We start from the raw sequence: 57,479 nt of genomic DNA on the forward strand, positions 1-57,479 counted from the left end.
GCGCGGTCGCGCACGGCCTCGTCGGGAAAAGCCGTCATGAAGATGAAGGGCGTGATGCGCCCGAGGCTGCGCATATGCGTCAACAGCTCGACACCGCTCATCGCCAACATCTGCACGTCGGCGATTACGCAGGAGGTCGTGTCCAGTTCAGCGGATTGAAGAAATTCGTGAGCGGAACCAAAGGTGTAGACCGTGTATCCGCGCGACGTCAGGAGGTTGTTCGTCGCAAGGCGAACGGAGGGATCATCATCAATGACGGAAATGATCGAGGGCACTGACAATATGATCGCTCCTGAACGGGGAGCCGCCGGGCACGGTTCAGCCGCTTGCGGAAAGTGAGCCCCCGGAGCGGGATTGGAAAGCATACTTAGGTTTGCAGGTGACCCCTGTTGCGCGGGATTCCGAGCGCGTCGGTCATTCTGACGAGATCGGCCAATGACTTCGCCCCCATTTTCCGCATGATCTGCCCGCGATAGATCTTCACGGTGATCTCGGCCAATCCAAGTTCGGCGGCGACCTGTTTGTTCATCAGGCCGGATGCAACCAGGGCGAGCACGTCGCGCTCGCGCGCTGTCAGCCCCTCGAAACGGGATCGCACGCCCGAGATCGACTTCTCGGCATCGCGCCGCCTGCGATCCCGTTCGATCGCTGCCTGCACCGCATCCAGCATGTCCTGGTCGCGCACCGGCTTGGTCAGAAAATCGACGGCACCGCTCTTCATGGCTCTCACGGTCATGGGAATATCGCCATGACCGGTGATGAAGATAATGGGCGTGTGAATATTGGCCTTGGCGAGGTCCGCCTGGAGGTCGAGGCCGCTCGATCCTGGCAGACGGATGTCGAGCACGAGGCAACTGGGGACCGCAGGCGGTTGGGCTTCCATGATCTCCGCCGCCGAACTGAAGGCCTCGACCTTAAGGCCGACCGATTGAAAGAGATTGGTCAGCGCGCGGCGCATCGACGGATCATCATCGACGATCCGGACGATCGGGTCACCTGCGCTCGCCTGGGCCTGCTTGGCATTGTCGGTCACGACGTGTCCTTGTGCGGCAAGGGCAGGGCGATCTGGAATGTTGCACCGCTCCCCTCATTTTGAAAGGCCGAAAGCCGGCCCGCGTGAGCCTCGATGATCGATCGGCAGATCGAGAGTCCCATCCCCAGACCGCCCGACTTCGTCGTGAAGAAGGGGGTGAAGATGCGCTCCTTTACGTCTTTGCCGAGGCCGACACCGCGATCCGTCACGGTGAGGAGCAGGCGGTCGTCATCGTCGTCGTCGTCGTCGTCCGTCAGGCTCGAGCGGATCGCCAGTTCGCGCGGGTGGTCGACATTGGCTTGCATGGCTTCGATGCCGTTCATCACCAGGTTGATCAGCACCTGCTGGAGCTGGATCCGGTCGCCGCAAATCCTCGGCAGGTCGGACGCCAACTCCATCCGCACCGACACCCCATGGGTCGCGAGCTCGCGCCGAACGAGCGCCACCGCCTCCCGGACGACTTGGTTGATGTCGAGAGAAACCACTTCGATCTCGGTTTTCTTCGCGAGCGCCCTGATCCGGCGGATCACCTCGCTGGCCCGATTGGCGTCCTCGACAATCCATTCTGCGGAACGGCGCGCGGCCTTCAAGTCGGCGGGTTCGCGATCGAGCCAAGCGATGCAGGCGTCCGCATTGGAGATCACGGCGGCAAGAGGCTGGGTGATTTCGTGGGCAATCGAGGCGGTAAGTTCGCCAAGCGTCGTGACGCGCGTGACATGGGCGAGCTCGGCTTGTGCCTTGCGCAGCGCATCTTCAGCCTGCTCCGCGCGGATCGCCGCCGTTACATCGCTGCTGACGCCTCGATAGCCGAGAAAATGACCGTCCGCGTCATGCAAGGGCTTGCCGCTGGTGCGCACGTAAATTGGAGAGCCGTTGCGATCCCTGCCGCGGTAAACCAGATCGCGGAACGGGAGGTGGGCGTCGAGCGTCGCGCGATGCTGCTCCCACTTTCCGGGCTCGAGCTCGGCATCGGGCGGAATGTCCCACCGCGTCAGGCCGATCAAGGCCGTCGGCGCAGCACTGGCCGGATCGGAGTGTTCCGATATCTTCGTGATACGGTGATCCGGCCCGGTCTCCCAAAACCAGTCCGATGCGGTTTCAGCATAGTCGCGGAATCGCTGCTCGGATGCCTTGAGCTCGTCAAATGCCCTTTGAAGTGCTTCTTTTGCGGCGACCTGCTCGGTGACGTCCACGTGGGTACCGATAATTTCCGTCACTTCGCCGTCGCTGCCGACGACGGGATGTCCCTCGGTATGAACTCGTCGTATCGAGCCGTCCGGGCGCGCAATGCGAAAGTCAATTTCGAAGGGCTTCCTTCGCCGGAGGGCCTGACGTTCCACCTCGATGATCCGCTGGAAATCCTCGGGGAGGATGCGTTCCTGGAAAGCCCGTGCCGGTACATCGATCTGGTTCGGCTCAAATCCGAACAGGCGGTAGAGTTCAGCCGAACGGTATGCAAACTCCTGACGGCGCACATCCCAGGCCCAGCTGCTTGTATGGCTGAGCCGCTGGGCCTCGGCCAGATAGGCCTCGCTGCGACGCAGCCGCTGCTCGGCCTCCTTTGCAACCGTGACGTCAGTGACGCCCCCGACAAGCTCGATGCACCCGGATCCGTGTCTCAGCGCGCGCGCCACGGAATGGAGATATTTGATTGATCCATCCGGCATCAGCAGGCGATACTCATGGTCGAAATCCTCTGCTCGTCGGGCGGCCCGATCGAGCGTCCTGCTGACCGCATCGCGATCTTCCGGATGGATGCGCTGGAAGACGAAATCCAAGGTCGGCTGCACCGCCGGGTCGCACTGGAAGATGCGAAAGGTTTGCCTTGACCAGACGATCGCGCCTGTCGCGACGTCCAGGCCGAAGCTGCCGGTGCGGCTCAGTTCCTGCGCCTCTGCGAGGTAGGCTTCGCTCTGCCGCAGCGCATCCTCCGCTTCCTTGCGCTGGGTGATATTTTCGCAGGCGACCAGCACGATCGGCGTTCCATCGCCGCGCAGCATCGCCTTGGCGTTCTCACGGACCCAAAGGACTGAGCCGTCCTTCCGGAACTTGCGAATCTCCCAGGTATGCGACTGGTCCAGGGTTTCCAGGCACAACGCTACGCATCGACGGACGGCGTCGTGGTCCTCCTCGAAGAAGACGTTGAGCACGGACTGGCCAATCAGCTCGGCCGGCGTGTAGCCCAGTTGTGCGGCGCCGAACGTATTGACGTTGAGCACTGTTCCGGCCGGATCGACCATGAAATACATGACCGGATTGTGCTCGAATACCTCACGCCACTGCTTCACGGCGTCGCGTAGATCGGCGGTGTCTTGCTGCGAGTCATCTGCGACCGCGGACGCGTCCTTCTCGCCGTTGCCGAACGATCGAAGCGCGGCAAGGCCGCCGAGCAGGAATTGTGCTGCCGAATTCCCAAATTTCGCGATCTGGCCAGGCATCATCGCAGGCGTCCCGGCTCGCTGAGGCCAAGGCAAGTAGAGCACTTTGCAACAAGGGGAGCAATTCCTTCCGACTAAAGTGGAATCCGCCCACCGAAACTCGCGGTTGCCGTGCAGCCAGCTGGCTTTGCCTCGTCTAATTGAAGGCGAAGGGCCGGAAAACTACGGGACAAACCTACGTATAGCTCGCGCATTCCTAATCATAGCGCACATTTACCTCCGTACAATTGAGCGGTCCGTTGCGTGCGGACTAGTCTCACGACCAATCGAGGGGACGCGATGTGCAAGGCACAAGCCAGCGATTTGCGCGATGTGCTGCTCATAGAACCAAGCTCTGCGTCCGTTGCCCCGAGTTGCCGCATGATTGGCGGGTCGTGATTGAGAGGCCGCATTTTCAAAAAACGAGCGTGGATGGCCGTGCACCAGCGTACGAGCGCAGCCACGATCATGAGAGACAGGAGGAGAGCATGATGTGCGATAGGCCTGAACACTCCGAGCGCGGTCATGATGTAAAGGGCTGCGCTGTCTGCAACGGCAAGTTTGGCCTGATCCGATATTATTCCTGGCGAACGCCGCTGTGCTCCAGAAAGTGTCTCGATCGCTTCAGGGCGCGCCGCGAGCGCGACCGCCGATGGTTGTTTCGATTTCAGGCGGCGTGAATTCCGCAATTCTGAACGGGAGGCTGTGTGCTGAACCGTGCTTGCAAGCTCCTCTTGACGATCGCGCTGTCGCTTCCGTCGATGACCGGCGTGGAGGCCGAGGAGTTTGGACAGGATGGTGCGCATCGTCATCATCCGCCCCAGGATCAGCTCCTGCACGAGAAGTTCTATTCGAACTGGCACATGCCCGACAATCCGGTGCTGAGTTGCTGCAACAGCGCGGATTGCTATCCGACAGAGGTACGGTACGTCGAAGGCAGGATCTACGCACGGCGCCGGGAAGACGGGAAGTACATCCTCATTCCGTCCCAGAAGGTGGAACGAAACAGGGATAATCCCGACGGCCGCAACCATCTTTGCGCCCCGCCGCCGTCCGCCTCTCTGGTCGACACGGTCTACTGCTTCGCGCTCGGAGGTGCCACGTGAGGTTCATACTGGTGAACGGCCGAACCCCTTTCCGCAAGACGTTCTGCCTTTGGTGCTGCGAGGAGATCAGCGGCAGCTACTTGCGTGATGTCAGGACGCTGCTGCCCTACTGCGGCTACGAATGCTACGCGCTTCAGCACGAAAGGGCACCGTTGATTGAGGAACGTACGCGCGCCGCATCTTGAGCAGACAGGCGAACGAGACGCATCGGCGGGTACGCCTGCCGGCAGGAGAGGACACGGCATTGCGATTCATGCTCGTCAATCAGGAACGTCCCTGCCACGGCGCCGTCTGCAGCGCGTGCGCCCGGCCGCTGGGTTCGAGCTACGTCCGGCACGTGTCCAAGCAAGAGCGTTATTGCGACCAGGATTGCTACCGTCGAGATCAGCAGACCGCCATGGAACTGCTGTGGCCCTACCGCAGCTCGCTCGAGGTGATCGCGGTGCTGGCGGCGATCTCGAGCTGGAGCTGGATGATGCAGATGGGCGCGCTCTCGCGCTCGCTGACCGAGGCATATCTGCGCGCCCACGACCTTCTGACCACGGAAGGAGGTGACGGCTAGCTGAACGACGCAGGCCGCGCAGAGTCGTCGGCCGCAGTCACCGCGTCAAGCCCCGCGCCGCGTCCAGCCCCGGCGGTCGCGAGGCTAGGGCGAGGGGGCTGCGGCCGATACCGTTGGTGCCGCGCTCACTTCCTGTGTCGTGACGCGCTGCTCGGATTTCGCGGCGACCATGCCGCTGCTCTCGAACCGCGCGCGGTAGACCAGCACGTTCTCGATCACACGCTGGACGTAATTGCGCGTCTCCGACAGCGGGATGCGCTCGACCCAGTCGACCGGGTCGACCTTGGGATCCCTGGGGTCGCCGCGCGCCTGCACCCATTCGCGCACGCGGCCGCGGCCGGCATTGTAGCCGGCGAACGTCATGATCTGGTTGCCGCGATATTCCGACAGCAGCGCGCTGAGCTCGGCCGCCCCCATCTGCGTGTTGTAGACGGGATCGGAGACCATCCTGTCCCAGTCATAGGTCAGGCCGAAGCGCTTTGCGGTGTCGCGGCCCGCTTCCGGCGTCACCTGCATCAGCCCGACCGCGTTGGCAGCCGACCTGTCGCGCTGGTCGAACGAGCTCTCGGTGCGCGCCACCGAATAGATCACGCTGGTCTCGATCGCGGGTGCGACCTGCTTGTGCTCTGGGATGCCGATGGTCGGGAAGGCGTAATGGTCGAGCGCGAGCCCGCGCGCAAGCGCCGACTTGCCCACCTCCAGCATCACGCGGGCATCGTTGCGCTGTCCGGCCAGCTCGCCGAGGCCTTCGAGCGCGGCGACGTCGGTGCTCTCCTTGGCAAGATCCTCGGCGTAGTAGAACACCGTGTCGCGCTCGCCGATGCCATAGAGCATGTCGGCCGCGCGCACGCGCTCGTCCAGGGCTTGCGGGTCGGCTGCGGCCAGCACGGGCGAGGGCGGGCGCAGCTCGATGCGGTCGAGGCCGAGCTTGGCGCGGGCGAGCTGACCGTAATAGGCGGTCGGGTAGCGCGCCGCCGCTTGATAGCTCTGGCGCGCATCGGCCGGCGCCCCCATCGCTTCCGCGGCACGGCCGCGCCAGTAATGGGCGCGCGACAGCGCGAGTGGATTGGCCGAGCCTTCGTCGATCGCGGCGAAGTGCATCATCGCCGTCCTGGGATCGTCGAGATAGCGCAGCGCGATCCAGCCGCACATGAAGTGGTAGTCGACGCGGTAGACCTCCATCGCCGGCACGGCCGCCGCTCGCACCACGTCGTAAGCGGTCTTGAACTTGCCCTGGTCGAGCAGTTTTCGCGCGAGCAAACGGCGCTCGCGCCACCAGGCGTCGGTGTCCTGCGCCGCCATGGCGTCGGGTGCGGCGGCCAAAATCACCTCGGCCGCATCGTCGATGCGGTCCTTCTGGAGATGCCATTGCGCGCGGCACAGCACATAGCCGAGATCGCGGCGCGCCTCGGTCGAAACGTCATCGAGATAGTCCTTGGCCTTGTTGGCCTTGCCGGTGACGGCGGCGCAGGCCTTGACGATCGCGAGCGCATCCTCGCCGAGCCGTTTTGCCGCGCGCCTTGCGCCGGCATAGTCCTTGGCGCCGAGCCGCTTGTCCATGCGGGCGCGGTGGTCGTCGGCGGTGAGGAGATCGCGGAACGCCTCGTAGGAATCTTCCTCGCTGCGCTCCGACAATTCGTCCGTGCGCCAGGCCTCGCGGACGAGCCGCGCGGCCCTGTCGCTGTCGCCTTCAGTGAGCAGCACGCGGGCGAGCGCGAACTTGCCCTTGGCGCTGCTCGGGCGGTCCATGGTGAATTTGTGCACGGTGGCCGCGTCGGTCTTCTCCTGCCACAGCCGCGCCTCGGCGCGCCGGCGCAAAAGCGCGCTGCTCGGCCAGTCAGGATTGGCGGCGAGGAAGGCGGCATAGCGCTTGAAATTCGCGGTACTCTCGGAATGGCGCAGCATGAACCAGTCGGCGAGCTTCTGCCCGGCGGGATCCGCGATGCGGTCGCGCGCCGCGCTCGCGTCATCGGTCTTGCCCTTGCGCGCGAGATCGATCGCGTCCTTCAGCGCGGCGAGGTCGCCGGTCAGCGGCGGCGCTGCCGGCTTGTCTGACGGCTCGTCGTCCTGCTTCTTCGGCTTGCGCTTCGCCTCGGCGTGCTTGCCATGGCGCGATTTCGCCGCGGCGTGGCGCTGCTTGCCGGCTTTCGCCTCATGCGTCTTCTTCGACGCGGACGGTTTGTGACTGCTTTTCGCCGCCAGCTCCGTCGGAAGGAGAGCCAAGGCGGCCACGGCAACGACACACGCGAGCGAGCGTAGGCACTGGTTCATTCCGTGGTCCCCCCTGCGAAACCAGTACAAACCAAAGTCCGCGACGACATGCGGCTCGAGAATCAAAGTGACGCCGAAAACGATGCCACGGCATCGTTTCGCATTTGTCACGCTGTCGCAACAATGCGGCAAAATACGGATGGAAGGCGGGAACTCTTGCAACGGGGAATAGAATAGGCCCCTTTAACCTTTGTTAACGAATAAGGCTCCGGCGACGGTTGCGCACGGTCCAGGGCGCCGTGAAGGGCCAGATTGCGCGTATTCCCGGGCTGAAATCCGGTGTATTGAGTTCCCTGACCCGTCCTTTCAGCCTTTGCCCCGCACCTATGCCGATTTTCAACCAGTCGATCCGACGCAAGATCGTCGGCATCGCCCTCGGATTGATCGTCCTGATGCTGGTCACCTCGATCCTGTCGATGGTGATGTCGAGCCAGGTCGGCGTCCTCCTGGACGAGCTGACCAACCGCTACATCCCGGCTTATGGCGATCTGGCGCGCGCCAATATCCGCTCGCTGGAGCGGTCGGTGGCGCTGCGGCGCATGGTCATGATGAAGATGCAGGCGTCCTCGGACGAGGAGGCCTATGCGGCGCGCCTGCGCGAGTTCGAGGAAGCGGACCGCAAGATCGAGGAGGAGGCCGAGGGCGCACGCAAGCTCATCAACGCGATCATCGACGACCCGAGGACGCCGTCCGACAATGCCGCGCTGGCGCGGATCGAGATCCGCATCGAGACTGCCGTCACCGAGCTGCGCCGCGACCTGAACGAGGACCACGCAAAGCTGCTCAAGCAGGTCGACGCCAAGCAGATGGCAGAAGCCCGCAGTACGCTGGAGCATATCGACGCCATCCGCGACCAGTTCAATCGGAAGTTTGATGCGATCCGCGCCGACATGCTGACACAGGTCTTCGCTTCGACATCGCAGGTGATGAGCCACCAGCGCCAGGCCATCATCGTGTCGGGCATCGTGACCCTGCTCGCCGCGATCGTCGGATTTGCCTTCGCGCTGCTGGTGTCCGGCGGCATCACGCGGCCGGTGCGGCTGTTGCTGGCCGGCACCCGCGAGGTCGAGGCCGGGCGGTTCGACAAGACCATCGCCGTCTCGACCCAGGACGAGATCGGCGAGCTCGCGGCCGCCTTCAACCGCATGATCGAGCAGTTGCGCCACAACGAGCGCATCCGCGAGACGTTTGGCCGCTACATCGATCCCAAGGTGGTGCAGGGCCTGATCGAACGGCCCGAGGTCGCCATCGACGGCCAGCGCCGGGTGATGACCATCATGTTCTGCGACATGAGTGGCTTCACCTCGATGAGTGAGGGCATGACCCCGCGCGGCCTCGTAAAGGTGATGAACCACTATTTTACGGTGATGTCGGCCCCGATCAGGAGCAATCGCGGCGTCATCGACAAATATATCGGCGATGCCATCATGGCCTATTGGGGCCCGCCCTTCATCGAGGAGGATGAGCCGGCACTCCTTGCCGGCTGTGCCGCCATCGACATGGCCGACCAGGTGCCCGCGCTGCAGAAGCAATTGCCCGATCTGCTCGGCATCCGCGCCATGCCCGTGCCCTGCGACCTGCGCATCGGCATCGCCACCGGCGAGGTCCTCACCGGCAGCATCGGCTCCGAGCTGATGATGAGCTTCACCGTGATGGGCGATGCCGTAAACCTCGCTTCGCGGCTCGAGGCCGTCAACAAGGTCTACGGCACCCGCATCCTGATCTCGCAGGCGACGGCGGATGCGGTCGGTGAGCGCCTCGAATTGCGCGAGATCGATCGTCTCGCGGTCGCCGGCCAGAGCGCGCCGCAGGCGATCTTCGAGGTGATGGCGAGGGCCGGCGTGCTCACCGCCGCGCAGGACGGCTTGCGCACGCTCTATGCCGAAGGTCTTGCCGCCTATCGCGCCCGCCGCTTCGACGAGGCCCGCGCCGCCTTCAACGCGGCGCTCGAAGCCGTCCCCGGCGACGGTCCCTCGCGCGCGCTGCTCGCCCGCATCGCGCAGTTCGAGGTCAATCCGCCGGACGAGAGGTGGGACGGTGCCTGGCGGCTGGAGCAGAAGTAAGCCGCCGCGCGGGAAAAATTGTTTCTACTCGATAACGATGTTCGCCGTGACCTATTTCCCAGGCTTAGGTGATCGTCCTTGAGGCGTTTGATGGGGACACGCCGATGACAGAACTTGAGGACAGGCTGGAACGGTTCGAGACGCTCACGGCCGAATGCGAGCTGATCGCCAAGCTCGCCACCGACAGCACCAAGCGCGAATTCTATCTCAAGCTCGCCGAGCACTATTATCAGCTTGCGCGCGAGACGCGGGCTGCGGTCGCGACCAGCGCTGCGGCCTGAAGGCGGCTGCAATCCGTTCTTAACATTTGGCACGCATCCTTTGACGGGAGCGAGCGTCGCGATTCGCGATGGCTCGCAGTGGGAATGCCGGGACTCGCTGCAATGCAGCGTGTCTCGCTGATGTTGCTTTGCCGGTGCTTTTTCGGGGCAATCCCATGCGTCTGCTTGCGGTCCTCATCCTCGCGCTCATGACAGCGGCCTGCAACCAGGAACAGGACATCACCGGCTCGACCGCAGCCTGCCCGGTGCGGAACTACAGCTCCTACAACCCCCGCGACATGAACCAGTGCGTGGCCGCCTGCAAGGCGTGCGACCATGGCAACACGGTCACCTGCACCACGTCCTGCACGCTCAAGGGCGCGCACTGATCGGCCAGCGGTTTGCAAAAGCCTGAGGGCCGGATCGCCGGGCCCCTTGGGCATTGAGGGGTTGACGGTGTCGGGGCACCGGAACGATTCACCTGACATAATCATTGGTAGGAGCAGGCAGGACGCGGAGTCGGATGGAATGGGTATGCTCGATCCCGGCCGGTTTCTGGTGTCGTGCTCGCAGTGCGACGCGTGGCCGATGGCGGCCAACGTCAAACGCTCGAGCTGGTCGACGTCCCCGAGCGAGGTCCGCTTCGTGTGTCCGCGCTGTCGCCGCGAGGAGACCGCGATCATCTCCGCCTCGGGCGAATTGACGCCGATCCGGCGCATCGACATCCCGCCGCGCGACGTCACGGTGGCCTGGGCTCAGGCACAGCGCCAGAGAGGGCGGGCGTAGGCGGCCGCTCTATTGCGCGATCCCGTGTCGGAACCCGGGCGATCGTCGGACGTTTCCGCCCCAACATCACGTATCGAGGCCGGGCGAATGATCAGCGCGCATTTCGACACCCGTACACGGATCAACATGAAGCTGGCGCTGGATCGGATTTGCCGCAATCGGCCCAGGGGCGAGGATCATGGGTTCCGCAGGTCGGTCGCCGAGAACATCGTCCGCTGCGCGCTCGCGGGCCGAACCGGCATCGGCCAGCTTGTCGATGCCGGAGAGCGGGCGGTGGTCACGACGCGCGCGGTGCGGAAGCCTGACTGATTGTGTTTGCCTCGCGTTTGCAGCTCATCGTTCAACCGGTCGATTGACTCTCCGTACGGCCGCCTCGTAGATTGATCGGTGACGGTTCTCCGCACGGAGATCAAAAGGGAACGTGGTGCGAGATTGTCCCAACGCCGGGATTGTCCCAACGCCACGGCTGCCCCCGCAACTGTAAGCGGTGAATCTTTCGTCATATGCCACTGGGAATCTCGGTCCTGGGAAGGCGACGTAAGGTAACGACCCGCGAGCCAGGAGACCTGCCGTCAGCCGTGGTCACACGCGAAGATGTCGGTCGGGGAGTACAGGCATTAGCTTCACCGGAGCAATCGATTGCTCCGCCGTAAAGCCTCGTTCGCTGTGACGTGCCACTGACGTCATGCCGAGGTTACAACTGTGTCCCGTATTGTCTCTGCCGCCAGGCGCCTTCGCGCCGGCATCGTTGCTGCCGTTTTCCTCCATGCGATCGATCTCCCCGCAGCTTTCGCGCAGCAAGCCGCCGCCGAGCAGCTGCCGCCGGTCGAAGTGACCAGGCCCGACGATCAGAACCGCACGCGCGCCAGGGCGATCGGCGATGGCGATACGGCGAGGCGGCGAGCCCCGAGCGAAGCGCCGGCAGGCAATGGCGCCGGCTCGTCCGGCTCCGCCGGCGAGGCGGTCGCCGGCAACGGAGGCATCGTCGGGGCCGTCACAACCGTCATCACGGCCGCGGATATCGCACATGCGCCCTCGCAGACGCTTGCCGAGATCATCGCGACGCAAGTCCCGGGTGCCCAGATCACGACGCTCTATGGCGGCCAGATCGGCGCGAAGACCAGCGTCGACCTGCGCGGCTTCGGCGCGTCTGCCACTGCCAATTCGCTGGTGCTGATCAACGGACGGCGGCTGAACGACATCGACATCGCGCAGGTGGACCTCTCCACTGTCCCGCTCAATTCCATTGAGCGTATCGAGATCACGCGCGGCAATGCCGGCGCGGTGCTCTATGGGGACAATGCGGTCGGCGGCGTGATCAACATCGTCACCAGGAACGGCGTCGGCGGGCCGCCCGTTGCCGCGCGCATCGAGGCCGGCTTCGGCTCGTTCGACACCAGGCTTGGCAATGTCTCGACGTCGCTCAATTCCGGTCCGTGGTCGACCTCGTTCTACGGCAATGCCGTCAAGACAGACGGCTACCGCGACAACAATCGCCTTCTCCAGGAGAATGGCGTCGGCAACCTGAACTATACGACATCAGGCCTGACTGCTTTCGTCACCGTTACCGGCGACAATCAGGAGCTGCGATTGCCGGGCGGCCGCACCGTCGATCCGTCCATCGGCGTCGACGAGCTCGCGACCAACCGACGGGGCACCAGCACACCCTTCAACTACGCCAACCAGCAGGGCTTCAGCGCGACAGCCGGCTTCACGAAGACCCTGCTCAACGGCGTCGATCTGATCGTGGACAGCGGCGTGCGCGACAAGAAGCAGCAGAGCGCGTTCTTCTCCGGCCCAGCGCCGGTTCCCGCGTTGTTCACGTCCACCTATGTCGATGCCGATCTGACGACATGGTCGATCACGCCGCGGCTCAGCGTGAAGGGCTTGCTGCTGGGGATGCCGTCGCAACTGCTGACCGGCCTCGATTATTACGATGCGAGCTTTCAGCAGAACCGCGGCGCCGGCCAGGGGCTCGCGCCCTGGCACAATTACGATCTCAGGCAGCAGACGGTTGCGGGCTATTTTCAGCACGCATTGGGTGTGGCGCCGGCGACGGACGTCTCCTATGGCGTGCGGGTGCAGAACGTCAGTCTCTCGGCGCGCGATCATTTTGACGCCGCAGCTCCGTTCAACACCGACATGGGCGCGCTCCCGCTCAGGAGCGACGAGACCCAGTACGCTCTGCATCTCGGTGCCGAGCATCGCCTCAACGACATGGTCTCGCTGTTCGGCCGCGCTGCGCGCGCGTTCCGCACGCCTGACGTCGACGAGCGAGTGTCATCGGGCCCTTCATTCGACCCCTTCTTCAATCCGCTGCCGCAGACCTTCCGGCTCAAGACCCAGACCTCGCAGGATGTCGAGGGCGGGCTGCGCATCAAGGGAGGCGGGCTGCAATTGCAGAGCAGTCTCTATCTGATGGACCTCGCCAATGAGATCCATTTCAACCCGGTCCTGTTCTACAACACCAATCTCGATCCGACCCGCCGTTACGGCTCGGAGACCAGTCTGTCCTATCGCGTCAACGACTCTCTGCTCCTGCGCTCCGGCATGGCCTATACAAGGGCCGTGTTTCGCGAGGGCGTCTGGGCCGGCAACGACGTGCCGCTGGTGTCGCGCTACACCGCGAGTGCAGGCGTCACTTGGAACATCTGGCAGAACTATGTGGTGCTCGACGCCACCGCGCGCTTCTGGAGCGAGCGGCGCATGGACAATGACCAGGCGGGAACACAGCGGCCGATCCCAGCCAATGGCACGATCGACCTCAAGCTCAGCGGTCAGTACGAGCGCTACTTCTGGTCTTTGAGCGTCAACAACGTGCTGAACGCGCTCTACTACGACTATGCGATCGCAAGCACCTTTACGGACGGCCGCTTCAGTGCCTATCCGCTGCCCGGCCGCACCTATCTGCTCAAGGCCGGCGCCAATTTCTGATCAAGGCTCTGATCGCGACGGGGGCTGTCATAGGCCCCCGAATGGACTAGAATTCGAAAAGAAGGAGATCACCCATGGCTCTCAGCATCCTGCCGCCTCACGCCGACCGTTTCCGGCTCCATCCGGTCGCGCCGCGCCTTGCACCGATGTTCTGCTTTGCGCTGCTGGCGGTGTCATGCGCGCTCGCAAGTCTTGCGCTCGCCTGCGCAACGCCCTTTGCGGCCTTCGCGGTCGTCGCGGCCGCGATGTTGCCGCTGCGGCCGGCACTGCTCGTCGTCAGCGGCGCGTGGCTCGTGAACCAGAGCATCGGCTTCGGCGTGCTGCACTATCCCGTTGCCGGCAGCACGATCGCCTGGGGCTTTGTCATTGGCGCTGCTGCACTCGTCGCGACCGCGGCCTCGTCCGCCGTGCTCCGTGTGCTGGCGCACGGCCGCACGCCCCTGATGCTGGCGATCACATTCGTCCTCGCCTACGCGGCCTATGAGCTCGTGCTGCTCGCTGCGACGCCGGTCCTCGGCGGAGAGGGCGCCTTCACCGCGGCCATCGTGGCGCGGATTGGACTGGCCGGCGCCGTCTGGCTCGCCGGCCTCGTCGCCGCCTGCGAGATCGTCCGCCTGGTCGATCCGTTCGGGCGCAAGGGCGCGATGTCGGCCTGAGCGGCCCTCTGAAAGCCCCGGATGGGAGCGCAGTGAAATCCGGGCTACGAGATCTTGCGTTGCCCGACGGGCAAAACACCCCCGCGGTCGGTCAATCCGCTTGCGCAAAAATATTCCACTTTGCCGAAATTCGGATTTGTCGTATGTGTCGCCCATCCCGGCTCAACCTTGAGGGGCGATCTTGTGTCGTCACGTTTCGCGAGCCGGGCTTGCGGTGGACGCGGCAGCGTCGGGCGCGAGAGTTAAGGGCAGGGCGGATTGCTCTCCGTGAGCCCAGGACTTCGTGCTGGATGAGCGACGCTGTCAGGTTCGTCTCGCCTGTAAGTTTCCGGCTCCGTCGACAGGGCTGGGAAAACTGCGGCGAAATGGCGGGCCGTGCGTACGGCAAAACCGTGTGGTCCTGGCCGTCGTTGCTACGGTCAAGCTCTTGCGGATGCGGCAGTCGCGTCAACCGGCGCGATGTCGGCGACTTTCGCGAGAGTGAGGGAGGCCAGAACGAACTCGGCTCCCGGGAGAGCACGGCATAAGCCGTCCAACCACTGCGCAGGGAAGGCCGAGTGATTGGCTACACCTGTATGCTGCTGTGCGGTTCTTCCTGCGTGTGCTTTTCGCGCAGCAGACCGCGGGTGCCGTCGGGCACCCGGCCTTCCCTGCGCCCTCTCGATTGAGAGGGTGGAGCGATCAAGCAAAGCTCGGGCGAAATCCGCCGCGAGGATGCGAAGGCGTGTCTGCGATTTACGATGCGAGTTGGAGGATGACGCCGATGCATCTCGCTCGTCATTGCGAGCGCAGCGAGGCAATCCAGAATCCGTCAGCGGAAAGACTCTGGACTGCTTCGCTGCGCTCGCCACGACCATGTGGAGAGTGCGTGTCCACTGCCGGGGATGGCGGGCTTGGTGATGTCGACAGCGACTCACTCCAAGGTGTGGTGCGTGATCGGGCGCGTCGTACCCGCCTGGAAATCTCAGGTTGTGGATTGTCATCTTCGCGGGGGTATCCCAGTAGGCCGATCCGTGTCTTCCCGGTAACGAATGTGCCATCCCCGCAACACTCCTTCCGGATTAAGCCCTCATCGTCAGCCGTTCGCATCACCGCCGCTTTTTAGCCACACCCGAACATGAATAAAATTGCTCGAATGTTTTAGGGGCAGCGGCGGTCCTCGAGGCGAACGGGAAATCCCAAGGTCGATTCAAATCTTGGGTCTGATTTTTCGGGTCTGAAAGGGTTGGCCGGGGAAACTGGTTTGCGATGAACGCAAAGACCAACATCAAGCAGAGGCTGCCGAGCCGTCACGTGACGGAAGGCCCTGCGCGCGCGCCCCATCGGTCCTACTTCTACGCCATGGGTCTGACGACGGAGCAGATCCACCAGCCCTTCGTCGGCGTCGCCTCCTGCTGGAACGAGGCCGCGCCCTGCAACATCGCTTTGATGCGCCAGGCGCAGGCGGTGAAGAAGGGCGTCGCGCATGCCGGCGGCACACCCCGCGAATTCTGCACCATCACCGTGACCGACGGCATCGCCATGGGCCATGACGGCATGCGCTCCTCGCTGCCGTCGCGCGAATGCATCGCCGATTCCGTCGAGCTGACCGTCCGCGGCCATGCCTATGACGCCCTCGTCGGCCTTGCCGGCTGCGACAAGTCGCTGCCGGGCATGATGATGGCGATGGTTCGCCTCAACGTGCCCTCGATCTTCATCTATGGCGGCTCGATCCTGCCCGGCAACTTCCGCGGGCAGCAGGTCACCGTGCAGGACATGTTCGAGGCCGTCGGCAAGCACTCGGTCGGCGCCATGTCGGACGAGGATCTCGACGAGATCGAGCGCGTGGCGTGCCCCTCGGCGGGTGCCTGCGGCGCGCAGTTCACGGCCAACACCATGGCGACCGTCTCGGAAGCCATCGGCCTTGCGCTGCCTTACTCGGCCGGTGCTCCGGCACCGTATGAAATCCGCGACGCCTTCTGCATGACCGCGGGCGAGAAGGTGATGGAGCTGATCGCCCAGAACATCCGGCCGCGCGACATCGTCACCCGCAAGGCGCTGGAGAATGCCGCAGCCGTTGTCGCGGCTTCCGGCGGCTCGACCAATGCTGCGCTGCACCTGCCGGCGATCGCGCACGAGTGCGGCATCAAGTTCGATCTGTTTGACGTCGCCGAAATCTTCAAAAAGACACCTTATGTCGCGGATTTGAAGCCGGGCGGCCGTTATGTCGCCAAAGACATGTTTGAAGTAGGTGGCATCCCGCTTCTGATGAAGACGCTGCTCGACAACGGATTTCTCCACGGCGACTGCATTACGGTCACCGGTCGAACGATCGCCGAAAACCTCAAGAGCGTGAAGTGGAATCCGCACCAGGATGTGGTGCACCCGGCAGACAAGCCGATCACCGTCACCGGTGGTGTGGTGGGTCTGAAGGGCAATTTGGCGCCAGAAGGTGCGATCGTGAAAGTCGCGGGAATGTCCAACCTGAGGTTTACCGGTCCGGCACGCTGCTTCGACCGGGAAGAGGACGCCTTCGAGGCCGTCCAAAACCGCACGTACCGCGAAGGCGAAGTCATCGTGATCCGCTACGAGGGCCCCAAGGGCGGCCCCGGCATGCGGGAAATGCTCCAGACCACCGCGGCGCTGACCGGGCAGGGCATGGGCGGCAAGATCGCGCTCATCACTGACGGCCGCTTCTCCGGCGCCACCCGCGGCTTCTGCATCGGCCATGTCGGGCCGGAAGCGGCCATCGGCGGCCCGATCGGGCTGCTCGAGGATGGCGACATCATCGAGATCGACGCGGTCGCCGGCACCCTTAACGTAAAATTGAGCGACCAGGAGCTTGCCCAGCGCAAGACCAAATGGAGCGCTCGCGCGACTAACCACACGACGGGCGCGCTCTGGAAATATGCTCAGCAGGTTGGACCAGCGGTCGGGGGGGCAGTGACCCATCCGGGCGGCGCGCACGAGAAACAGTGCTATGCGGACATCTAGGCGTACCATTGTTGCGTTTGTGTTGGGGGCCAGTGCGCTGGCCATGCCGGCGCTCGCCTTCGACGGCGCACCGGTCAACCAGAAGGACGCGACCATCCCTGTCGTGACCACCTTGCCGGGGGCCGCGGGTGCGGTGCGCAGCAAGGTGCCGCCGGCGACCCAGGAAACCTCGCTCAGCGCCCTGCAATATGCCGCCGAGGGCGGCCATCCGATCGCGCAGTGGAAGCTCGGCCGCATGTACGCCAATGGCGACGGCGTGGCCCAGGACGACGTGCGCGCCTTCGAATATTTCAGCCGGATCGCCAACGCGCATGCGGAGGACAGTCCCTCGGCGCCTCAGGCGCAGATCGTGGCCAATGCCTTCGTCGCGCTCGGCCGCTACTATCTCAGCGGCATCCCGAATTCGAAGATCAAGCCGGACCAGGACCGGGCGCGGGAGATGTTCTCCTATGCGGCCTCCTATTTCGGCAATGCGGACGCGCAGTACGATCTCGCCCGGCTGTATCTGAAGACGCCGGACGCCTCGCGCGAGGATTTCCGCTATGGCGCGCGCTGGCTCGGGCTCGCCGCGCAGAAGGGCCAGCACGAGGCCCAGGCGCTGCTCGGCCAGATGCTGTTCAACGGCGATCGCCTGCCGCGGCAGGCCGCCCGCGGCCTGATGTGGCTGACGCTGGCGCGCGACAGCGCCGGCAGCGAAGAGACCTGGATCAAGGAAAGCTACAATCGCGCCTTCGCGAAAGCCTCGGACGACGACCGCGCCATGTGCCTGCAAATGCTGGAACAGTGGGTGCAGGGCCGCCGGGAGTAATCACTGTACGCAGTCATTCCGGGGCGGTGCGAAGCATCGAACCCGGAATCTCGAGATTCCCCGGTGCGCAATTGCGCACCTGAGGTTCGGCTCTTCGAGCCGCCCCGGAATGACGACGCTGATGGCTTACGCCGCCTCGAGATCCAGATCCGCCCATACCGGCACGTGGTCCGACGGCTTCTCCCAAGCCCGCACATAGCTGTCGATGCCGACATTGGCGAGCCGGTCGCTGGCCTGCGGCGACAGCAGCAGGTGGTCGATGCGCAGGCCATGGTTCTTCTGCCAGGCGCCGGCCTGGTAGTCCCAGAAGGTGTAGAGGCCCGGCTCGTCGGTGACGGCCCGCAAGGCATCGGTCAGGCCGAGGCCGAGCAGGGACTGAAAGCTCTCCCGCGTCTCCGTCTTGAACAGGGCGTCCTCGGTCCATGCCGCCGGATTGTGGACGTCGCGGGCATGCGGGATGACGTTGAAGTCGCCTGCGAGGATGAGCGGCTCCTCGGTCTTGAGGCGCTCCTTCGAATATTCAAGAAGTCGCGACATCCATTTGAGCTTATAGGGATATTTCTCGGTCCCGACAGGGTTGCCGTTGGGCAGATAGAGGCAGGCGATGCGCAGCACCCCGTGCTTGAGCGTCACCACGCCCTCGAGGAAGCGGGCATGGCTGTCCTCGTCGTCGCCGGCCAGCCCCGACTTGGTCTCGTCGAAGCGGAGCTTCGAGAGCAGGGCGACGCCGTTGAACGTCTTCTGCCCGTGCGTGACCACGTTGTAGCCGAGCGCCTCGATCTCCAGGCGCGGGAAGGCCTCATCGACGCATTTGATCTCCTGGAGGCAGACGATGTCCGGCTGGCACTCCTTCAGCCATGTCAGGAGCAGGTCGATCCGCTGCCGGACCGAGTTGACGTTCCAGGTGGCTACTCTGATGGGCATTTCGACGGCTCCGGGCAGGGGCAACCGTTAGAACAAAATGCAAACGCCCCCGTCAAGGACGCCGCAAAATCTCCCACAAAATTAACCCGGCTTAAGCGGACCGCAGGCCATTGATACGGAAAAGGTTCCACGGATGGGATGGCAGGTCGAAACTTCACAACAGGCTGAGCCGCGCGACGGACTGGTCGGCGCGTTCCTGTATTGGCTCGGCGGCTTCGAGATCGAGGACGGCCTGACCGCCGATCTCAGCGAGCGCGAGCTGGGCCGGATCCGCGCCAAGCAGATCGACGCGGTGACGCAGCTGATCCCGGTGACGATGGCCGTCACCATGCTCAACGTCGCCATTGTGCTGATCCTGTTCTGGGGCAGGGGCTGGAACGGCTTCCTCGCGATCTGGGGCCTGACGCTGGCCGCCACCGCCTCGCTCGCGGTACGTTCGTGGCGGCGGTCGCATCGGAACCCGCCGCAGGAGGCTTCGCCCCGCGCCGCACGGCACATGCTGCGGCAGGCCTTCTTCCTCGCCGCGATCTGGGGCACGCTGCCACTCGCGCTGTTCAGCCACATCGAGCCGACCAGCCAGCTGATCCTGGCCTGCCTGATGGTCGGCATGATGTCCGGCGGCGCCTTCACGCTCTCGACCTTCCCGCGCGCCGGCCTCGTCTATCTCGCCACCATGACGGTCGGCTGCGCCGGCGCGCTGCTATTGTGCGGCGCCGGGCCGTATCTGGTGACCGCGGGGTTCCTGCTGCTGTTCGCGTTCTTCATGGCGCGCAACATCGTCATGCAAGGCAACCTGTTCCTCGGCAATCTCAAGGCCCAGCTCGAGCTCGAACGCCAGACCGAGATCATCTCGCTGCTGCTGAAGGATTTCCAGGAGAACGCCAGCGACTGGCTGTGGCAGACCGACGCCGAGGGACACCTGGTCGACGTGCCCGAGCGCTTCGCCGATGTGTCGCAGCTGCCGCTTCCATTGCTGAAGGGCTCGCATTTCGCCGACGTGCTCGACATGCTTTGCCCCGAGGACAAGAGCGCGGCCTACAACATCGTCGGCCTGATGGAACATACCGAGCCGCTGCATGAGATGAACCTCAAGGTCGTTGCCGGCGGCGCGGCGCGGCTGTGGTCGCTGACGGCGAAGCCGGCCTACGACCGCGACGGCCAGTTCCTCGGCTATCGCGGCTTCGGCCGCGACGTGACCGAGCGCTGGCGCGCGGAAAAGGCCGAGGCCGAGAGCCGCGCCAAGTCCGACTTCCTCGCCGTGATGAGCCATGAGATCCGTACGCCCATGAACGGCGTGCTCGGGCTCGCCAGCATGCTGCTCGAGACCAGGCTCGATCCGGAGCAGCGCGAGGCCGTCGCCACGATCCGCGAGTCCGGCGACAACCTGCAGCGCATCCTCAACGACATCCTCGATCTGTCCAAGCTGGAGGCCGGCCGCTTCGCATTCGAGGCGATCGACTTCGCACCGCAGGCGCTGGTCGAGACGGTCGCGACCGTCGTGCGCGCGAGCGCAAAGAGCAAGGGGCTCACGGTCAAGGTCGAGCTCGATCCGAACCTGCCGCCGACGCTGCGCGGCGACGTCGCGCGCATCCGCCAGGTGCTGCTCAACCTTGCGTCCAACGCGGTGAAGTTCACCGACGACGGCGAGGTGACGATCTCGGCCACCTGCCAGACGCGGCGCGACCTGCTGGCGACCGTCGAATGGACCGTCAAGGACAGCGGCATCGGCATCGCGCCCGAAAAACTCGGCCTGCTCTTCAGCGATTTCGCCCAGGCCGACGCCTCGATCAGCCGCCGCTTCGGCGGCACCGGGCTTGGCCTTGCGATCTCCCGGCGCATCATCGAGCAGATGGGCGGCACGATCGGCGTCACCTCGACGCCGGGTGAGGGCTCGACCTTCCGCTTCACGCTGGTGCTGCCCTGGAGCCAGGCGCCGGCATCCGACCAGGCGGCCGGCCGCGACGAGGCCGACGAGCTCAAGGCGCATATCGCCGAGTTCGACCGGCCACTGAAGGTGCTGGTCGCCGAGGACGATGCCGTCAACCGCCTGGTCGTGAGCAAGATGCTCGGTGCCTTCGACGTCGAGCTGCGCGTCGTCACCGACGGCGTCGAGGCCGTCGCGGCGGCCTCGGAGGGGGACTACGATGTCGTTCTGATGGACGTGCGCATGCCCGACATGGACGGCCTTGCCGCAACCCGGGCGATCCGCGCGCAAGGCGGCCGCTTCGAGGCCCTGCCGATCGTCGCGCTCACCGCCAACGCCTTCCCCGAAGACGTCAAGATCTGCCGCGAGGCGGGCATGTCGGACTTCTTGGCAAAGCCGCTGCGCAAGCCCGCACTGGTCGCGGCGTTGCTGCGGGCGTTAAACCACGTGGCGTCGGACGACGCGCCGCTTCAGCCGGGGCTGATGCCGGTCGACGTCGAGTGGACAGAGGAAGAGAGGCAAATCGCCGGCGCGTAAGCGCTCAGATCGAGAAGCTGGTCCCGCAGCCGCAGGACGCCGTCGCGTTGGGATTGTTGACGCGGAACGAGGCGCCGATCAGGTCGTCCACGAAATCGACCTGCGATCCCGCCAGGAACGGCTGCGAGGCGGAATCGACCAGCACCACCGCATTGTCCTGCTCGATCACGAGATCGTCGTCGGTGCGGTCGCGGTCGATGTCGAACTTGTACTGAAAGCCGGAACAGCCGCCGCCCTCGACCGAGATGCGCAGCATCGCGCCTGACCCTTCGCCCTTGAGGATCTCCACAATCCGGCGTGCGGCCCGGTCACTGATGGTCACGGCAGTCGTCATCTCAGGTCTCCGATCGTCGGCGGCGTCATACCAAGGTTACTTGCCCAATTCATTTGGTATCCCGCGTCCGGCATAGTTAAGTGCCACCATACGCAGAATCAAATGGATAGGGACTAAATTCGCCGTGTCCGTCGGAATGGCAGCCCCCCACGCGCCCTATGCCTGCGACCCCGATCGCAGCCGCGGCCGGCTGGTCGCCGAGCCCCCGAGCCGGACCCGCAGCCCGTTCCGCCGGGATTGCGACCGGGTGATCCACTCCACCGCGTTCCGCCGCCTGAAGTACAAGACCCAGGTCTTCGTGTTCCACGAGGGCGACCACTACCGCACCCGGCTGACCCATTCGCTGGAGGTGGCGCAGATCGCTCGCGCCCTGGCTCGGCAGCTCGGGCTCGACGAGGACCTCACCGAAACCCTGGCGCTCGCACACGATCTCGGCCATCCGCCGTTCGGGCACGCCGGGGAGCGGGCGCTGGATGCGTGCCTGAAGGAATTTGGCGGCTTCGACCATAATGCCCAGGCCTTGCGCGTCGTCGCGGCGCTGGAGCACCGCTACCCCGAATTCGACGGGCTGAACCTGACCTGGGAGTCGCTGGAGGGCATCGTCAAGCACAACGGCCCTCTGACCGATCGCAGCGGTGCGCCGGTCGGACACTATCGCGAGCATGGCATTCCCGTCGGCATCGCCGACTACATCAAGGTCTACGATCTCGAATTGTGGAGCTTCGCCTCGCTGGAGGCGCAGGTCGCCGCGATCGCCGACGACATCGCCTATGACGCCCACGACATCGACGACGGCCTGCGTGCCGGCCTGTTCGACCTCGACGATCTCAAGGCGATGCCGCTCACAGCTGCGATCATTGCCGAAACCTCAGCGCATTATCCCGATCTCGAAGATGTCAGGCGCGGCGCCGAGCTGGTGCGCGAGCTGATCTCGCATCTGATCGGTGCGGTGTTTGCGGAGGCGCAGAAGAACCTTGCCGCCACCAAGCCGCAATCGGCCCAGGACGTGCGCCAGCAGAGCCGGGCGCTGATCGCGTTTCCCGCTGACGTCGCCGAGGAGGAGGCCGCCATCAAGCGCTTCCTCTACCAGCACATGTACCGTCACAAGCGGGTGATGCGGGTGATGGGGGAGGCCGAACAGATCCTGTTCGACCTGTTCGCGAAATACCTGAAATCGCCGGCCGAGCTGCCGCCGGAATGGCTGGTCGGGGCCGAGGCGGACAATGAGGGCGACCGGGCCCGGCGGATCGGCAATTTCATTGCCGGAATGACCGACCGTTTCGCCCTGACCGAGCACCAGCGGCTCTTTGACTCGACCCCGGATTTGCGTTAGGCGGCGGCCATGCCCGACACATCCTCATCCCTGCACCTGTTCGCTGACGTGCTCGCACGCGTGCACGCCGCCTGCCGCGCGCTCGCGGCGGATGCCAGCTGGCCCGAGGGCATCGATTTCTCGCGCGTGGTGGTCGAGCCGCCGCGCGATGCCTCCCATGGCGACATGGCGACCAACGCCGCGATGGTGCTTGCGAAAGAGGCAAAGGCGAAGCCCCGCGATCTCGCCGAGCAGATCGCCGAGCGGCTGCGTGCCGACGCGCTGATCGCCAAGGTCGATGTCGCCGGTCCCGGCTTCATCAATCTGACGCTGAAGCCGGCTGCCTGGGCGGAAGCGCTGCGCACCGTGCTGCGCGAGGGCGCCGATTACGGCCGCGTCCGCGGCGGCTCGAAGGTCAACGTCGAATACGTCTCGGCCAATCCGACCGGACCGATGCATGTCGGTCATTGCCGCGGCGCCGTGTTCGGCGACGCGCTGGCAAGCCTGCTCCAGTTCGGCGGCCACGACGTCACGCGCGAATATTACATCAACGATGCCGGCGCGCAGGTCGACGTGCTCGCGCGCTCCGCTTTCCTCAGGTATCGCGAGGCGCTGGGCGAGGATATCGGCGCGATTCCGGAGGGCCTCTATCCCGGTGACTATTTGAAGCCGGTTGGGCAGGCGCTGGCGAAGGAGCATGGCGACAAGCTGCGGACGATGAGCGAAGCCGAATGGCTGCCGACCGTGCGCGCCAAGGCGATCGCGATGATGATTGACGAGATCAAGGACGATCTCGCCGCCCTCAACATCCGCCACGACGTGTTCTTCTCGGAGCGCTCGCTGATCGAGAGCGGCAACAACAAGGTTGCCGAGACCATCGATTTCCTGAAGGCCAAGGGCGACATCTACGAGGGGCGCCTGCCGCCGCCGAAGGGCGCGCCGGTCGAGGATTGGGAAGACCGCGAGCAGCTGCTGTTCAAGGCGACCGCCTATGGCGACGACGTCGATCGTCCGCTGATCAAGTCGGACAATTCCTATACCTACTTCGCCTCCGACATCGCCTACCACAAGAACAAGTTCGACCGTGGTTTTGCGGAGATGATCGACGTCTGGGGCGCCGACCATGGTGGCTACATCAAGCGCATGCAGGCGGCAGTGAAGGCGACGACCTCCGGCAAGGGCGCGCTCGACGTCAAGATCGTCCAGCTCGTGAAGCTGCTGCGCAACGGCGAGCCGGTGAAAATGTCGAAGCGGAGCGGGGACTTCGTCACCTTGCGTGAGGTGGTGGATGAAGTCGGCCAGGACGCCGTCCGCTTCATGATGTTGTATCGCAAGAACGACGCGGTGCTCGACTTCGACCTCGCCAAGGTCATGGAACAGTCGCGCGACAACCCGGTGTTCTACGTCCAGTACGGCCACGCCCGCGGTCACTCGATCTTCCGCAACGCGCGGGCCGAGGTGTTCCCGGACCTGCCGGATGATACCGCCAAGCGCATCGCCTGGCTCAGTGAGTCGGCGGTGGAGCGGCTGTCGGACCCGGTGGAGCTCGACCTTCTCAAGCGTCTCGCAATTTATCCGCGGATGCTGGAAGCCGCCGCCGCGGCCCATGAGCCGCACCGGATTGCCTTTTATCTCTATGACTTAGCGAGCGAATTTCACGCACTTTGGACGAAGGGGCGCGATTTGCCCTATTTACGCTTCATTATCAATAATGATGCAGATCTTACAAAGGCGCGACTGGCCATGGTCCAGGGCGTCGTCTCGGTCCTGGCATCGGGCCTCGCCATCCTCGGCGTCCATGCCCCGGACGAGATGCGGTAGTTTGGGGCGAACTACTTAAGGGGAATTCGGGGGTAACCGGCAGAAGCCGGACCGCTTAGACTTGGTTGAAAGCCTTGTGGGTCGAAGGCCGTGCCTTGGTCGAGGGGGCGCGCGGCTTTCCCGAAGGGACGCATCATCACGATGGCCGAACGATATCAGGACAGACCGTTTCCTTCCGATGACTATGGTCGCGGCGGCGATCAGCATGGGAAGGCGGAAAATGATCCCTTGGCCGAGCTCGCCCGTCTGATCGGACAGACCGATCCATTTGCAGCGCAGGGGCGGCCCACCGCGCGCCCGCCGGCCGCACCGGCGCCCGCCCAGAGCTATCAGGAAGACGACTATCGTCAGGACGATGACCAGCAGGACTATGCCGCGCAGGCGCCGTCGGCTCCGCCCGGGCCGCCCTCATGGATGCGGCGCGCCAACGTGCAGCCGCAGCCGGCACCCGCGCCGGAGCCTGACTACCCCGTCTCCGTGAACCCGGTTCATCCGTTGCATCGCTATTCAGCCCAGCCGACCGCGGCCGAGCCTGATTTCCATCAGCCGCAGGCCTATCAGGATCACGCTTATCAAGATCAGCCTCATCAGGCTCCGGCTTATCAGCAGGATCAAGCCTATCAGCAGGAGCAGGCCTACCAGGAGCCGTACGCGCAGCCCGATCCGTCGCGCTATGACGATGCGCTCTACGGCAAGCTGGAGGCGGGTGAGCAGGACTATCAGCGCGATCCGGCCTATCCGGACGATCCCTACGCATTCCAGAGCGACTATCCCGAGGCCGATCTCGACGAGCCGAAGAAGCAGCGCGGCGGGATGATGACGGTCGCGGCGATCCTGGCGCTTGCCGTGGTCGGCACTGGCGCGGCCTTCGCCTACAAGACCTATGTCGGCTCGCCCCGCAGCGGCGAGCCGCCGATCATCAAGGCCGACAACACGCCCACCAAGATCGTGCCCGCGCCGACGGATTCCTCGGCCAAGGTGCCCGATCGCATGGTCAGCGGCGATGGCACCGAGAAGATCGTGCCGCGCGAGGAAGCGCCTGTTGACGTCAACGCCAAGGCGGGCGGTCCCCGCGTGGTGTTCCCGCCGCTGAACCCGAATGCGAACCCGCCGCCGGTGGCGAGCGTGTCGCCGTCCACGATCCCGCCGCCGAGCGCGGGTCCGATTCCGAGCAACGGTACGCTGCCGAACAATTCGCCGCGCACGATCCGGACCGTGGCCGTGAGGGGCGATCAGACCGATAGCGCCACGCCGCAATCGGCCGCTGCCGCCAAGCCGGCAACTCCGCCGAAGCCGGTCGCTGCGCCGCCCGGGCCGCGCACGCCGCCGACCTCGGCCAATGCCAGCGCCAACCAGCCGCTCTCGCTGGCACCGCAATCGGCGCCCGCAGCCGAGCCGCCGCAACGGATGGCTGCGACCAATCCGACGCAGATCGCGCCCGCCAGCAGTGGCGGCAGCGGCTACATTGTGCAGGTCTCCTCGCAGCAGAGCGAGGACAGCGCCGCCGCGTCGTACCGGGTGCTTCAGAGCAAGTACGGCAGCGTGCTCGGATCGCGCTCGCCGGTGATCAAGCGGGTCGATCTCACCGACAAGGGCAAGGGCATCGTCTATCGCGCCTTCGCGGGGCCCTATGGCTCAGCCGAGGAAGCGACGCAGGCTTGCAACAGTCTGAAGTCCGCAGGCTTGTCGGCCTGCTTCGTCCAGAGGAATTAACGGCCGTTTCCTTGACCCCCTCGCGGGGCAGGGTTAATCGGCCCTTATGAGCACGCGGGCCTTCATTACCGGCGTATCCGGAACGGAACTGACCGCCGCCGAGCGGGAGTTTATCCGTGCCGAGCGCCCATGGGGCTTCATCCTCTTCAAGCGCAATATCGCCACGCCGGCTCAAGTTGCTGCTTTGGTTGCAGAATTGCGCGCGATTGCGAACGCGCCCGACGCCCCCGTCCTGATCGATCAGGAGGGTGGACGGGTGCAGCGGCTGGGTCCGCCGCACTGGCCCGTCTATCCGCCGGGCGCCGTATTCGCGAATCTGTACGACAGTGATTCGGCGCTCGGGCTCACCGCGGCACGCCTCAGCGCGCGGCTGATCGCGGCCGATCTCGCCGATCTCGGCATTACCGTGGATTGCTTGCCGCTGGCTGACGTGCCGGTTCAGGGCGCGGATGCCGTCATCGGGAACCGGGCCTATGGCACCGAACCTGGCAAGGTCGCGGCGATCGCGCGCGCGGTGACCGAGGGCCTGGAGCAGGGTGGCGTGCTGCCGGTCCTCAAGCACATTCCCGGCCACGGCCGCGCCACCGCCGATACCCATTTCCAGCTGCCGACCGTCGACACGCCCAGGGACGAGCTGGAGCGGACCGACTTCGCGGCGTTCAAGCCGCTGGCGGACCTGCCGATGGCCATGACTGCACATGTTGTGTTTAGCGCGGTCGACCCCGCCCATCCGGCGACGACATCTGCGACAATGATTGCTCAGGTGATTCGCGGCGCAATCGGGTTCCAGGGTTTGTTAATGAGTGATGACGTGTCGATGAACGCGCTGGCGGGAAGCATTGCCGATCGGACCCGCGCCATCTTCGCGGCCGGCTGCGACATGGCTCTGCATTGCAACGGCAACATCGAGGAGATGCGCGAGGTCGCCGGCCAGACGCCTGAACTGTCGGGCAAGGCGCTGGAGCGGGCGACAGCCGCGCTCGCGGCGCGCAAGGCGCCGCAGCCATTCGACCGGGCGGCCGCACGCGCCGAACTGGACGCATTGATCGCACGGGCAAACACGGCATCCGCATGACCGCAGAAATCCTATCGTTTGAAACCGGGCGGCCCGCAGAGCTCGCCGAGGGTGAGCCGGCGTTGGTGGTGGACGTCGAGGGCTATGAAGGCCCGCTCGACCTCCTGCTCGCGTTGGCGCGGCAGCAGAAGGTCGATCTCGCCAAGATCTCGATCCTGGCGCTGGCCGACCAGTATCTCCACTTCATCGAAGCCGCGCGAAAGATCCGGCTCGAGCTCGCCGCCGACTACCTCGTGATGGCCGCGTGGCTCGCCTTCCTGAAGTCGCGCCTGCTGCTGCCGGAGCCGCCGAGCGCGGAAGGGCCGAGCGCCGAAGAGATGGCGACCGCGCTTGCCAACCGCCTGCGCCGGCTGGAAGCCATTCGTGAAGCCGCCAACCGGCTGATGAACCGGCCGCAATTGCAGCGCGATATCTTCCCGCGCGGCGAGCCCGAACAGATCGCCGAGATCAAGCATCCGAAATACACCGCGACGCTGTACGACCTGCTCACCGCCTATGCCTCGCAGCGCCAGTCGCGTGTGCTGGCGAGCGTGCATCTGGCCAAGCGCACGGTGTGGTCGCTCGCCGAGGCGCGCGCCACGCTGGAACGGCTGGTCGGCAGCATCAGCGAGCAGGACGACTGGGGCGTGCTCGACGACTTCCTGATCCGGCACGTCGCCGATCCGACGCAGCGTGCCACGGTGTTCGCCTCGAGCTTCGCCGCCGCGCTGGAGCTAGTGCGCGAAGGTCAACTCGAGCTGAACCAGAAAGAGGCGTTTGCGCCCATCTATTTCCGGAAGGGGCGCCCCAAACCGGTCCCTGACGCAGCTCCCGCGCCCGATGCGCCGGTCGCTTAAGTGCAAGAAGGAGAATCTGCCATGGCAAGCCTGGCTGAAGTGCGGGTAGACGAGGCCGAGCCGATGGAGAACGAATCCCAGGCGCGTCCCGAAGAATTGCGGCTGCTGGAAGCGCTGCTGTTTGCGTCGAGTGAACCGCTGGATACCGCGACACTGGCCAAGCGCATGCCTGACGGCGTGGACGTCAAGGCCGCGCTCGAGCAGCTGCAGGCCGATTATGCCTCGCGTGGCGTGAACCTCGTGCGCGTCGCCAACAAATGGACCTTCCGCACCGCCGGCGATCTCGCCTGGCTGATGACGCGGGAGAGCACCGAGACCCGCCGCCTGTCGCGCGCGGCGATCGAGGTGCTGGCGATCATCGCCTATCACCAGCCTGTGACGCGCGCCGAGATCGAGGAGATCCGCGGCGTCGTCACCTCGAAGGGCACGCTCGACGTGCTGCTGGAGACCGGCTGGATCAAGCCGCGCGGCCGGCGCAAGACGCCGGGCCGTCCCTTGACCTTCGGAACCACCGAGGACTTCCTGTCGCAGTTCACCCTGGAACAGCTGGGCGATCTGCCGGGCCTGGAAGAGCTGAAGGGCACGGGCCTGCTGGATTCGCGCCTGCCGACCGGATTCAGCGTGCCGACGCCGTCCGATGACCCGCAATTGCGCGAAGACGAGGATCCGCTGGAACCGGGCGAGGACCTCGATCTCGCGCTGGCACCTGCGGTTGAGCCCGAGAGCCCGCCGGAAGGTGGCAATGAGGGCGGCGAGGGCGGCAGCGAGGACTAACCTCCCGGCCAAATACGGGCCCCCTGCGACCGGTTAACACTAGCAAGATTACGTAGCGCCAACAGCGAATTGGCGCCGGCTGGTCCTTGTTTTTGAGGCCTGCGGAGCCTACGTTCCGGTGAAGATCGGCCGGGTCCCCGGCCATGCGCGTTTGGAGGGTTGCAGGATGGGTTCACTCAGCATTTGGCACTGGATCTTGGTGATCGCAGTGGTCCTGCTGCTGTTCGGCCGCGGGAAGATTTCGGATCTGATGGGCGACGTGGCGCAGGGCATCAAGGCGTTCAAGAAGGGCATGCAGGACGACGACAAGCCCGCTGACAAGCCTGAGCCGGCCAAGTCCATCGAGCACAATGCCGCGCCGACCGCGGCACGCTCCGACGTCGGCAGCAAGGCCGTCTGAGCCAGAGAGCACGCGAGACGCGGGTAGCGGCCCCGATCCTGCGCGCGAGGGATTGGGCCGGCTTGCTGCCGGCGTGAACGGAAGACCTCATGTTCGACATCGGGTGGAGTGAACTGGTCCTGATCGGGGTCGTGGCCTTGATCGCCATCGGCCCGAAAGAGCTGCCGGGCGTTCTGCGCATGGTCGGGCAGTGGATGGGCAAGGCCCGCAAGATGGCCGCCGAATTCCAGGGCCAATTCCAGGAGGCGATGCGCGAGGCCGAGATGGCCGACCTCAAGAAGAGCTTCGACGAGGTCAAGGAAGCCGCCTCTGGCTTTGCCGGCAACAATCTGATGACCTCGCTCCAGAAGGACGTCAGCGACGCGCTCCGCGTCGATGCACTCGACAAGCCAGCCGAGACGTCCTCGACGACCGCCATCGAAGCGCCGGCGACCTCAAGTGAGGCGCTGACGACTCCAACAACCCCGGAAGCCCCAACGCCGGAAACCTTCGTGGAAGCGGAAGCCCATGGCGCGGTGAACGAGCCGCTCGCCATCACCCGTGAGGTCGAGCAGGCGCCGGTCGTTGCGCAAGACACCGCGCCATCCGAAGCGATCAAGGACGCCAAAGCGTCATGAGCGACGCCGATATCGAGGCCAGCAAAGCCCCGCTGATGGACCATTTGATCGAGCTGCGCTCGCGGCTGATCAAGGCGCTGCTCGGCTTTGGCGTGGCCTTCATCTTCTGCTTCTTCTTCGCCAAGCAGATCTACAACGTGCTGGTCTGGCCCTTCGTGTGGGTCGCCGGTCCCGAGAACTCGAAATTCATCTACACGGCGCTGCTGGAATATTTCATCACGCAGCTCAAGCTCGCGCTGTTCGGCGCCGGCTTCATCTCGTTCCCGATCGTGGCAACGCAGATCTACAAGTTCGTCGCGCCCGGGCTCTACAAGCACGAGAAGCAGGCCTTCTTGCCCTATCTGGTCGCGACCCCGTTCTTCTTCGTGCTGGGTGCGGCGCTGGTTTATTTCGTCGTGCTGCCGATGCTGGTCCGCTTCTCGCTTGGCATGCAGCAGGCCGGCAGCGACGAGACCGCCCAGATCCAGCTCCTGCCCAAGGTCGGCGAATATCTGTCGCTGATGATGTCGCTGATCTTCGCGTTCGGCATCGCCTTCCAGCTTCCGGTGATCCTGACGCTGCTCGGTCGCATCGGCATCGTCACCTCGAAGATGCTGCGCGAGAAGCGCCGCTATTTCATCGTGATCGCCTTCGTGATCGCGGCCGTGCTGACCCCGCCGGACGTACTGAGCCAGTGCTCGCTCGCGATCCCCTTGCTGGCGCTCTACGAGGGCTCGATCATCGCGGTGGCGATGGTGGAGAAGAAGGCGGCCGCCGCGCAGGCTGCGACCGGCACAGACGTGTCGACGCCGGCCAATCCGGCAGAGTAGGGACGCGGTGTCATTCCCCGCCTTGTGCGCAATTGCGCACTGGAGCGGGGAATCCAGTACGCCGCGGCCTGTCGAGGAATCACGGTCGGCTCTGGAATACTGGATCGCCCGCTTTCGCGGGCGATGACAGCTGTGCTAGGGGGAAGCGCGCCAATGCAAACTTGCAACGTTTGCCGTTGTAGGTTTACGCGCTGATCCAGGACCACGGCCATGCACGACATCAAATCGATCCGCGACAATCCGCAAGCCTTCGACGCCGGTCTCGCCCGGCGTGGCCTGAAGCCGTTGTCGGCCGCGCTGCTCGCGATCGACGAGAGGCGGCGCGCGGCGATCCTGGCCTCCGAGCAGGCGCAGGCGCGGCGCAATGCGGCCTCCAAGGAAATCGGCGACGCCAAGAAGGCCAAGGACGAGGCGCGTGCGGCCACGCTGATGGCCGAAGTCGCCGAGCTCAAGACCACGATGCCGCAGCTCGAAGCCGCCGCGAAGGCCGCCGACGAGGAATTGACGAAAGAGCTGTCCGCGATCCCGAACATTCCGTTCGATGAAGTGCCTGACGGTGTCGACGAGCACGGCAACGTGCAGCACCATGTGTTCGGCAACAAGCGCAACTACGGCTTCGCGCCGAAGCTGCATGACGATCTCGGCAACGCGCTCGGCTACATGGATTTCGAGGCGGCGGCAAAACTCTCCGGCGCACGCTTCGTCGTGCTGAAGAAAGGGCTCGCGCGCCTCGAGCGCGCGATCGGCCAGTTCATGCTCGACCTGCACACGACGAGCACGGCTACACGAGATCAACCCGCCGCTGCTGGTGCGCAACGAGGTGATGTTCGGCACCGGACAGCTGCCGAAGTTCGAGGACGACCAGTTCTGGGCGATCAAGGGCGAACTGCTCGCCTCACCCGACCATGAGCGGCTCAAGACAGAGCGCCTCGGTCTCATTCCGACGGCGGAAGTCTCGCTGACCAACCTCGTGCGCGAATCCATCCTCGACGAGAAGCAATTGCCGATGCGGCTCACAGCGCTGACGCCGTGCTTCCGCGCTGAGGCGGGCGCGGCCGGGCGCGACACCCGCGGCATGATCCGCCAGCATCAATTCACCAAGGTCGAGCTGGTCTCGATCACGACGCCCGAGACCAGCAAGGACGAGCTGGAGCGGATGCTGTCCTGCGCCGAGCAGGTGCTGCAGAAGCTCGACCTGCATTATCGCGTGATGACGCTCTGCGCAGGAGACATGGGCTTTTCGTCGCAAAAAACCTACGACATCGAGGTCTGGATGCCCGGGCAGGGCGACGGCGGCATGTTCCGCGAGATCTCGAGCTGCTCGGTCTGCGGCGACTTCCAGGCGCGCCGCATGGATGCGCGCTCGCGCGGGCCGGACGGCAAGCCGCGCTTCGTGCATACGCTGAACGGCTCCGGCACTGCGGTCGGCCGCGCGCTGATCGCCGTGATGGAGACTTATCAGCAGGAGGACGGCTCGATTGCGGTCCCCAGCGTGCTCCAGCCGTACATGGGTGGATTGAAGGTGATCTCGCGCGACTGAGGCGTATTGCTCGCTGAAACGCAGAAACGTTTGGTTGCGAAGATCAGGCGGGCGGTTATCCTGACGGCCACCCGTCAATGCGAACCCACCGTTCATGGCCTTGCACCGCGACATCTTCTGGGTTGGCAGACAATGGGCGGTGACGGGTTGCGGCATCCAGGCCGTCGATCAGCGCCTGCGCGGTGTGCTCGACATCGAGATCGCGCGGCTCTGGGACGAGGATCTCGTGCAGAGCCGGCGAGCCAAGCCCGGCGTCAATGCTGCGGATTTCGACAAGGCGCTGACAGTGGCACGCGAGCGTTTTCCGCAGACGCCGGCGTCGGATCCGATCGTTGCAGAGCTGGAGGCGCTCGGCGTGATCGAGACTCCGGTTGTCAGTCCGGTCGTACCGGCGATGAAGCTGTATGCCGAAGGCAGGCTCGCACGCTTCCTGCCGCAATGGCGCATCCGCCGCTAGCCTAGTACGGGCACTGGGCTCGAACAGGTGGGCGGCATCCGGAAGCCAGCGTCGGGAACCGAAGCCGGCCGCGTGCTGCGCTGCGGCAATAAGCGGGATCACAGATGAGATCTGCGCGGTGGCCGGTTTGCCTGATCCGTCCCAGCCGGATATGACGGCTCAGACCCCTCCAGGAATCGACCTTTCGCATGCGCATTCTCTGCACCAATGACGACGGCATTCACGCTCCCGGCCTCAAGGTCGTGGAGGAGATCGCGCGGGCATTGTCCGACGACGTCTGGGTGGTGGCGCCCGAGCTCGACCAGTCCGGCGTGTCGCATTCGCTGTCGCTGAACGATCCCTTGCGCCTGCGCGAGGTCGGGCCGCGGCACTTCGCCGTGCGCGGCACCCCGACTGACTGCGTCATCATGGGCGCGCGCCATATCCTGGGCACCAAGCCGCCCGATCTCGTGCTGTCGGGCGTCAACAAGGGCCGCAACGTCGCCGAGGACGTGGTCTATTCCGGCACCATCGCCGGCGCGCTGGAGGGCACCATCCTGGGGCTGCCGTCGTTCGCGCTGTCGCAGGAGTTCAGCGTCGAGACGCGCGAGCGGCCGCCGTGGGACACCGCGCGCACGTTCGGCCCCGACATCCTGCGCAAGGTGATGGCCGCCGGCATCCCGAAGGAGACCGTCATCAACGTCAACTTCCCGTCCTGCGCGCCTGAGGATGTGCTCGGCATTCGCGTCACCCGCCAGGGCAAGCGCAATCTCGGCTTCCTCAGGATCGACGAGCGCAGGGACGGCCGCAACAATCCCTATTTCTGGATCGGCTTCGAGCGCGCGGCGATGATGGATACGCCCGCCGAGGGCACTGATCTGGCGGCGCTGCGCGAGCGCTATGTCTCGGTCACGCCGCTCAGGCTCGACCGCACCAACGAAGCGTTTTCCGAAGCACTGGGTGCGGCCCTGAAGTAGCGGGCTAGTCGCCGCGAAGGGCGGCCTCGATGGTCCTGCCGAGCGCATCGAGCTGGAACGGCTTCTGGAGCGCGGGCCGGTCGCGATACTGCTCGGGCAGGCCGGAGGAGCCGTAGCCGGTGGCGAAGATGAACGGGCAGCCCTTCGCCTTGATCAGGTCGGCGACCGGGGAGATCACCTTGCCGTTGACGTTGACGTCGAGGATAGCGATGTCGAACTGGGTAGCTTCGGCTAGCCGCATTGCTTCGGGGATATCGCCGGCTTCAGCTGCGACCTTGTAGCCGAGCTCTTCCAGCATGTCCGCGACCATCATCCTGATCATCACCTCGTCTTCGACGAGAAATACAGAGCGGCCGGGAAGCCCTGTCGCGGTCATTGTCGGTGAGTCCTTGCCCAATCAAGAAAACGTTCGCAGATAACGCGAATCGACGCAATGCGCGTTTCGGCCAACGGACACCTGAAAATGGCCTTCGTAGCCAGTCCGCGGCAAGCCAATTTGTGGTCAAATGCCTCGACGAAAGGCTATCATGAGTTCCTGAGCCGGAACAGGATTCTTGCCCCAGCCCTTGAGCTCCGCAAGCGATGATCCGGACCCTGACGAGACAACACTGGCAGCAATGACCTCCCATCAGCACCCGCCGGAAAAGATGATGTTTCAGCTCACGCTGAGGCGTCGGGGTATCAGCGATCAGGCGGTGCTGCGAACCATGGAGGAGGTGCCGCGCGAGCTGTTCGTCGACGAGGCCGATCGCGACGTGGCCTATCGCGATAGCGCGCTGCCGATCGCGTGCGGGCAGACCATCAGCCAGCCCTTCGTCGTCGCCTACATGACCGAGCAGCTCCAGCTCCAGAAGCAGCACCGCGTGCTCGAGATCGGCACGGGCTCCGGCTATCAGGCCGCCGTGCTGTCGCGGCTTGCAGGCCAGGTGCTGACGGTCGAGCGCTACCGCAAACTCGCGGACGCAGCACGCGCCAGGCTTGAGAAGCTCGACTATCACAATGTCGAGGTGATGCTGGGCGACGGTCTCAACCTGCCTGCCAATATCGGCCCGTTCGACCGCATCATCGTCACCGCCGCCATGGAGCAGATTCCGGAGAACCTGGTCGATCGGCTCGCGGTGGGCGGCATCCTGATCGCGCCCGTCGGCCCGCATCAGGGGGTGCAGACGCTGATCCGTCTGACCCGCACCGCGACCGGGATCGACCGCAAGGAACTCGTCGAGGTCCGTTTCGTGCCGGCACTGCCCGGCGTGGCGCGGGAGCTGTAGATTTCCGGATTGGCTGTGCGGCCAACATCTTATTGGGAGGGTTAAGCCGTTATTTACTCGGCGCGTGTCTACTTAAAAGACCAGTTCTGTTGCGTACGAGTGAGTAACCATGTCTGTCGTCGCCGAGTTGCTTTACTCGCGCCGCGTACCGCAGGTCGCGGTGCTGGCGCTGATCTCCTTCAGCTTCGCTGGTTGCAGCGCCGACATGTCGTCGCGGCTGTCCCAGTCGAACTTCTCCAATCCTTTTGCCTCCGATCAGACCGGTTCGGTGCAGCAGGCACCGCCGCCGCAGCGTGAGTTGCCGCAATATTCGCGGCCGCAGACGCAGCCCGGTTATTACCAGTCGCAGCCCTTGCCGCCGCCGGCGGTGTCCGCGCCGCAATCCTATCCGGTTGCGGCAGGCGGCGGGATGTCTGGTGGCGGGCGGGGCGTCGGCTCCTACGCGCCCCCGGCGCAGCCGCATCTGGAGACCACGGCCACCGTGCCGTCGCGCTCGGTCGCGGCCGCCCAGCCGGCCGGCGGGACCAAGATCATCGTCGGCACCAGCGACACGCTCGACGTGCTGGCCAAGCGTTATCACGTCACGCCGCAGGCGATCCTCGCCGCCAATGGCTACAAGGGGCCGCGTGCGCTCTCGCCCGGCCAGCAGCTGATCATCCCGCATCCGGGCGCGACCGCGGCTGCACCCGCGCCGGCGATGGCTCCCGTCGCCGCGGCTCCGGCGATGGCGCCGGCGGCGAAGCCGGTTGCGGCCCTCGCCGCGCCGCCGAGCATGCACTTCGTCAACCGCGGCGACACGCTCGCCAGCATCGCCCGCAAGAATCACATCTCGGCGGCTGAACTGGCCCGCGCCAACGGCCTCGATCCGTCGGCGAAGCTCAAGCTCGGCACCAAGCTGACCGTTCCCGGCGCGAAGACCGCCGCCGTCGCTGCACCTGTTGCTGCGCCAGTCGGGGCAGCCCCGGTCGCCGGTACACTCCAGCCGGTTGCGGCCGCTCCGGCGCCTGCCACCAAGATGGCCGCTGTCGCCGCGCCGGTGCAGAGCGCGCGCCTGGCCCAGGCCACCGCCAATGTCGAAGAGAAGGCTGTCGAGGCACCTGCGAAAGCTGCGGAGACCACCAGCGCGCTGCCGACTTTCCGCTGGCCGGTGCGCGGCAAGGTGGTCACGACCTACGGCGCCAAGACCAACGGCAAGTCCAACGACGGCATCAATCTCGCTGTGCCCGAGGGTACGCCGGTCAAGGCGGCTGAAGACGGCGTCGTCGCCTATTCCGGCAACGAGCTGAAAGGTTACGGCAATCTGGTCCTGGTTCGGCACTCCAACGGCTACGTCACCGCATATGCCCATGCGAGTGAGCTGTTGGTGAAGCGCGGCGATACCATCAAGCGCGGTCAGGTCATTGCCAAGTCGGGTCAATCCGGAGAGGTGGCGTCGCCGCAGCTCCACTTCGAGATCCGCAAGGGATCGAGTCCGGTTGACCCGCTTCAATTCCTGAACGGGGCGTGAGGCGTAGGGCCTGAGGAGTAGGGCAGGCCATCGCCACAAGGAAACTGCCATCGCCCGCGAAAGCGGGCGATCCAGTATTGCATAGACAGCAGTCGCTAGGCCGAGACGCTGCCGTGAACTGTGGCGTAGATCAGCACGCAGCAAAATTCGGATTAATAAAAGTTTGGCGAATGCCGGAAGCAGATCGCGTTCATGCGATTTCGCTCCGGCGGAATGTTTGTGCTTGCTCCTTCTTTTCCGGCAAGCTCTCTGAATCCCGAACCATTCAAAATCGCTGAGTTCGTCGCGTATGATTCGAGGGTCCGGTGTCGGAGCCTGGAACGCGTTGGTCGCGAGGCCGCTAAAGAGAATGAGATCAGGTTCGGCCTGAGGCTTTTGTGACCGGACGATCAAATTATCGAAGAACAACCCCATGCAAAGTAGCCGATGGCTGCCGGTGCGATGTCCTAATGTTCTGAATCTGCTTCGGTTTTGATGGCGCAGCGGACATGGCAGGGCTTGCTGGCGATCCAGCGCCGTCGTGAATGACCCGACCGGGCCCCTTTGATCTAGATCAACCTGGAAGTCGGGCGTTCCCCCTCCGTAGCAGCGCAGGCCAATGACGCACGGGTCCGGAGACCGGCATGAAGCTGGCTGATACGAAATCGTCGCGTGATTACGGACAATCGTTCCAGCATCCAGCAGGTGAGGGCATGCTGTACGTGCCGGGCGGCACGTTTCGCATGGGTTCGGATCGGCACTATCCGGAGGAAGCGCCGGTCCACCGCGTCACCGTGGATGCGTTCTGGATGGATTGCCATCCAGTGACGAACCGGCAATTCAAGGCGTTCGCCAAGGCTACCGGCCACGTCACCGTTGCCGAGATCACGCCCGATCCAAAGGACTATCCCGGAATGCTCCCGCATATGATCTACGCGGGCTCGCTGGTGTTCTCTCCGCCCGCGCACCCGGTCAGTCTCCGGGACTTCAGCCAGTGGTGGACCTTCGCCAAGGGCGCGGACTGGCGACATCCCTACGGGCCGGGCAGCGACATCCGTGGGCTGGACGATCATCCCGTGGTGCATGTGGCCTTCAGCGATGCGCTCGCCTACGCAAGATGGGCTGGCAAGGATTTGCCGACCGAAGCGGAATGGGAATTTGCGGCGCGCGGCGGGCTGGATGGCGCCGAGTTCGCGTGGGGAGATGTTTTTGCGCCGGACGGCCGCCACATGGCCAACACCTGGCAGGGCGAATTTCCGCGCCAAAACACCAGGGACGATGGATACGAACGGACTTCGCCGGTCACCGCATTCCCGCCGAACGGACACGGGCTGCACGATATGATCGGCAACGTCTGGGAATGGACGTCAGACTGGTATTCGCCTCGGCATGAAGCCGATGCTGCAAAAGCCTGTTGCATTCCAGAGAACCCGCGCGGCGGCCGCGAGGCCGATAGCTACGACCCCAGAACGACCAACGTCAAGATTCCACGAAAGGTCATCAAAGGCGGCTCGCATTTGTGCGCGCCGAATTACTGCCGACGCTACCGGCCGGCTGCGCGGCATGCGGAGCCGATCGATACTTCCACGAGTCATCTCGGCTTTCGGTGCGTCAGGCGAGGAGCCGCTGACGCATATTAAACAGGAGAGCGTAACCATGTTGAGTACTATATTGCCCGACAAGTCACGCAAGACACCTGGTTGGCACAAGCGGTCCTGCGCATCGCTGCTTGGCGCGACGATGTTGATGTCGCTGTCCGGGCCGACCAGCACGCCGGCAACCGCACAGCCGGCACAGAAACCCAATATCCTCTTCATCATGGGCGACGACATCGGCTGGATGCAGCCGAGCATCTACCACCGCGGCCTGATGGTCGGGGAAACGCCCAACATCGATCGCATCGGCAACGAAGGCGCGATCTTCATGCACTATTACGCCGAGCAGAGCTGCACGGCCGGCCGCAATGCCTTTTTCACCGGCATGAATCCGCTGCGCACCGGGATGATACCTCCGCAACTGCCCGGCAGCCCGTCCTATCTGCGGCCCGGCACCCCGTCCCTCGCGAAATTCCTGCTCGATCTCGGCTACAACACCGGCGAGTTCGGCAAGAACCATCTCGGCGACCACACCGACGCGCTGCCGACCGCGCATGGCTTCCAGGAATACTGGGGCTACCTATATCACCTCGATGCGATGCAGGGCGTGAGCTTCCCGGACATCAACAAGTCCCCGACCCAGCAGACGGTTGCCCCGCCATGCAAGAATACGCCGATCCCCGGTATCCCGGAAGTACCGGGCGCGGTCGATCCGCTAACGACGGTTTGCCTGACGCCTCCGCGCAACGTCCTGTCGTGCAAGTCGGATGGTACATCCAGGACTCAGCAGTGCATCGACCAGGGCCCGCTGACGCTCGAGCGATCGAAGGGTGTCGACGAGGAAATCTCGGCCAAGGTCATCGACTTCATCGATCGCAACGACCCGAAGACGACGGGCAAGCCTTTCTTCGTCTGGTACAACCCGGCGCGCATGCATGTGACGACCGTGCTTAACGACAAGTACATGGCAATGGTCGGCGAACCGGGTGGCAAGGACTGGGGCGTCAACGAAGCCGGCATGAAGCAGATGGATGACAACATTGGCTACGTGCTGAAGAAGCTCCAGGACATGGGCCAACTCGACAATACGATCGTCGTGTTCACCACCGACAACGGCGCCGAGACGTTCACCTACCCGGACGGCGGCACGACCCCGTTCAAGGGCTCGAAGATGAACACCTGGGAAGGCGGCATGCGCGCTCCGTGTGTCATTCGCTGGCCGGGTGTCATCAAACCTGGAACGGTCAAGAACGACATCTTCGCGTCGCTCGACTGGCTGCCCACGCTTGTCAATATCGCCGGCGGAGCCAAGGGCGATGCGCTGAACAAGCGGATCATGGCCGGCGCCTATCCGGGCATCGTCAAGACCAGGCTCGATGGCTTCGACCAGACCGAGTACCTCTCGGGACGTTCGGAGAAGTCGGCGCGCGATACCTTCTTCTACTATTCCAGCAGCCACCCGTCGGCGGTGCGCTACAAGAATTGGAAGATGTATTTCGCGATCGCGCCCGAAACCGCGACGGGCTTCCTCTCGCCGGGAGTCCAGACCCAGTTCGCAGCCGGCATGGTTAACCTCAAGCGCGATCCATTCGAGACGTCGTGGGGCGATGAGAAAAAGGCGAGTTTCTGGTTCAGCGGCGCGCTCGCCGGGCCGGTCACGGCTTACATATACGACTGGAACCTGCTGCCCATCGGGCAGGTGCTGTGGCTGAAGGAGCTGGAATCCTACAAGGAGTTCCCACCCCTTCAGGATCCCGCGAGCTACAACCTGGATCAGGTCATGGAACAACTCAAGAAGGGTCAGGGGCACCCGAGCCAGTAGCTCGGATGCTTGATGCGGGCGCCCGACATAGGGCGCCCGCCAACGGAATCGCGAGCAAAGTGATCAAGGAGGCCGCGCCGGACCGGTCGGCACCTCCACAAGCCACGTCCGCTTCCGATGCATCAAGCGAACAGAGCCAATTGCATAACAACAGGAGGAGCACGTCATGAGTAACAAGCGTCCGCCAGAAGAATCCCACGACGTTCCGCCGTAATCGGACGGCGGAATGAAACGCCGCGATCTGCTGCTGAGCGGAAGTTCGCTTGTGGCCGCTTCAATGTTGGCCAGTAGGGACCGCACGATCGAAACGGATCGACAATGAAACAGATCACGCGATCACGCCTTGACCGGCGCGCACTGCTCTCGTCTCTGGCGATGCTTCCGTTTCTATCTGCCGCTCTGCGTTCCACGTCCGCCATGGCCCAGACGCAAGCCGGTCCTCTGCCGTCCTGGAACGAGGGCCCGACGAAAGCCTCGATCGTCGACTTCGTCGCACGGGTCACGGAGAACGGTGGACCCTATTTCGTGCCCCCCGATCAACGCATCGCAACCTTCGACAACGACGGCACGCTTTGGATCGAACAGCCGATGTATGTACAACTGGCGTTTGCGCTGGATCGCGTGAAGGTCCTTGCGCCTATGCATCCGGAATGGAAGGACAAGCAGCCCTTCGCGGCAGTGCTGAATGGCGACTTGAAGGCGCTCGCAGCTTTCGGGGAGAAGGGCGTGGCCGAGCTGCTGGCGGTAACTCACCCCGGCATGACGACGGCGGAGTTTGAGAAGATCGTCACAGACTGGCTTGCGACCGCGCGTGATGGCCGTTTCAAGCGTCCGTATACCGAACTTGTCTATCAGCCTATGCTCGAACTGCTCGCTTACCTCCGCACCAACGGCTTCAAGACCTTCATCGTGTCAGGTGGCGGCGTCGAATTCATGCGACCATGGACCGAGGCGATTTATGGCGTGCCTCCCGAGCAGGTCGTCGGATCGTCAATCAAGACCCGGTATGAGATGCGCGACAGCACGCCGGTTCTATTTCGCTTGCCGGATATCGATTTCATCGACGACAAGGCCGGCAAACCGATCGGGATCAATAGCCACATCGGCCGGCGTCCGATCGCCGCCTTCGGCAACTCCGATGGCGACCTCGAAATGCTGCAATGGGCGACGCTCGGTACCAGTGGCGCGCGGTTCGGCCTGATCGTCCACCATACCGATGCGGAACGCGAATATGCCTACGATCGCCAATCACATTTCGGCAAGCTCGATGTCGCTCTCGATGCTGCAGCGCTGAACAGGTGGACCGTTGTGGACATGAAGAACGACTGGAAGAGTATCTTTTCGTTTGATTAGAGGTGAAATCGTAAGATCCACGGCTGCGCGAATGCAGTGCGCAGCCAGCCATTGAGCTCAATGCACACCGTTGGGCATAGCACCCGACTATATTTTTAGATGTGGCCAATTCACAACGGACATCGGGTCTGGAGCATGCCTTACTTACAGCCCGTAGACGAAACTCCGATTCCTTCGGTCTCGAGATAGGCTTAGGCCTGATGACGGGACCAGGTCTTAAAACGGAAGGTGGGTTCGCGACCGCCAAATCTCGATGCATCCGTCGAACCGCTAGGAGATTGCAGATGAAGCCCACGTTGGAATTTGCGGGTGCCTCTCAACCGACCCTGCTCAGCGCGGTTGTGGTTGCAGCTCTCACGTTTTCGCCGCAAATCGCGAGCGCCGACGAGAGCGGCATCTCGTTCTGGGTCCCGGGGCTGTTCGGCAGTCTGGCAGCGGCACCCACCGCCCCAGGCTGGTCCCTCGGGACGATCTATTACCACACCAGTGTGTCCGCCTCCGGTGCTGCCGCAGCGGCCCGAGAAGTTCAGATTGGCCGCTTCTCTCCGAACGTCAATGTCAACTTGAACGTAAATCTCAAAGCGCCGCCAGACCTGCTGTTTCTGGCTCCGACGTATACGTTCGCGACGCCGGTCCTCGGCGGGCAATTGTCCGTCGGTGTCATGGGCGTTTACGGCCGAAACAGCACGACCCTTGATGGCACGCTGACGACCGGGTTCGGTCCGATTTCGGCGACCCGCACGGGAAGCATATCGGACTCGCTCACCGGGTTCGGCGACCTCTATCCCATGGTCTCGATGAAGTGGCACGACGGCGTCCACAACTACATGACCTATGTGACCGGCGACATTCCAGTCGGCGCCTATGAACCCAGCCGCCTCTCCAACATCGGTATCGGTCATGGCGCCATCGACGCAGGCGGGGGTTACACTTACCTCAACCCGATGACGGGATATGAATTCTCCGGCGTCGGCGGCTTCACATACAACTTCAAGAACCCGGACACGCTGGTTCAGAGCGGCGTCGATTTCCACTTCGATTGGGGCGCGTCGAAATTTCTCTCAAAGCAGGCCTTCGTAGGTCTGGTCGGCTATGCCTATCAGCAGGTCTCCAACGATACCGGCGGACTGCCGGCCCTTGGCGGATTCAGGTCGCGAGTTTTCGGCATCGGTCCGCAGTTCGGCTATCTTTTTCCGATCGGCGGCATGCAGGGATATCTGAACATAAAGGGATATGGCGAATTCGAGGCGGCGAACCGGCCGTCGGGCTGGAATACCTGGCTGACCTTTGCGATTTCGCCCGCCGCACCTGAAAGCACCGTTGCGCCGACCCGGCACAGGGTGACGAAGTAGGGGATCAACTGGAGAAAGGCACAAACCGGCAACCGGCTCTAGCGGCACGTAGAGAATTGGTGCCGAGCTTGGTCGGAAGGTGGCCTATTGATCTGAGGGCAAAATGCCGAAGAGCAAAACCATCTGGCTCGGTTCGTTGGCATCAGTGGCCGCCATAGCGATTGCGAGCGCGCCTGCCGCAGCGCAGCAACCTAAGAATCCCAATATTGTCGTCATCCTCGCGGATAATCTGGGCTACGGCGAGTTGGGCGTATATGGCGGCGGTATCCTCCGCGGCGCGCCCACGCCACGTATTGACGCGCTCGCCGGTGAGGGCACCCGCCTCCTCAACTTCAATGTTGAAGCGCAGTGTACGCCGTCCCGATCGGCCCTGCTTACAGGACGCTTTGCCATCCGCTCCGGAACGTACGAAGTTCCGATCGGCGGCATCCCCGACGGATTAACACAGTGGGAGATCACGACCGCGGAGCTGTTGTCGGGGCAGGGCTACGCGACCGGGATGTGGGGCAAATGGCATCTCGGCAGCGCCGAAGACCGGATGCCGACCAATCAGGGCTTCGACGAGTGGTATGGCATCCCGCGCACGTATGACGAGGCGATGTGGCCGTCCCTGGACGAGACACGAAGCATGTGGCCGTCGGTCGGAAACAGGCAGGGTTGGAATGCGAAAGTCGTTCACCCTCAACATATCTATGAAGCACGCAAGGGCGATAAACCTCGACAGGTCGCCGTGCTGGATGTGGATCACCGCCGCACCATGGACGCGGAAATCACCAGCCGTGCGGTGGAGTTCATCAAGCGCAACGCGAGCTCAGGCAAGCCATTCTATGCCTACGTCCCGTTCGCGCACGTTCACATGCCGACGCTTCCAAATCTTGAGTTCGCGGGCAGAACCGGCAACGGCGATTGGGCCGATTGCCTGGCCGAAATGGACTACCGAACCGGGCAAATCCTCGATGCCATCAAGCAAGCAGGCATCGAAAACGACACGCTTGTGATATTCACCAGCGATAATGGCCCGGAGGCAACCAACCCCTGGGAGGGTGACAACGGACCTTGGCGCGGAACTTACTTCACGGCGATGGAAGGTTCACTGCGGGCACCGTTCATCATTCGCTGGCCCGGCAAGGTGCCGGCGGGCCGCATCAGCAACGAAATCGTTCACATCGTTGACCTCTTCACGACGCTTGCGCGGATCGGGGGCGCAGAGGTCCCTACGGATCGCGCGATTGACGGCGTGGATCAGCTAGATTTCTTTTTGGGCAAGCAGGAGGCCTCTAACCGCGAAGGGTTCCCCGCCTACGTGGCCGACCGGCTGTCAGCCGTCAAATGGCGAAACTGGAAAGTCCATTTGATCTGGCAGGAAAGTATGTACGCCACGCCGCAGAAATTGCCCTTGCCGAGAATCATCAATCTACTGACCGACCGGAAGGAGGAGCGCGATGTTGCCGCGCAAAACTCCTGGGTCGCCGATCCCGCAGTGAGAATCATCGGAGAACTGGAAGCGAGCTTCAAGAAGTACCCTCCGATCAAACTTGGCACCCCAGATCCCTACACACCGCCAGAACCGGTTTTGATGCGCACGCGCCCTTGATTCCCCGCCTTCCGGGAAAGACAGCCGTAAGTGGGTTGCGATCCGACCGCTACTGCGCCGTGAGCTTCACGCCCAGTCGTCCCGCAAGCTCCTGCACGAACTGCCAGGCGACACGGCCCGAGCGCGAGCCGCGCGTGGTCGACCATTCCAGCGCCTCGCGCTCCAGCGCCTCATCGTCGACCTTGATGCGGAAATGGCTGCAATAGCCGCGCACCATGGCGAGATATTCGTCCTGGCTGCAACGGTGGAAGCCGAGCCAGAGGCCGAAGCGATCCGACAGCGACACCTTCTCCTCGACCGCTTCGCCGGGATTGATCGCGGTCGAGCGCTCGTTCTCGATCATCTCGCGCGCGAGCAGATGGCGGCGGTTCGAGGTGGCGTAGAGGATGACGTTCTCGGGCCGGCCCTCGATGCCGCCTTCGAGCACGGCCTTGAGCGACTTGTACGAGGCGTCATTGCCGTCGAAGGAGAGGTCGTCGCAGAACACGATGAAGCGGAAGGACGAGGCGCGCAGCTGCTCCATCAGCGCGGGCAAAGTCTCGATGTCCTCGCGGTGAATCTCGATCAGCTTCAGCTTGTCGGCCGGTTTGCGGTCCGCATTGATGCTGGCATGCGCGGCCTTGACCAGCGACGACTTGCCCATGCCACGCGCGCCCCAGAGCAGGGCGTTGTTGGCGGGTAGGCCGCCTGCGAAGCGCTCGGTGTTCTCCATCAGGATGTCGCGCATCCGGTCGACGCCCTTGAGGAGGAACAGCTCGACGCGGCTGACCCGCGGCACCGCCGAGAGGCGGCCATCCGGATGCCAGACATAGGCATCCGCCCGGTCGAGCGACTCGGGTTCGGCCGCCGGCTTGCCCTGGGCGGAGAGGTGCGCCGCAATGGTCTCGAGGGCGAGGACGATCCGCTCCTGGTTGAGGTCAGGGGCTGCCTTGAAGATCGCCTTGGAGACTGCCTTGGAGGCTGCCGTGGGGCGTTTTGCCGCGACGCGGGCAGGCTTCCTGGCAGGGGTACGGGGGCCTTTGCCGGCCGGGCTTTTGCTTGGTTTTTTGGGCATGTCCGAAGTTCCTGAGAATGCAGCCTTATCGGGCCTGACGGCGCGCCGCAAGGTGACCAAAAGGACGGTCTGGCAGCGTTGCAATTGGGGCGGTGGCCGCTATAGTCCGCGCGAATTTGACCGAGCCGGTCGCCTTTGAGGGCCTGACCGGCTTTCCCCCGTTGTCACGAGGATCGTCCGAATGCTGATTACCCCTGCGTATGCCCAGGCCGCGGGCGCCGGCGACACCAACAGCATGTTGATGTCGCTGCTGCCGTTCGCCCTGATCTTCGTGATCATGTACTTCCTGATTCTGCGTCCGCAGCAGAAGAAGGTCCGTGACCACGCCGACCTCGTGAAGAACATCCGTCGCGGCGACACCGTCGTGACCTCGGGCGGCCTCGTCGGCAAGGTCACCAAGGTCGTCGACGACGACCAGATCGAGTTCGAGATTTCCGACGGCGTCCGCGTCCGGCAGATGCGCCAGATGATCTCGGGCGTGCGCGCCAAGGGCGAGCCGGCGAAGGAATCCAAGGATAGCGCGAAGGAAACCGCCAAGGACGACGCCGCGTCGAAGTGAACGCTTCCGCGAGCATCTCAAGTCTCCTGATCTGACAGGTCCAGTCGATGTTGTATTTCACGCGGTGGAGGGCGCTGGGGATTATCCTGACGGCGCTGATCGTGTGCCTCTGCGCGGTCCCGAACTTCTTCCCCGAGGCACAGGTCAAGACCTGGCCCGCCTGGGCGCAGCGCCGGCTCGTGCTCGGCCTCGACCTCCAGGGCGGCTCCTATCTGCTGCTTGAGGTCGATTCCAACTATGTGAAGAAGGAGAGGCTGGACCAGGTCCGCGACGACGTTCGCCGGACGCTGCGCGATGCCAAGATCGGCTTCACCGGCGGCGTCACCGTGCGCAACGACGCGGCCGAGGTTCGCATCACCAAGGAAACCGATGTGCAGCCGGCGCTCGCCAAGCTGCGCGAATTGGCCCAGCCGCTCGGCGGTCTGATGGGCTCCAGCGGTCAACGCGACCTTGAAGTGACCGATGCCGGTGGCGGCGTGATCCGCCTGAGCATCCCGCAGGCCGCGATGCTCGATCGCATGCGCAAGACCATCGAGCAATCGATCCAGATCGTCGAGCGCCGCGTCAACGAGCTCGGCACCGTCGAGCCCGTCATCCAGCGCCAGGGCAACGACCGCATCCTGGTGCAGGTCCCCGGTCTTCAGGACCCGACCCGCCTGAAGGAACTGCTGGGCAAGACCGCGAAGATGGAATTCCGCATGGTCGACACCTCCGTGCCGCCGGATCAGGCGCAGCAGGGCAGGTTGCCGCCGGAATCCGATCTGCTGATGAGCGCCTCGCCACCGCCCACACCTTACGTGGTCAAGAAGCAGGTGCTGGTCGCCGGCGGCGACCTGACCGATGCCCAGGCGAGCTTCGACCAGCGCACGGGTGAGCCGGTCGTCAGCTTCAAGTTCAACACGTCGGGCGCGCGCAAGTTCTCGCAGGCCACGCAGGAAAACGTGGGGCTGCCGTTTGCGATCGTCCTCGACAACAAGGTGATCTCGGCGCCCGTCATCCGCGAGCCGATCACCGGCGGTCAGGGCCAGATCTCCGGCAATTTCACCGTGCAATCGGCCAACGATCTCGCGATCCTCCTGCGCGCCGGCGCGCTGCCGGCGCCGCTCACCGTGGTCGAGGAGCGCACCGTCGGTCCGGGCCTTGGCCAGGACTCGATCGAGAAGGGCGAGCTTGCGGCTTACGTCGGCTCGATCCTGGTCATCATCTTCATGCTCGTGACCTATCGGCTGTTCGGGGTGTTCGCCAACATCGCGGTGGCCATCAACGTCGCCATGATCTTCGGCCTGCTGTCGCTGCTCAACGCCACGCTGACGCTGCCCGGCATCGCCGGCATCGTGCTCACCGTCGGCATCGCCGTGGACTCCAACGTGCTGATCTACGAGCGCATCCGCGAGGAGCTGCGCGGCGGCCGTAACGCGATCTCGGCGATCGACGCCGGCTTCAAGCGGGCGCTCGCGACCATCCTCGATTCCAACATCACCACCTTCATTGCCGCCGCGGTGCTGTTCTACATCGGCACCGGCCCGGTGCGCGGCTTCGCCGTGACGCTCGGTATCGGCATCATCACCACGGTGTTCACCGCCTTCACCCTGACCCGGCTGATCGTCGCCGGGTGGGTGCGGTGGAAGCGGCCGCAGAGCGTGCCGATCTAGGAGCCTGATTGTGAATCACACCGTTCTCATCGGGCTCGGCGTCCTCATCACTATTCTCACCGTGGTCGCGGCCCTCGGCTTGCTGCCGTCGTTGCGCATCGTCCCGGACAACACGCATTTCGACTTCACGCGATTCCGCCGCATCAGCTTCCCGATCTCGGCGGCGCTGTCGATCGTCGCCATCACGCTGTTCTTCACCCACGGCCTGAACCTCGGTATCGACTTCAAGGGCGGCACGTTGCTGGAGGTGCGGGCCAAGTCCGGCGCCGCCGACATCGCGGCGATGCGCACGACGCTGGATGGCTTGCGTCTGGGCGAAGTCCAGCTCCAGCAGTTCGGCGGGCCCGAGAACGTCCTGATCCGCGTTGCGGAGCAGCCGGGCGGCGATACCGCCCAGCAGGAGGCCGTGCAGAAGGTCCGTACCGCGCTCGGCGATTCCATCGAGTACCGCCGCGTCGAGGTGCTCGGTCCGCGCGTCGCCGGTGAGCTCTTGGCCTACGGCATGCTCGGCCTGATGCTCGCGATCGTTGCGATCCTGATCTATCTCTGGTTCCGCTTCGAATGGCAGTTCGCGCTGGGCGCCATGATCGCCAACGTGCACGACATCGTGCTGACGATCGGCTTCATGTCGATCAGTCAGGTCGATTTCGACCTGACCAGCATCGCCGCGCTTCTGACCATTCTGGGCTATTCGCTCAACGACACGGTCGTCATCTACGACCGTATCCGTGAAATGCTTCGGCGCTACAAGAAGATGCCGATGCCGCAGCTGCTCAACGAGTCCATCAACTCGACGCTGTCGCGCTCGATCATCACCCACGTCACGGTGACGCTGGCGCTGCTCGCGCTGCTGCTGTTCGGCGGTCACGCCATCCACAGCTTCACCGCGGTGATGATGTTCGGCGTGGTGCTGGTCGGCACCTACACCTCGATCTTCATCGCGGCGCCGATCCTGATCTATCTCGGCGTCGGCGAGCATCGCGAAGATGCGCCGGATACGGCTACGCCGGCGAAGAAAAACAAGGCATGATCCGAACCGCACGCCCTCGCACGCGTTTGCGAGGGCAGTAAGCCCATTCGGACGAACCTCATGGCCGGCGATCCCAACGCACCGCATTTCCCGCGCTCGGCGCCGATCGAGGCCTATGGCAAGGGCGGCTTCGCCTTTGCCGGCATGTCGCATCGGGGATCGCTGCTCTGCCTGCCTGACGCGATCTGGGCCTGGGATGTGACGGACCCCGCGAAGATCGACCGCTATTCGCTGGATCGGGTCTTCGCGGCCGCCAACAGCATCGATACGCTCCTGATTGGCACCGGAACCGGGGTCTGGCTGCCGCCGCCGGCGCTGCGGCAGGCCCTGAAGGCGGTGAGGGTGGTGCTGGACACGATGCAGACCGGCCCGGCCGTGCGCACCTACAACATCATGATCGGCGAACGGCGCCGCGTTGCGGCCGCGCTGATCGCCGTGCCATGAGCAGCGCTGCACCTTCGCCCGATTCCGTCGCCTTCTGCGCCGATCTCGTGCGCAGCCACGATTTTCCGCGCTATGTCGCGACCCTGTTCGCGCCCGCCGCCGAGCGGCGTGCGCTGCTCGCGCTCTATGCCTTCAATGTCGAGATCGTCCGGGTCCGCGACCAGGTGAGCCAGCCCTTGCCCGGCGAGATCCGCCTGCAATGGTGGACCGACATGCTTGCCGGCCATGTCCATGGCAGCGCCGAGGGCAATCCGGTCGCGGCCGAGCTGCTGCGCGCGATCCGCGATTTCGACCTGCCGGTCGAGCCGTTGTCGCTGCTCGCCGACGAGCATCAGTTCGATCTCTACAACGATCCGATGCCGACCATGGCGGCGCTGGAAGGCTATCTGGCCGCGACTTCATCGGCGCTGTTTATGCTCGCGGCACGGATCATGGGGCCGCCGTCGGAGGCGGTCGAGCACCTTGCCCGTCATGCCGGGCTGGCGCAGGGCATCGTGCAGGTCATCGTCAACCTGCCGCGCGATGCCGCGCACCGGCAATTGTTCCTGCCGCAGCAGGTGCTGGCGAGCCGCAATTGCAACATGGAGGATGTGTTCGCCGGCAGGCAGACGCCCAACCTCCATGCGGTGCTCGAGCAGCTTGCGGGTGAGGCCCGGCAGCATGCGACGACAGCCTCGTCGCTGCTGGCGCAGGTGCCGTCGTCGGTGCGGCCGGCGTTCCTGCCGCTGAGCCAGGCGCAGGCCGACCTCAAGCGCCTGGCGCGTCCGGGACGCAATCCGTTTGCGCCGCAGCCTTCGTCGCGGCTGCGCACGCTGTGGACGCTATGGCGGGCTTCACGTTTCCGGGAATTTACCAAATAGCGGTTGGCTTGTCGCCCGAGCCGGGCAAATGCTCTATGCTGTCCCATGGCTGACTTGTCCCAAACCACGTCCTCCGATCTCAGCGGCCTTCCGGTCGCGCCTGGTGACATTCAGGCAGCCGCCGAGACCATCCGCGGTGCCGTCGTCGAGACGCCCTGCAGCTACAGCCGCACGCTGAGCAACATCTGCGGCTGTGACATCTGGCTCAAATTCGAGAACCTCCAGTTCACCTCCTCGTTCAAGGAGCGCGGCGCGCTCAACCGCCTCACCGCGCTGACGCCGGAGGAGCGTATGCGCGGCGTCATCGCCATGTCGGCGGGTAACCACGCGCAGGGCGTCGCCTATCACGCCAGGCGGCTCGGCATTCCCGCCACCATCGTGATGCCGGTCGGCACGCCCATGGTGAAGGTCGAGAACACGAAGCACCACGGCGCGGAGGTGGTGGTGACGGGCGCGACGCTGGAGGAGGCGGCCGCGTTTGCGCGCAGCCACGGTGAAGCTCGCGGCATGATCTTCGTCCACCCTTACGACGATCCGCTTGTGATCGCGGGGCAGGGCACCGTCGGGCTGGAGATGTTGAAGGCGGTGCCGGAGCTCGACACGCTGGTTGTCCCGATCGGCGGCGGCGGCCTGATCAGCGGGATCGGTATTGCCGCGAAATCGATCAAGCCATCGCTGCGGATATTAGGCGTCGAGGCCTGGCTCTATCCCTCGATGTACAACGCCATCCATGACGGCAATCTGCCGGCGCGCGGCGATACGCTCGCCGAGGGCATCGCGGTGAAGTCGCCCGGCAAGATCACGACTGAAATCGTCCGGCGCCTCGTCGACGACATCGCGCTGGTCAACGAGGCCGAGCTCGAGCGCGCGGTCGCGACCCTGATCTCGATCGAGAAGACGGTCGTCGAGGGCGCCGGCGCCGCCGGCCTTGCCGCGCTGATGTCCGACCCGTCCCGCTTTGCCGGCCAGAAGGTCGGCCTGGTGCTGAGCGGCGGCAATATCGACACGCGGTTGATCGCCTCCGTCCTGACCCGCGAACTGGCGCGCGAGGGACGGTTGACCCAGTTGTCCCTCGACATTCCTGACCGGCCCGGGCAGCTGGCGGCGGTGGCTGCGCTGCTGGCCGAGGCTGGCGCCAACATCATCGAGGTCTCGCATCAGCGGACCTTCTCCGACCTGCCGGCCAAGGCGACGCTGCTGCAACTCGTGATCGAGATCCGCGACAGCGCCCATCTCGACGAGGTCATGGCGAGGCTCAGTGCTTCCGGCTTGAGCGCGCGTTGCACCTGAGCGGCGCGGCCGTCCGCTATCGCGGCGTCAGGCCCGCGAGGTGGCCGATCAGCCGGTCGATCTCGGCTTCGGTGTTGTAGTAATGCGGGGAGGCGCGCACGAGCGGTGGCAACGCCCGGATCTCGGCGTCGATGCGGGTGCTCGACGGATGCGAAGCACCGATAGTGATGCCGGCGGCAGCGGCACTGCCGACAATCGCGTCCGCCTCGTACCCGTCCATCGTGAAGCTGACGATGGCGCCTGGTGTGCGTCCGAGGTCGCGAATGGTGATGCCGCGAACGGAAGCGAGGCCGCCCCGAAGGCGGTCCGCCAGCAGGCGGCAGCGCTGCTCGATAGGACTCATGCCGATAGCGAGCGCGTAGTCGACGGCAGCGCCGAGCCCGAGCCGCGCTGCGTAGTTGTTCTCCCAGGTCTCGAAACGGCGCGCATCGTCACGGAGCCGATATTCATCGCGCGAGACCCAGGGCGCCGCGAAGTGATCGATCATCGGCGGCTCGAGCCGTTGCAGCAGAGCTCGGCGAACGTAGAGAAACCCGGTGCCGCGCGGGCCACGCAGGAATTTGCGGCCCGTGGCCGACAGCATGTCACAGCCGATGGCTTCGACGTCGACGGCCATCTGGCCAACCGCCTGGCAGGCGTCGAGCAGATAGGGGATGCCGTGCGCCCGCGCGATCTTGCCGACGGCCGCCGCGGGATTGACCAGCCCGCCGTTGGTCGGAACCCAGGTGATGGCGATGAGCTTCACGCGCTCGTCGATCATGCGTTCGAGCGCGTGGATGTCGAGCTCGCCGCTGGCATTGCTCGGCACGACCTCGATAACCGCGCCCGTTCTCCTGGCGACCTGAAGAAACGCGACATAGTTGGCGGCGTATTCGGCCTCGGCGGTCAGGATGCGATCGCCCTTGCGAAACGCAAGCGCATAGAACGCCATCTGCCAGGCGACCGTCGCGTTCTCCAGAAGCGCGATCTCATCGGGCGCGGCATTCAGCAGGCGGCCTACCGAGCCGTAGACTGAGTAAAGCCGGCTCGCCTCGCGGTCGGCGGCGGCATAGCCCCCGATCTCGCTCTCGAGGTCGATATGCTCCTTCATCGCCGCGACGACGGGCGTCGGCATGAGCGCCGCGCCTGCGTTGTGCAGATAGGCGATCCGCTCAGCGGCCGGTGTGTCGATGCGTATTTGGTCGATGTCGATCAAACGGGGCTCTCGCGCTTTGGCCGCGTCAATGCGGCATCTGTTCGAACTGCGGCAGGTGGAGCGGGGTATTCCACGGCAGGCGACGCTTGGTGAACATCTCGAGTTTCGGTGCGACCAGGTCGGGCCGGTCGAGGCTTCCCAACTGAACGAAGACCGTTTTGGGGAAACTGTCGAGGTTCGAGCTGAACACCCGCGAGCCGCATTCGGGGCAGAAGTTGCGGTCGAGGCCTTTGCCGGAGTTCGCGACGTAGTGAAAGGCCTTCGGCTTGCCGCTGAGCAGCGTGAAGTCATCCTCCGGCACGGCAAAGAAAGTTGCCATCTCGCCGCCCGAGGCGCGCTTGCAGTCGTTGCAATGACAATTGGCGATGAAGGACGGATCGGTGTCGAATTCGAACTTGATGGCGCCACAGGCGCATTGAGCGGTGTATTTTTTGGCCATTGATCGCCTCGAATTGGTCCAAGACAGCGGCATGGCATATTGGCCGGCCGGAGGAGCGCACGCAACAGTGGTTGCCGCGCAGCGTGTCGTCTCAGATGCAGAGGCTGAGCAGCTTGATGTGGCACTCGCTGGATTTTGGCTTCTTCGCGGGCGCGGCCTCGCGCTTCACGGCAACCAGCGGCTCCCCGTCCTTCTTGCCTTTGCCTTTGTCCTTCGGCTCGTAGTCGCCTGCGATCACCATGGCCCAATAGGTTCGCTTGCCGCTGGCATTCTTGGCGCTGGCGATGCCGACGCGGGAGGCGTTGTGCAGCAACAGGTTCTTGCGGTGTCCGGACGAGTCGATCCACTGTCCGAGCGTCTTCTCGAAATTGTCGTAGCCATAGGCGATGTTCTCGGCGGCGCGCCCCGCGCCGGCCGGTGCGACGCGGCGGTTGAACGGTCCGAGAGCGTCGTGGCTGAGGTCGTCCTTCGCCGCCATCGCGCGCGCCTGGTCCATGGCGATGCGGTCGAGGGTTGAATCGCGGACGACGCGAACTTCACCGTGCTTGAGGCGGAAGCTGGAGATCAGCTCGGCCGGGGTTTCGGCCATTGCGGGCGTCGCTGCCAACAGCAGAAGGCCGGCGATCATGCCGCCGACCACGCGATGCCTCATCGTCCCCCGAGTGCTCATGACCCCGCCACGCCTGCGTTATCCGACTGCTTCTCTATCGCCAATGTGGACGCTTCAAGGCGCATTGCTTCCGTCAGCCCGCGGGCAGGTCCGCCTCGAAATTGAAGCGGTCGCGCAGGTTCTTGCGCTGCTCCAGAATGTCCTTGAGGAAAGCGCGGTCCTGGTCGTTCTTCATCATCGGCTCGATCAGGTCGAGCTGGTTCATGGCGACCAGTTGCAGGATCTCGGTGCGCGGCTTGCCACTGGTGTCGCGCGGCAGTGCATGCACCACCTGGATGTGTTCCGGCGGTTTCGGCCCTTTGGCGGCCGTGAGCTCGCTGCGGAGCTGGCCTTCGAGCGTGGCCTGATCGGCTTCGACGAAGGCATAGAGCCCGACGCCGGAACGGCGGTCGGCAAAGGCGACGATGGCGGTGTCGCGCACGGCGGGATTCTTGCGGATCAGCTCCGCCAGCACCGGCGCGTCGTTGACGAGGCGGCGCCCACCGCCCTCGCGATCGGTGAAATTGAACAGGCCGCGCGTGATCGCCCGGTAGACCTTCTTGCCGGTGGCGAGCCACAGGCTCGCGGCAAATGATTTCTTCGCCAGGATCTTGCGCTCGCGCGGCGTCAGCGCCTCGGGCGCGTAGGAGCGCTTGTGCTTGAGCAGGTGCCGGAGGTCTTCATAAGCGAGGATGCGATACAGCCGGCCGCGGCGCGCAAAGCAGGCGGCGAGCTGGAAGTCGGTCACATAGGCGCGGCCGTCGCGGCCGACCAGCCAGTTCTGCTCCTTGGCAAGATCGTTGTGGCAGATGCCGGCGCGGCGCAGCCGGCGCAGCGCCGCCTTGGCCGAGCGGAAATAGGCGAGGTCGCCATGCGGTTTTGCCAGATGCAGCGCGACGCCGTCGACGAAGCCGCGCACCAGCGCCCGGCGCCCGGCCCACAGCAGCTCGGGACCGACGTTCAGGCCCTTGGCGAGGGCGAGCGCATGCTTCTCGCGCGCGAACAGATGGCGGGCCAGCAGGAACGACCACCACGGCACCTCGTCGAGCCGGCGCAGCACGGCATCGACCTCGCCGGTATCGGCACGAAAGCGGCCGCGCTCGACGGTCGAGAACACGTCGCGCTTGAGCAGCACGCCCTCGGTCCAGCGCGCCGAGAGCGTCGCGGCGTCGTCTTTGGGGAGGCTCATCGACAACTCACGCTGCTGCGGCGATGCGCAAATGATCGGCGATCCAGCGATCGAGATCGGCGAGCGCCAGTGCGCTCATCGCCTGCTTCTTGGCCACCGTCTTCTCGTTGCCGCGCAGGCGCGTGCCGTCGGGCTTTTTCGTCGGAGCGCTTGCAAGCGGCGGGAACAGGCCGAAATTGATGTTCATCGGCTGGAACGAGCGCGTGCCGGGCTCGATGGTCTCGATATGGCCACCAGTGATGTGTCCGAGCAGCGATCCCAGCGCCGTCGTGGCAGGCGGGCTCGCCAGCGTCTCGCCGCGGGCATCGGCTGCTGCGTAAAGGCCGGCGATCAGGCCGACGCTGGCGGATTCCACATAGCCCTCGCAGCCTGTCATCTGTCCGGCAAAGCGCAGCCGCGGTTGCGCACGCAGCCGCAGCTGGCCGTCGAGCAGCTTTGGCGAGTTGAGGAAGGTGTTGCGATGCAGGCCGCCGAGGCGGGCGAACTCGGCCTTCTCCAGCCCGGGGATGGTGCGGAAGATGCGCTGCTGCTCGCCGTATTTCAGCTTCGTCTGGAAGCCGACGATGTTGTAGAGCGTGCCAAGCTTGTTGTCCTGGCGCAGCTGCACGATCGCGTAGGCCTTCGTCGTGGGATCGTGCGGATTGGTGAGGCCGACCGGCTTCATCGGACCATGGCGCAGCGTCTCGGGGCCGCGTTCCGCCATCACCTCGATCGGCAGGCAGCCGTCGAAATAGGGCGTGTTGGTCTCCCACTCCTTGAACTCGGTCTTCTCGCCGGCGATCAGCGCAGCGACGAAGCCCTCATACTGCTCCTTGGTCATCGGGCAGTTGATGTAGTCGGCGCCGTTGCCGCCGGGGCCGACCTTGTCATAGCGCGACTGGAACCAGGCCACCGACATGTCGATGGATTCGCGGTGCACGATCGGCGCGATCGCGTCGAAGAAGGCGAGCGCGTTCTCGTCGGTCAGTTCGCGGATGGCATCGGCCAGCGGTGCGGAGGTGAGGGGCCCGGTCGCAACGATGACGTTGCCCCAGTCGGCCGGCGGCAGGCCTGCGATCTCGCCACGGGCGATCTCGATCAGGGGATGCTCGTTCAGCGCCTTGGTGACGGCCGCCGAAAAACCGTCGCGATCGACCGCCAGCGCACCGCCGGCGGGAACCTGGTTGGCATCGGCCGCGCGCATGATCAGCGAACCGAGGCGGCGCATCTCCGCATGGAGCAGGCCGACGGCGTTGTTGGCGGCGTCGTCCGAGCGGAACGAATTGGAGCAGACGAGCTCGGCGAGTCCGTCGGTGCGGTGCGCCTCGGTCATGCGGTCCGGCCGCATCTCGTGAAGCACCACGGGCACGCCGGCTTTGGCGACCTGCCAGGCGGCTTCTGAGCCAGCAAGGCCCGCGCCGATCACGTGCACAATATTGGAATGGGGTCCTGTCATGGGGCGGACAGGTAGCGCTTTTCGGCGGTCAGTGGAATCGCCGAGATCGAGTTTTCTGCCTTCAGAAACGACAACGCCCGCACGAGGCGGGCGCTATCGGTTCGTCCGGTGAAGGGCTGAACGATATCAGCCCTGATACTGACCGGCGGCAACGCGCGGGATGTCCGAGCGATCAAGGCCGATGTCGGCCAGTTCGCGATCGCTGAGCTGGGACAGCTCGGCAACATTGCGCTGATAGTCCCGGAAAGCCTGGATCATGCGGATGAGCGAGAGCAGCATTGGTAGTCTCCTGTAGTTCGATTCAGCCCTTGCCCGGGCGTCATCGTTGAAATGAATATAGGTGAGAGTGGTGCACTGCGAAAGTTCCGATGTTGCGATGCAGCTAAGCGAAGGACGCATGGCATCGGTAAGGGGCGATTAACCTCTTGGCAGTCCCGCCCAAGAGCTGGGCGCCAGCCGTTGTAGATTGCAATAAATCTCCGTGAGATCACGGGTTTATGCCGACCAATGCGGTTCCCGTGACGATGGAAATATGTTGCATTCCGGTGACCTGCAAGGCGATGTGGCAGCTTGTAAGCCCAAGTCTCGCATGCGCGAATCGCATGAAGCGAGATGATGTAGAAATGAATAAATATTCATATCATTTGTGGATTACGCCGGCTTGACGGAGTCCGCCGACGCCGGGGGATGGGAGCGGCGATTTGCTCGGTCCTGCCACTGGGGCCGCCGAACGGCTTGCGGCGAAGCCGGATATCGAGCGCCGGTCGCCCGGGAGCCGAGCGCGTTCGTCGTTGATGCGGTGCACACACGCCAAGGGTGTGAGCGCTTGATTACAAGGTTGTAATGAAAATCAGAATTTCCGCATGCGGCTCTGCGCCGCGCGCAACATCACGCAATTCTCGCGGGGAATTTATTGCGGCAAGTTGCCGCGTCGGCAGCAAAGTCGTGTCGCAGATTCCGGCAATGTCGCTGGGTCTGTCCCAAGAAGAAGAGAAGGAAAGTAACATCATGACGAAGTTACTCGGGGTTATCGCCATTGCCGCCGTCGCGTTCGCCGTCGCGCCGGCCCAGGCCGCCAAGCACGCCATGGGCGGCTGCAGCGGATCCAATCTGGAGAAGACGGAGACCGCGATCGAGAACATGGCCGACGGCGACAGCAAGTTCGTCGCGCAGAAGGAGATCGCGGCGGCGCAGGACTCACTGCTCAACGGCAAAATGGGTGCGTGCGGCGCGCATCTGAACAAGGCGATGCACGCCACCATGGGCAAGTAAACGCTTCAAGAGAGGGCCGGTCGCCGGGCGATCGGCCCTACGC

At 64.4% G+C, this 57,479-nt stretch carries 51 protein-coding genes, 1 pseudogene and 1 riboswitch (1 of these 53 running past the window's edge); of the genes and pseudogenes, 38 read left to right on the top strand and 14 right to left on the bottom strand.

All coding sequences use genetic code 11. The annotated features are described in order from the left end of the window. The 3 genes from EI171_RS23890 to EI171_RS23900 form a co-directional block, all read right to left on the bottom strand. On the bottom strand, positions 1–281 hold the 5' portion of the coding sequence (locus EI171_RS23890; protein WP_161534833.1) for a response regulator. It extends 106 nt beyond the left edge of the window; 281 of the gene's 387 nt are visible here — the first part of the coding sequence; its start codon is at positions 279–281; the stop codon falls past the left edge of the window. A gap of 86 nt (positions 282–367) precedes the next feature. Then, a complete protein-coding gene (locus tag EI171_RS23895; protein ID WP_011087542.1) occupies positions 368–1,033 on the bottom strand; it encodes a response regulator transcription factor in 666 nt (221 codons plus the stop codon). After that, on the bottom strand, positions 1,030–3,474 hold the full coding sequence (locus tag EI171_RS23900; RefSeq protein WP_161534834.1) for a PAS domain S-box protein: 2,445 nt from the start codon (positions 3,472–3,474) through the stop codon (positions 1,030–1,032). The genes EI171_RS23895 and EI171_RS23900 overlap by 4 nt, the downstream gene beginning before the upstream one ends. A 710-nt stretch (positions 3,475–4,184) precedes the next feature. Here EI171_RS23900 and EI171_RS23905 point away from each other — a divergent pair. Both EI171_RS23905 and EI171_RS45800 read left to right on the top strand, forming a co-directional pair. After that, positions 4,185–4,556: a hypothetical protein gene (locus EI171_RS23905; protein ID WP_236842062.1), complete on the top strand. Its 372-nt coding sequence runs from the start codon at positions 4,185–4,187 to the stop codon at positions 4,554–4,556. Positions 4,557–4,953: 397 nt separating this feature from the next. Next, entirely contained in the window at positions 4,954–5,118 is a 165-nt protein-coding gene (locus tag EI171_RS45800) for a hypothetical protein (RefSeq protein WP_231166487.1), read from the top strand. Positions 5,119–5,202: 84 nt separating this feature from the next. Here EI171_RS45800 and EI171_RS23915 read toward each other — a convergent pair whose 3' ends face one another. Then, on the bottom strand, positions 5,203–7,389 hold the full coding sequence (locus tag EI171_RS23915; protein ID WP_038967239.1) for a lytic transglycosylase domain-containing protein: 2,187 nt from the start codon (positions 7,387–7,389) through the stop codon (positions 5,203–5,205). Between the two features lie 326 nt (positions 7,390–7,715). Here EI171_RS23915 and EI171_RS23920 point away from each other — a divergent pair, with 326 nt between their 5' ends. From EI171_RS23920 to EI171_RS23955, 9 genes are all read left to right on the top strand, one after another. Then, positions 7,716–9,452 (top strand): adenylate/guanylate cyclase domain-containing protein, encoded by a 1,737-nt coding sequence (locus EI171_RS23920; RefSeq protein ID WP_161534835.1) that lies wholly within the window; start codon positions 7,716–7,718, stop codon positions 9,450–9,452. Between the two features lie 104 nt (positions 9,453–9,556). Next, entirely contained in the window at positions 9,557–9,733 is a 177-nt protein-coding gene (locus EI171_RS44850; RefSeq protein ID WP_166466009.1) for a hypothetical protein, read from the top strand. A 155-nt stretch (positions 9,734–9,888) separates the two neighbouring features. Beyond that, a complete protein-coding gene (locus EI171_RS23925) occupies positions 9,889–10,101 on the top strand; it encodes a hypothetical protein (protein WP_027548279.1) in 213 nt (70 codons plus the stop codon). 139 nt (positions 10,102–10,240) lie between these two features. Next, positions 10,241–10,498, top strand: a complete 258-nt coding sequence (locus EI171_RS23930; RefSeq protein ID WP_028171829.1) for a hypothetical protein — start codon at positions 10,241–10,243, stop codon at positions 10,496–10,498. Between the two features lie 87 nt (positions 10,499–10,585). Further along, positions 10,586–10,807, top strand: a complete 222-nt coding sequence (locus EI171_RS23935; protein ID WP_011087535.1) for a hypothetical protein — start codon at positions 10,586–10,588, stop codon at positions 10,805–10,807. A gap of 65 nt (positions 10,808–10,872) precedes the next feature. Then, a riboswitch (cobalamin riboswitch) is annotated at positions 10,873–11,087 on the top strand. Positions 11,088–11,200: 113 nt separating this feature from the next. Further along, the gene (locus EI171_RS23940) at positions 11,201–13,432 is read left to right on the top strand and encodes a TonB-dependent receptor (RefSeq protein WP_161534836.1); all 2,232 of its coding nucleotides are present in this window, start codon (positions 11,201–11,203) and stop codon (positions 13,430–13,432) included. A gap of 74 nt (positions 13,433–13,506) precedes the next feature. Further along, positions 13,507–14,088 carry a hypothetical protein gene (locus tag EI171_RS23945; RefSeq protein ID WP_161534837.1) on the top strand — a complete coding sequence of 194 codons (582 nt, stop codon included), beginning with the start codon at positions 13,507–13,509 and terminating at the stop codon, positions 14,086–14,088. 1,248 nt (positions 14,089–15,336) lie between these two features. Further along, a complete protein-coding gene (ilvD, locus tag EI171_RS23950) occupies positions 15,337–17,061 on the top strand; it encodes a dihydroxy-acid dehydratase (protein WP_028171833.1) in 1,725 nt (574 codons plus the stop codon). Further along, entirely contained in the window at positions 17,048–17,869 is an 822-nt protein-coding gene (locus EI171_RS23955) for a tetratricopeptide repeat protein (protein WP_161534838.1), read from the top strand. The genes ilvD and EI171_RS23955 overlap by 14 nt, the downstream gene beginning before the upstream one ends. 126 nt (positions 17,870–17,995) lie before the next feature. Here the strand turns inward: EI171_RS23955 and xth are convergent, their stop codons facing one another. Next, the gene (gene xth, locus EI171_RS23960) at positions 17,996–18,793 is read right to left on the bottom strand and encodes an exodeoxyribonuclease III (RefSeq protein ID WP_039185184.1); all 798 of its coding nucleotides are present in this window, start codon (positions 18,791–18,793) and stop codon (positions 17,996–17,998) included. Between the two features lie 133 nt (positions 18,794–18,926). Between xth and EI171_RS23965 the strand changes: the two genes are divergently transcribed. Next, positions 18,927–21,254, top strand: a complete 2,328-nt coding sequence (locus EI171_RS23965; protein ID WP_161534839.1) for an ATP-binding protein — start codon at positions 18,927–18,929, stop codon at positions 21,252–21,254. Positions 21,255–21,258: 4 nt separating this feature from the next. Here the strand turns inward: EI171_RS23965 and erpA are convergent, their stop codons facing one another. Then, positions 21,259–21,588 carry an iron-sulfur cluster insertion protein ErpA gene (gene erpA, locus EI171_RS23970; RefSeq protein WP_161534840.1) on the bottom strand — a complete coding sequence of 110 codons (330 nt, stop codon included), beginning with the start codon at positions 21,586–21,588 and terminating at the stop codon, positions 21,259–21,261. A gap of 124 nt (positions 21,589–21,712) precedes the next feature. Here erpA and EI171_RS23975 point away from each other — a divergent pair, with 124 nt between their 5' ends. From EI171_RS23975 to surE, 12 genes and pseudogenes are all read left to right on the top strand, one after another. Beyond that, the gene (locus EI171_RS23975; protein ID WP_202633003.1) at positions 21,713–22,921 is read left to right on the top strand and encodes a deoxyguanosinetriphosphate triphosphohydrolase; all 1,209 of its coding nucleotides are present in this window, start codon (positions 21,713–21,715) and stop codon (positions 22,919–22,921) included. Positions 22,922–22,930: 9 nt separating this feature from the next. Beyond that, positions 22,931–24,721, top strand: coding sequence for an arginine--tRNA ligase (gene argS, locus EI171_RS23980; RefSeq protein ID WP_161534842.1), 1,791 nt, complete (start codon positions 22,931–22,933; stop codon positions 24,719–24,721). A 141-nt stretch (positions 24,722–24,862) separates the two neighbouring features. Continuing rightward, positions 24,863–26,434, top strand: a complete 1,572-nt coding sequence (locus EI171_RS23985) for an SPOR domain-containing protein (protein WP_161534843.1) — start codon at positions 24,863–24,865, stop codon at positions 26,432–26,434. 46 nt (positions 26,435–26,480) lie between these two features. Further along, complete coding sequence (gene nagZ, locus EI171_RS23990; protein ID WP_161534844.1) at positions 26,481–27,509, top strand: beta-N-acetylhexosaminidase; 1,029 nt, start codon at positions 26,481–26,483, stop codon at positions 27,507–27,509. Then, a complete protein-coding gene (locus EI171_RS23995) occupies positions 27,506–28,345 on the top strand; it encodes a ScpA family protein (protein WP_011087521.1) in 840 nt (279 codons plus the stop codon). Before nagZ ends, EI171_RS23995 begins: the two co-directional genes overlap by 4 nt. Positions 28,346–28,366: 21 nt before the next feature. Beyond that, positions 28,367–29,119, top strand: coding sequence for an SMC-Scp complex subunit ScpB (gene scpB, locus EI171_RS24000; protein WP_028171841.1), 753 nt, complete (start codon positions 28,367–28,369; stop codon positions 29,117–29,119). 166 nt (positions 29,120–29,285) lie between these two features. Beyond that, positions 29,286–29,519 (top strand): twin-arginine translocase TatA/TatE family subunit, encoded by a 234-nt coding sequence (locus tag EI171_RS24005; RefSeq protein WP_011087519.1) that lies wholly within the window; start codon positions 29,286–29,288, stop codon positions 29,517–29,519. Positions 29,520–29,608: 89 nt separating this feature from the next. After that, positions 29,609–30,136 (top strand): Sec-independent protein translocase protein TatB, encoded by a 528-nt coding sequence (tatB, locus tag EI171_RS24010; RefSeq protein ID WP_161534845.1) that lies wholly within the window; start codon positions 29,609–29,611, stop codon positions 30,134–30,136. Further along, on the top strand, positions 30,133–30,945 hold the full coding sequence (gene tatC / locus EI171_RS24015) for a twin-arginine translocase subunit TatC (protein ID WP_027546595.1): 813 nt from the start codon (positions 30,133–30,135) through the stop codon (positions 30,943–30,945). The genes tatB and tatC overlap by 4 nt, the downstream gene beginning before the upstream one ends. 210 nt (positions 30,946–31,155) lie before the next feature. After that, positions 31,156–32,485 (top strand): annotated as a pseudogene (serS, locus tag EI171_RS24020) (serine--tRNA ligase). Positions 32,486–32,579: 94 nt separating this feature from the next. Further along, positions 32,580–32,942 carry a hypothetical protein gene (locus tag EI171_RS24025; RefSeq protein WP_028171843.1) on the top strand — a complete coding sequence of 121 codons (363 nt, stop codon included), beginning with the start codon at positions 32,580–32,582 and terminating at the stop codon, positions 32,940–32,942. 188 nt (positions 32,943–33,130) lie between these two features. Beyond that, on the top strand, positions 33,131–33,898 hold the full coding sequence (surE, locus tag EI171_RS24030) for a 5'/3'-nucleotidase SurE (RefSeq protein WP_028171844.1): 768 nt from the start codon (positions 33,131–33,133) through the stop codon (positions 33,896–33,898). Between the two features lie 4 nt (positions 33,899–33,902). Here the strand turns inward: surE and EI171_RS24035 are convergent, their stop codons facing one another. Beyond that, entirely contained in the window at positions 33,903–34,274 is a 372-nt protein-coding gene (locus tag EI171_RS24035; protein ID WP_161534846.1) for a response regulator, read from the bottom strand. 241 nt (positions 34,275–34,515) lie between these two features. On the opposite strand from EI171_RS24035, the gene EI171_RS24040 reads away from it, so the two are divergent. The 7 genes from EI171_RS24040 to EI171_RS24070 all read left to right on the top strand — a co-directional run bounded on the left by EI171_RS24040 (position 34,516) and on the right by EI171_RS24070 (position 44,368). Beyond that, complete coding sequence (locus EI171_RS24040; protein ID WP_202633004.1) at positions 34,516–35,166, top strand: protein-L-isoaspartate(D-aspartate) O-methyltransferase; 651 nt, start codon at positions 34,516–34,518, stop codon at positions 35,164–35,166. Between the two features lie 109 nt (positions 35,167–35,275). Beyond that, a complete protein-coding gene (locus EI171_RS24045; RefSeq protein WP_161534847.1) occupies positions 35,276–36,673 on the top strand; it encodes a LysM peptidoglycan-binding domain-containing M23 family metallopeptidase in 1,398 nt (465 codons plus the stop codon). Between the two features lie 623 nt (positions 36,674–37,296). Next, positions 37,297–38,292 (top strand): formylglycine-generating enzyme family protein, encoded by a 996-nt coding sequence (locus EI171_RS24050; RefSeq protein ID WP_161534848.1) that lies wholly within the window; start codon positions 37,297–37,299, stop codon positions 38,290–38,292. 100 nt (positions 38,293–38,392) lie between these two features. After that, positions 38,393–40,069, top strand: a complete 1,677-nt coding sequence (locus tag EI171_RS24055) for an arylsulfatase (RefSeq protein ID WP_060913105.1) — start codon at positions 38,393–38,395, stop codon at positions 40,067–40,069. A gap of 375 nt (positions 40,070–40,444) precedes the next feature. Then, positions 40,445–41,422: an HAD family phosphatase gene (locus EI171_RS24060; RefSeq protein WP_202633208.1), complete on the top strand. Its 978-nt coding sequence runs from the start codon at positions 40,445–40,447 to the stop codon at positions 41,420–41,422. Positions 41,423–41,706: 284 nt separating this feature from the next. Next, positions 41,707–42,774: a transporter gene (locus tag EI171_RS24065; RefSeq protein WP_162494106.1), complete on the top strand. Its 1,068-nt coding sequence runs from the start codon at positions 41,707–41,709 to the stop codon at positions 42,772–42,774. A 103-nt stretch (positions 42,775–42,877) separates the two neighbouring features. Beyond that, on the top strand, positions 42,878–44,368 hold the full coding sequence (locus EI171_RS24070; RefSeq protein ID WP_161534851.1) for an arylsulfatase: 1,491 nt from the start codon (positions 42,878–42,880) through the stop codon (positions 44,366–44,368). A gap of 49 nt (positions 44,369–44,417) precedes the next feature. Here the strand turns inward: EI171_RS24070 and EI171_RS24075 are convergent, their stop codons facing one another. Further along, on the bottom strand, positions 44,418–45,422 hold the full coding sequence (locus tag EI171_RS24075) for an ATP-binding protein (RefSeq protein WP_161534852.1): 1,005 nt from the start codon (positions 45,420–45,422) through the stop codon (positions 44,418–44,420). 181 nt (positions 45,423–45,603) lie between these two features. On the opposite strand from EI171_RS24075, the gene yajC reads away from it, so the two are divergent. The 6 genes from yajC to EI171_RS24105 are packed head-to-tail and all read left to right on the top strand — an operon-like array spanning position 45,604 to position 51,257. After that, a complete protein-coding gene (gene yajC, locus EI171_RS24080) occupies positions 45,604–45,981 on the top strand; it encodes a preprotein translocase subunit YajC (RefSeq protein WP_028171851.1) in 378 nt (125 codons plus the stop codon). A 47-nt stretch (positions 45,982–46,028) separates the two neighbouring features. Continuing rightward, positions 46,029–47,633 carry a protein translocase subunit SecD gene (secD, locus tag EI171_RS24085; protein WP_011087503.1) on the top strand — a complete coding sequence of 535 codons (1,605 nt, stop codon included), beginning with the start codon at positions 46,029–46,031 and terminating at the stop codon, positions 47,631–47,633. Between the two features lie 10 nt (positions 47,634–47,643). Beyond that, on the top strand, positions 47,644–48,663 hold the full coding sequence (gene secF / locus EI171_RS24090; RefSeq protein WP_011087502.1) for a protein translocase subunit SecF: 1,020 nt from the start codon (positions 47,644–47,646) through the stop codon (positions 48,661–48,663). 60 nt (positions 48,664–48,723) lie between these two features. Continuing rightward, positions 48,724–49,107, top strand: coding sequence for an Mth938-like domain-containing protein (locus EI171_RS24095; RefSeq protein ID WP_011087501.1), 384 nt, complete (start codon positions 48,724–48,726; stop codon positions 49,105–49,107). After that, positions 49,104–49,967 (top strand): phytoene/squalene synthase family protein, encoded by an 864-nt coding sequence (locus tag EI171_RS24100; RefSeq protein ID WP_161534853.1) that lies wholly within the window; start codon positions 49,104–49,106, stop codon positions 49,965–49,967. Before EI171_RS24095 ends, EI171_RS24100 begins: the two co-directional genes overlap by 4 nt. Before the next feature lie 45 nt (positions 49,968–50,012). Next, positions 50,013–51,257: a threonine ammonia-lyase gene (locus EI171_RS24105; RefSeq protein WP_161534854.1), complete on the top strand. Its 1,245-nt coding sequence runs from the start codon at positions 50,013–50,015 to the stop codon at positions 51,255–51,257. Positions 51,258–51,273: 16 nt separating this feature from the next. Here EI171_RS24105 and EI171_RS24110 read toward each other — a convergent pair whose 3' ends face one another. The 6 genes from EI171_RS24110 to EI171_RS24135 all read right to left on the bottom strand — a co-directional run bounded on the left by EI171_RS24110 (position 51,274) and on the right by EI171_RS24135 (position 56,443). Continuing rightward, positions 51,274–52,452, bottom strand: a complete 1,179-nt coding sequence (locus EI171_RS24110; protein ID WP_161534855.1) for an aminotransferase class V-fold PLP-dependent enzyme — start codon at positions 52,450–52,452, stop codon at positions 51,274–51,276. 25 nt (positions 52,453–52,477) lie between these two features. Next, complete coding sequence (locus EI171_RS24115) at positions 52,478–52,891, bottom strand: GFA family protein (RefSeq protein ID WP_161534856.1); 414 nt, start codon at positions 52,889–52,891, stop codon at positions 52,478–52,480. A gap of 91 nt (positions 52,892–52,982) precedes the next feature. Next, positions 52,983–53,561 carry a CAP domain-containing protein gene (locus tag EI171_RS24120; protein ID WP_161534857.1) on the bottom strand — a complete coding sequence of 193 codons (579 nt, stop codon included), beginning with the start codon at positions 53,559–53,561 and terminating at the stop codon, positions 52,983–52,985. Positions 53,562–53,634: 73 nt separating this feature from the next. Then, complete coding sequence (locus EI171_RS24125) at positions 53,635–54,729, bottom strand: serine/threonine protein kinase (protein ID WP_028171856.1); 1,095 nt, start codon at positions 54,727–54,729, stop codon at positions 53,635–53,637. Between the two features lie 7 nt (positions 54,730–54,736). Next, positions 54,737–56,164 carry a methylenetetrahydrofolate--tRNA-(uracil(54)-C(5))-methyltransferase (FADH(2)-oxidizing) TrmFO gene (gene trmFO / locus EI171_RS24130; RefSeq protein ID WP_161534858.1) on the bottom strand — a complete coding sequence of 476 codons (1,428 nt, stop codon included), beginning with the start codon at positions 56,162–56,164 and terminating at the stop codon, positions 54,737–54,739. A 126-nt stretch (positions 56,165–56,290) separates the two neighbouring features. Continuing rightward, a complete protein-coding gene (locus EI171_RS24135; RefSeq protein WP_007590701.1) occupies positions 56,291–56,443 on the bottom strand; it encodes a DUF1127 domain-containing protein in 153 nt (50 codons plus the stop codon). 666 nt (positions 56,444–57,109) lie between these two features. On the opposite strand from EI171_RS24135, the gene EI171_RS24140 reads away from it, so the two are divergent. Then, a complete protein-coding gene (locus tag EI171_RS24140) occupies positions 57,110–57,436 on the top strand; it encodes a hypothetical protein (RefSeq protein WP_028171858.1) in 327 nt (108 codons plus the stop codon). The last annotated feature ends 43 nt before the right edge of the window (positions 57,437–57,479 follow it).

Origin of the sequence: Bradyrhizobium sp. LCT2, assembly GCF_009931255.1 — a bacterium.
GTDB lineage: Bacteria > Pseudomonadota > Alphaproteobacteria > Rhizobiales > Xanthobacteraceae > Bradyrhizobium > Bradyrhizobium diazoefficiens.

Excerpts from the sequence above, each read along its gene's own strand:
- EI171_RS24120 (WP_161534857.1), bottom strand. The coding sequence starts at position 53,561 with ATGAGCACTCGGGGGACGATGAGGCATCGCGTGGTCGGCGGCATGATC.
- surE (WP_028171844.1), top strand. The coding sequence starts at position 33,131 with ATGCGCATTCTCTGCACCAATGACGACGGCATTCACGCTCCCGGCCTC.
- EI171_RS23925 (WP_027548279.1), top strand. The coding sequence starts at position 9,889 with ATGCGTCTGCTTGCGGTCCTCATCCTCGCGCTCATGACAGCGGCCTGC.
- trmFO (WP_161534858.1), bottom strand. The coding sequence starts at position 56,164 with ATGACAGGACCCCATTCCAATATTGTGCACGTGATCGGCGCGGGCCTT.
- EI171_RS24075 (WP_161534852.1), bottom strand. The coding sequence starts at position 45,422 with ATGCCCAAAAAACCAAGCAAAAGCCCGGCCGGCAAAGGCCCCCGTACC.
- EI171_RS24070 (WP_161534851.1), top strand. The coding sequence starts at position 42,878 with ATGCCGAAGAGCAAAACCATCTGGCTCGGTTCGTTGGCATCAGTGGCC.
- EI171_RS23920 (WP_161534835.1), top strand. The coding sequence starts at position 7,716 with ATGCCGATTTTCAACCAGTCGATCCGACGCAAGATCGTCGGCATCGCC.
- ilvD (WP_028171833.1), top strand. The coding sequence starts at position 15,337 with ATGAACGCAAAGACCAACATCAAGCAGAGGCTGCCGAGCCGTCACGTG.
- EI171_RS24025 (WP_028171843.1), top strand. The coding sequence starts at position 32,580 with ATGGCCTTGCACCGCGACATCTTCTGGGTTGGCAGACAATGGGCGGTG.
- tatB (WP_161534845.1), top strand. The coding sequence starts at position 29,609 with ATGTTCGACATCGGGTGGAGTGAACTGGTCCTGATCGGGGTCGTGGCC.
- EI171_RS23900 (WP_161534834.1), bottom strand. The coding sequence starts at position 3,474 with ATGATGCCTGGCCAGATCGCGAAATTTGGGAATTCGGCAGCACAATTC.
- erpA (WP_161534840.1), bottom strand. The coding sequence starts at position 21,588 with ATGACGACTGCCGTGACCATCAGTGACCGGGCCGCACGCCGGATTGTG.
- EI171_RS23945 (WP_161534837.1), top strand. The coding sequence starts at position 13,507 with ATGGCTCTCAGCATCCTGCCGCCTCACGCCGACCGTTTCCGGCTCCAT.
- secD (WP_011087503.1), top strand. The coding sequence starts at position 46,029 with ATGTTGTATTTCACGCGGTGGAGGGCGCTGGGGATTATCCTGACGGCG.
- EI171_RS24100 (WP_161534853.1), top strand. The coding sequence starts at position 49,104 with ATGAGCAGCGCTGCACCTTCGCCCGATTCCGTCGCCTTCTGCGCCGAT.
- EI171_RS24040 (WP_202633004.1), top strand. The coding sequence starts at position 34,516 with ATGACCTCCCATCAGCACCCGCCGGAAAAGATGATGTTTCAGCTCACG.
- EI171_RS24035 (WP_161534846.1), bottom strand. The coding sequence starts at position 34,274 with ATGACCGCGACAGGGCTTCCCGGCCGCTCTGTATTTCTCGTCGAAGAC.
- EI171_RS24095 (WP_011087501.1), top strand. The coding sequence starts at position 48,724 with ATGGCCGGCGATCCCAACGCACCGCATTTCCCGCGCTCGGCGCCGATC.
- EI171_RS24065 (WP_162494106.1), top strand. The coding sequence starts at position 41,707 with ATGAAGCCCACGTTGGAATTTGCGGGTGCCTCTCAACCGACCCTGCTC.
- tatC (WP_027546595.1), top strand. The coding sequence starts at position 30,133 with ATGAGCGACGCCGATATCGAGGCCAGCAAAGCCCCGCTGATGGACCAT.
- EI171_RS24115 (WP_161534856.1), bottom strand. The coding sequence starts at position 52,891 with ATGGCCAAAAAATACACCGCTCAATGCGCCTGTGGCGCCATCAAGTTC.
- EI171_RS23915 (WP_038967239.1), bottom strand. The coding sequence starts at position 7,389 with ATGAACCAGTGCCTACGCTCGCTCGCGTGTGTCGTTGCCGTGGCCGCC.
- EI171_RS24060 (WP_202633208.1), top strand. The coding sequence starts at position 40,445 with ATGCTTCCGTTTCTATCTGCCGCTCTGCGTTCCACGTCCGCCATGGCC.
- EI171_RS44850 (WP_166466009.1), top strand. The coding sequence starts at position 9,557 with ATGACAGAACTTGAGGACAGGCTGGAACGGTTCGAGACGCTCACGGCC.
- argS (WP_161534842.1), top strand. The coding sequence starts at position 22,931 with ATGCCCGACACATCCTCATCCCTGCACCTGTTCGCTGACGTGCTCGCA.
- EI171_RS23930 (WP_028171829.1), top strand. The coding sequence starts at position 10,241 with ATGGGTATGCTCGATCCCGGCCGGTTTCTGGTGTCGTGCTCGCAGTGC.
- EI171_RS24050 (WP_161534848.1), top strand. The coding sequence starts at position 37,297 with ATGAAGCTGGCTGATACGAAATCGTCGCGTGATTACGGACAATCGTTC.
- EI171_RS24105 (WP_161534854.1), top strand. The coding sequence starts at position 50,013 with ATGGCTGACTTGTCCCAAACCACGTCCTCCGATCTCAGCGGCCTTCCG.
- EI171_RS24055 (WP_060913105.1), top strand. The coding sequence starts at position 38,393 with ATGTTGATGTCGCTGTCCGGGCCGACCAGCACGCCGGCAACCGCACAG.
- EI171_RS24005 (WP_011087519.1), top strand. The coding sequence starts at position 29,286 with ATGGGTTCACTCAGCATTTGGCACTGGATCTTGGTGATCGCAGTGGTC.
- xth (WP_039185184.1), bottom strand. The coding sequence starts at position 18,793 with ATGCCCATCAGAGTAGCCACCTGGAACGTCAACTCGGTCCGGCAGCGG.
- EI171_RS23995 (WP_011087521.1), top strand. The coding sequence starts at position 27,506 with ATGACCGCAGAAATCCTATCGTTTGAAACCGGGCGGCCCGCAGAGCTC.
- EI171_RS24045 (WP_161534847.1), top strand. The coding sequence starts at position 35,276 with ATGTCTGTCGTCGCCGAGTTGCTTTACTCGCGCCGCGTACCGCAGGTC.
- EI171_RS45800 (WP_231166487.1), top strand. The coding sequence starts at position 4,954 with ATGGAACTGCTGTGGCCCTACCGCAGCTCGCTCGAGGTGATCGCGGTG.
- EI171_RS23985 (WP_161534843.1), top strand. The coding sequence starts at position 24,863 with ATGGCCGAACGATATCAGGACAGACCGTTTCCTTCCGATGACTATGGT.
- EI171_RS23965 (WP_161534839.1), top strand. The coding sequence starts at position 18,927 with ATGGGATGGCAGGTCGAAACTTCACAACAGGCTGAGCCGCGCGACGGA.
- nagZ (WP_161534844.1), top strand. The coding sequence starts at position 26,481 with ATGAGCACGCGGGCCTTCATTACCGGCGTATCCGGAACGGAACTGACC.
- EI171_RS23955 (WP_161534838.1), top strand. The coding sequence starts at position 17,048 with ATGCGGACATCTAGGCGTACCATTGTTGCGTTTGTGTTGGGGGCCAGT.
- EI171_RS24125 (WP_028171856.1), bottom strand. The coding sequence starts at position 54,729 with ATGAGCCTCCCCAAAGACGACGCCGCGACGCTCTCGGCGCGCTGGACC.
- scpB (WP_028171841.1), top strand. The coding sequence starts at position 28,367 with ATGGCAAGCCTGGCTGAAGTGCGGGTAGACGAGGCCGAGCCGATGGAG.
- EI171_RS24135 (WP_007590701.1), bottom strand. The coding sequence starts at position 56,443 with ATGCTGCTCTCGCTCATCCGCATGATCCAGGCTTTCCGGGACTATCAG.
- EI171_RS23935 (WP_011087535.1), top strand. The coding sequence starts at position 10,586 with ATGATCAGCGCGCATTTCGACACCCGTACACGGATCAACATGAAGCTG.
- yajC (WP_028171851.1), top strand. The coding sequence starts at position 45,604 with ATGCTGATTACCCCTGCGTATGCCCAGGCCGCGGGCGCCGGCGACACC.